61 protein-coding genes (1 of these 61 running past the window's edge) are annotated in these 56629 nt (G+C 40.3%); 30 read left to right on the forward strand and 31 right to left on the reverse strand.

Going from position 1 to position 56629, the window contains the following annotated elements:
* Window positions 1-221: 221 nt before the first annotated feature.
* Window positions 222-1697: a catalase gene (locus tag C6W21_RS00375; RefSeq protein WP_106048873.1), complete on the reverse strand. Its 1476-nt coding sequence runs from the start codon at window positions 1695-1697 to the stop codon at window positions 222-224.
* A gap of 159 nt (window positions 1698-1856) precedes the next feature.
* Entirely contained in the window at window positions 1857-2288 is a 432-nt protein-coding gene (locus tag C6W21_RS00380; protein WP_106048874.1) for an Rrf2 family transcriptional regulator, read from the reverse strand.
* A 183-nt stretch (window positions 2289-2471) separates the two neighbouring features.
* Here C6W21_RS00380 and C6W21_RS00385 point away from each other — a divergent pair, with 183 nt between their 5' ends.
* Entirely contained in the window at window positions 2472-3671 is a 1200-nt protein-coding gene (locus C6W21_RS00385) for a globin domain-containing protein (RefSeq protein WP_106055856.1), read from the forward strand.
* Window positions 3672-3738: 67 nt separating this feature from the next.
* A complete protein-coding gene (locus C6W21_RS00390; protein ID WP_411266009.1) occupies window positions 3739-5163 on the forward strand; it encodes a SpoVR family protein in 1425 nt (474 codons plus the stop codon).
* A 49-nt stretch (window positions 5164-5212) separates the two neighbouring features.
* Here C6W21_RS00390 and C6W21_RS00395 read toward each other — a convergent pair whose 3' ends face one another.
* Window positions 5213-6577 (reverse strand): alkaline phosphatase, encoded by a 1365-nt coding sequence (locus C6W21_RS00395; protein ID WP_106055858.1) that lies wholly within the window; start codon window positions 6575-6577, stop codon window positions 5213-5215.
* Window positions 6578-6929: 352 nt separating this feature from the next.
* On the opposite strand from C6W21_RS00395, the gene C6W21_RS00400 reads away from it, so the two are divergent.
* On the forward strand, window positions 6930-7763 hold the full coding sequence (locus C6W21_RS00400) for a C40 family peptidase (protein WP_106055859.1): 834 nt from the start codon (window positions 6930-6932) through the stop codon (window positions 7761-7763).
* Window positions 7764-7913: 150 nt separating this feature from the next.
* Here C6W21_RS00400 and C6W21_RS00405 read toward each other — a convergent pair whose 3' ends face one another.
* Genes C6W21_RS00405 through C6W21_RS00415 form a run of 3 tightly spaced genes read right to left on the reverse strand, consistent with a single transcriptional unit; the run spans window position 7914 to window position 9734 of the window.
* Window positions 7914-8204: a hypothetical protein gene (locus C6W21_RS00405; RefSeq protein WP_034663689.1), complete on the reverse strand. Its 291-nt coding sequence runs from the start codon at window positions 8202-8204 to the stop codon at window positions 7914-7916.
* Complete coding sequence (locus C6W21_RS00410) at window positions 8192-9250, reverse strand: anti-sigma factor (protein WP_106048879.1); 1059 nt, start codon at window positions 9248-9250, stop codon at window positions 8192-8194. Before C6W21_RS00410 ends, C6W21_RS00405 begins: the two co-directional genes overlap by 13 nt.
* Entirely contained in the window at window positions 9243-9734 is a 492-nt protein-coding gene (locus C6W21_RS00415; RefSeq protein ID WP_003211938.1) for a sigma-70 family RNA polymerase sigma factor, read from the reverse strand. The genes C6W21_RS00410 and C6W21_RS00415 overlap by 8 nt, the downstream gene beginning before the upstream one ends.
* Window positions 9735-10106: 372 nt before the next feature.
* Between C6W21_RS00415 and C6W21_RS00420 the strand changes: the two genes are divergently transcribed.
* Entirely contained in the window at window positions 10107-10709 is a 603-nt protein-coding gene (locus C6W21_RS00420; RefSeq protein ID WP_106048880.1) for a lysophospholipid acyltransferase family protein, read from the forward strand.
* Between the two features lie 39 nt (window positions 10710-10748).
* Here the strand turns inward: C6W21_RS00420 and C6W21_RS00425 are convergent, their stop codons facing one another.
* Together C6W21_RS00425 and C6W21_RS00430 are read right to left on the reverse strand one after the other, a co-directional pair.
* Window positions 10749-12080 carry a hemolysin family protein gene (locus tag C6W21_RS00425; RefSeq protein WP_012009419.1) on the reverse strand — a complete coding sequence of 444 codons (1332 nt, stop codon included), beginning with the start codon at window positions 12078-12080 and terminating at the stop codon, window positions 10749-10751.
* Between the two features lie 58 nt (window positions 12081-12138).
* Window positions 12139-12579 carry a MerR family transcriptional regulator gene (locus tag C6W21_RS00430; protein WP_106048882.1) on the reverse strand — a complete coding sequence of 147 codons (441 nt, stop codon included), beginning with the start codon at window positions 12577-12579 and terminating at the stop codon, window positions 12139-12141.
* A 334-nt stretch (window positions 12580-12913) separates the two neighbouring features.
* On the opposite strand from C6W21_RS00430, the gene C6W21_RS00435 reads away from it, so the two are divergent.
* The gene (locus C6W21_RS00435; RefSeq protein WP_106055860.1) at window positions 12914-14296 is read left to right on the forward strand and encodes a hemolysin family protein; all 1383 of its coding nucleotides are present in this window, start codon (window positions 12914-12916) and stop codon (window positions 14294-14296) included.
* 89 nt (window positions 14297-14385) lie between these two features.
* Complete coding sequence (locus C6W21_RS00440) at window positions 14386-14778, forward strand: hypothetical protein (RefSeq protein ID WP_024425732.1); 393 nt, start codon at window positions 14386-14388, stop codon at window positions 14776-14778.
* Here C6W21_RS00440 and crcB (C6W21_RS00445) read toward each other — a convergent pair.
* Genes crcB (C6W21_RS00445) through C6W21_RS00455 form a run of 3 tightly spaced genes read right to left on the reverse strand, consistent with a single transcriptional unit; the run spans window position 14775 to window position 16258 of the window.
* The gene (crcB, locus tag C6W21_RS00445; RefSeq protein WP_106048885.1) at window positions 14775-15140 is read right to left on the reverse strand and encodes a fluoride efflux transporter CrcB; all 366 of its coding nucleotides are present in this window, start codon (window positions 15138-15140) and stop codon (window positions 14775-14777) included. The two genes, C6W21_RS00440 and crcB (C6W21_RS00445), sit on opposite strands and share 4 nt — an antisense overlap.
* The gene (gene crcB / locus C6W21_RS00450; RefSeq protein WP_106048886.1) at window positions 15141-15536 is read right to left on the reverse strand and encodes a fluoride efflux transporter CrcB; all 396 of its coding nucleotides are present in this window, start codon (window positions 15534-15536) and stop codon (window positions 15141-15143) included.
* A gap of 5 nt (window positions 15537-15541) precedes the next feature.
* On the reverse strand, window positions 15542-16258 hold the full coding sequence (locus C6W21_RS00455) for a glycerophosphodiester phosphodiesterase (RefSeq protein ID WP_106048887.1): 717 nt from the start codon (window positions 16256-16258) through the stop codon (window positions 15542-15544).
* A 305-nt stretch (window positions 16259-16563) separates the two neighbouring features.
* Between C6W21_RS00455 and C6W21_RS00460 the strand changes: the two genes are divergently transcribed.
* The 3 genes from C6W21_RS00460 to C6W21_RS00470 all read left to right on the forward strand — a co-directional run bounded on the left by C6W21_RS00460 (window position 16564) and on the right by C6W21_RS00470 (window position 18679).
* Entirely contained in the window at window positions 16564-16665 is a 102-nt protein-coding gene (locus C6W21_RS00460; protein ID WP_008359843.1) for a YhdX family protein, read from the forward strand.
* A 164-nt stretch (window positions 16666-16829) separates the two neighbouring features.
* Window positions 16830-17918 carry a mechanosensitive ion channel family protein gene (locus C6W21_RS00465; protein WP_106048888.1) on the forward strand — a complete coding sequence of 363 codons (1089 nt, stop codon included), beginning with the start codon at window positions 16830-16832 and terminating at the stop codon, window positions 17916-17918.
* Between the two features lie 29 nt (window positions 17919-17947).
* The gene (locus C6W21_RS00470; RefSeq protein ID WP_411266019.1) at window positions 17948-18679 is read left to right on the forward strand and encodes an NAD-dependent protein deacylase; all 732 of its coding nucleotides are present in this window, start codon (window positions 17948-17950) and stop codon (window positions 18677-18679) included.
* Window positions 18680-18722: 43 nt separating this feature from the next.
* Here the strand turns inward: C6W21_RS00470 and C6W21_RS00475 are convergent, their stop codons facing one another.
* Entirely contained in the window at window positions 18723-19574 is an 852-nt protein-coding gene (locus tag C6W21_RS00475; RefSeq protein ID WP_106055861.1) for a polysaccharide deacetylase family protein, read from the reverse strand.
* Between the two features lie 296 nt (window positions 19575-19870).
* Between C6W21_RS00475 and dat the strand changes: the two genes are divergently transcribed.
* Window positions 19871-20728, forward strand: coding sequence for a D-amino-acid transaminase (gene dat / locus C6W21_RS00480; RefSeq protein ID WP_106055862.1), 858 nt, complete (start codon window positions 19871-19873; stop codon window positions 20726-20728).
* A gap of 50 nt (window positions 20729-20778) precedes the next feature.
* Here the strand turns inward: dat and C6W21_RS00485 are convergent, their stop codons facing one another.
* Window positions 20779-21285: a universal stress protein gene (locus C6W21_RS00485; RefSeq protein WP_106048892.1), complete on the reverse strand. Its 507-nt coding sequence runs from the start codon at window positions 21283-21285 to the stop codon at window positions 20779-20781.
* Between the two features lie 557 nt (window positions 21286-21842).
* On the opposite strand from C6W21_RS00485, the gene bmrC reads away from it, so the two are divergent.
* A complete protein-coding gene (gene bmrC, locus C6W21_RS00490; RefSeq protein ID WP_106048893.1) occupies window positions 21843-23600 on the forward strand; it encodes a multidrug ABC transporter ATP-binding protein BmrC in 1758 nt (585 codons plus the stop codon).
* Entirely contained in the window at window positions 23597-25612 is a 2016-nt protein-coding gene (locus C6W21_RS00495) for an ABC transporter ATP-binding protein (RefSeq protein ID WP_106048894.1), read from the forward strand. Before bmrC ends, C6W21_RS00495 begins: the two co-directional genes overlap by 4 nt.
* 120 nt (window positions 25613-25732) lie before the next feature.
* Here C6W21_RS00495 and C6W21_RS00500 read toward each other — a convergent pair whose 3' ends face one another.
* The 7 genes from C6W21_RS00500 to C6W21_RS00530 all read right to left on the reverse strand — a co-directional run bounded on the left by C6W21_RS00500 (window position 25733) and on the right by C6W21_RS00530 (window position 31999).
* Entirely contained in the window at window positions 25733-26350 is a 618-nt protein-coding gene (locus tag C6W21_RS00500; RefSeq protein WP_106055863.1) for an NAD(P)-dependent oxidoreductase, read from the reverse strand.
* Between the two features lie 285 nt (window positions 26351-26635).
* Window positions 26636-26839: an alpha/beta-type small acid-soluble spore protein gene (locus C6W21_RS00505; RefSeq protein ID WP_034663637.1), complete on the reverse strand. Its 204-nt coding sequence runs from the start codon at window positions 26837-26839 to the stop codon at window positions 26636-26638.
* A 234-nt stretch (window positions 26840-27073) separates the two neighbouring features.
* Window positions 27074-28180, reverse strand: a complete 1107-nt coding sequence (locus C6W21_RS00510; RefSeq protein WP_106048896.1) for an ABC transporter ATP-binding protein — start codon at window positions 28178-28180, stop codon at window positions 27074-27076.
* 139 nt (window positions 28181-28319) lie between these two features.
* Entirely contained in the window at window positions 28320-29195 is an 876-nt protein-coding gene (locus tag C6W21_RS00515) for a helix-turn-helix domain-containing protein (RefSeq protein ID WP_106055864.1), read from the reverse strand.
* A gap of 20 nt (window positions 29196-29215) precedes the next feature.
* On the reverse strand, window positions 29216-29425 hold the full coding sequence (locus tag C6W21_RS00520) for a YheE family protein (protein WP_003211787.1): 210 nt from the start codon (window positions 29423-29425) through the stop codon (window positions 29216-29218).
* A 155-nt stretch (window positions 29426-29580) separates the two neighbouring features.
* The gene (locus C6W21_RS00525) at window positions 29581-30939 is read right to left on the reverse strand and encodes a YheC/YheD family endospore coat-associated protein (protein ID WP_106055865.1); all 1359 of its coding nucleotides are present in this window, start codon (window positions 30937-30939) and stop codon (window positions 29581-29583) included.
* Entirely contained in the window at window positions 30896-31999 is a 1104-nt protein-coding gene (locus C6W21_RS00530; protein WP_106055866.1) for a YheC/YheD family protein, read from the reverse strand. Before C6W21_RS00530 ends, C6W21_RS00525 begins: the two co-directional genes overlap by 44 nt.
* Before the next feature lie 214 nt (window positions 32000-32213).
* Between C6W21_RS00530 and C6W21_RS00535 the strand changes: the two genes are divergently transcribed.
* The 5 genes from C6W21_RS00535 to C6W21_RS00555 all read left to right on the forward strand — a co-directional run bounded on the left by C6W21_RS00535 (window position 32214) and on the right by C6W21_RS00555 (window position 38101).
* Window positions 32214-33347: a DUF445 domain-containing protein gene (locus C6W21_RS00535; RefSeq protein WP_106056202.1), complete on the forward strand. Its 1134-nt coding sequence runs from the start codon at window positions 32214-32216 to the stop codon at window positions 33345-33347.
* Window positions 33348-33468: 121 nt separating this feature from the next.
* Window positions 33469-33828, forward strand: coding sequence for a YlbF/YmcA family competence regulator (locus tag C6W21_RS00540; RefSeq protein ID WP_034663625.1), 360 nt, complete (start codon window positions 33469-33471; stop codon window positions 33826-33828).
* A 442-nt stretch (window positions 33829-34270) separates the two neighbouring features.
* Window positions 34271-35137 carry a Cof-type HAD-IIB family hydrolase gene (locus C6W21_RS00545; RefSeq protein ID WP_106048900.1) on the forward strand — a complete coding sequence of 289 codons (867 nt, stop codon included), beginning with the start codon at window positions 34271-34273 and terminating at the stop codon, window positions 35135-35137.
* Window positions 35138-35251: 114 nt separating this feature from the next.
* Window positions 35252-36751 carry a coproporphyrinogen III oxidase gene (locus tag C6W21_RS00550; protein ID WP_106055867.1) on the forward strand — a complete coding sequence of 500 codons (1500 nt, stop codon included), beginning with the start codon at window positions 35252-35254 and terminating at the stop codon, window positions 36749-36751.
* 75 nt (window positions 36752-36826) lie between these two features.
* Window positions 36827-38101: a lysine N(6)-hydroxylase/L-ornithine N(5)-oxygenase family protein gene (locus tag C6W21_RS00555; protein WP_106048902.1), complete on the forward strand. Its 1275-nt coding sequence runs from the start codon at window positions 36827-36829 to the stop codon at window positions 38099-38101.
* A gap of 37 nt (window positions 38102-38138) precedes the next feature.
* On the opposite strand, the gene C6W21_RS00560 is transcribed toward C6W21_RS00555, so the two are convergent.
* Both C6W21_RS00560 and C6W21_RS00565 read right to left on the reverse strand, forming a co-directional pair.
* Window positions 38139-39362 (reverse strand): cation:proton antiporter, encoded by a 1224-nt coding sequence (locus C6W21_RS00560; RefSeq protein ID WP_106055868.1) that lies wholly within the window; start codon window positions 39360-39362, stop codon window positions 38139-38141.
* A 3-nt stretch (window positions 39363-39365) separates the two neighbouring features.
* Window positions 39366-39863 (reverse strand): cation:proton antiporter regulatory subunit, encoded by a 498-nt coding sequence (locus C6W21_RS00565; protein WP_034663613.1) that lies wholly within the window; start codon window positions 39861-39863, stop codon window positions 39366-39368.
* 88 nt (window positions 39864-39951) lie between these two features.
* Between C6W21_RS00565 and C6W21_RS18925 the strand changes: the two genes are divergently transcribed.
* Complete coding sequence (locus tag C6W21_RS18925) at window positions 39952-40392, forward strand: hypothetical protein (protein WP_189318127.1); 441 nt, start codon at window positions 39952-39954, stop codon at window positions 40390-40392.
* A gap of 40 nt (window positions 40393-40432) precedes the next feature.
* Window positions 40433-41206, forward strand: a complete 774-nt coding sequence (locus C6W21_RS00575) for an enoyl-CoA hydratase (RefSeq protein ID WP_106056204.1) — start codon at window positions 40433-40435, stop codon at window positions 41204-41206.
* Between the two features lie 33 nt (window positions 41207-41239).
* Here C6W21_RS00575 and C6W21_RS00580 read toward each other — a convergent pair whose 3' ends face one another.
* A complete protein-coding gene (locus tag C6W21_RS00580; RefSeq protein ID WP_034663606.1) occupies window positions 41240-41428 on the reverse strand; it encodes a YhzD family protein in 189 nt (62 codons plus the stop codon).
* Window positions 41429-41600: 172 nt separating this feature from the next.
* Here C6W21_RS00580 and C6W21_RS00585 point away from each other — a divergent pair, with 172 nt between their 5' ends.
* From C6W21_RS00585 to C6W21_RS00600, 4 genes are all read left to right on the forward strand, one after another.
* A complete protein-coding gene (locus C6W21_RS00585; protein ID WP_106055870.1) occupies window positions 41601-42815 on the forward strand; it encodes a metallophosphoesterase family protein in 1215 nt (404 codons plus the stop codon).
* A 16-nt stretch (window positions 42816-42831) separates the two neighbouring features.
* Window positions 42832-45621 (forward strand): ATP-binding protein, encoded by a 2790-nt coding sequence (locus C6W21_RS00590; protein ID WP_106055871.1) that lies wholly within the window; start codon window positions 42832-42834, stop codon window positions 45619-45621.
* Window positions 45622-45683: 62 nt separating this feature from the next.
* The gene (gene yhaM / locus C6W21_RS00595) at window positions 45684-46631 is read left to right on the forward strand and encodes a 3'-5' exoribonuclease YhaM (protein ID WP_106048906.1); all 948 of its coding nucleotides are present in this window, start codon (window positions 45684-45686) and stop codon (window positions 46629-46631) included.
* Between the two features lie 115 nt (window positions 46632-46746).
* Window positions 46747-46977, forward strand: a complete 231-nt coding sequence (locus C6W21_RS00600; RefSeq protein WP_041089925.1) for a sporulation YhaL family protein — start codon at window positions 46747-46749, stop codon at window positions 46975-46977.
* 51 nt (window positions 46978-47028) lie between these two features.
* Here the strand turns inward: C6W21_RS00600 and C6W21_RS00605 are convergent, their stop codons facing one another.
* Window positions 47029-47913 (reverse strand): peptidylprolyl isomerase, encoded by an 885-nt coding sequence (locus C6W21_RS00605; protein WP_099728544.1) that lies wholly within the window; start codon window positions 47911-47913, stop codon window positions 47029-47031.
* A gap of 161 nt (window positions 47914-48074) precedes the next feature.
* Here C6W21_RS00605 and C6W21_RS00610 point away from each other — a divergent pair, with 161 nt between their 5' ends.
* Both C6W21_RS00610 and C6W21_RS00615 read left to right on the forward strand, forming a co-directional pair.
* Window positions 48075-48161, forward strand: coding sequence for a YjcZ family sporulation protein (locus tag C6W21_RS00610; protein WP_008361129.1), 87 nt, complete (start codon window positions 48075-48077; stop codon window positions 48159-48161).
* Between the two features lie 145 nt (window positions 48162-48306).
* Complete coding sequence (locus tag C6W21_RS00615; RefSeq protein WP_017360317.1) at window positions 48307-48396, forward strand: YjcZ family sporulation protein; 90 nt, start codon at window positions 48307-48309, stop codon at window positions 48394-48396.
* A gap of 53 nt (window positions 48397-48449) precedes the next feature.
* Here the strand turns inward: C6W21_RS00615 and C6W21_RS19135 are convergent, their stop codons facing one another.
* Window positions 48450-48635, reverse strand: coding sequence for a hypothetical protein (locus C6W21_RS19135; protein ID WP_072368131.1), 186 nt, complete (start codon window positions 48633-48635; stop codon window positions 48450-48452).
* Between the two features lie 82 nt (window positions 48636-48717).
* Complete coding sequence (locus tag C6W21_RS00625; protein ID WP_106048907.1) at window positions 48718-49236, reverse strand: DUF3267 domain-containing protein; 519 nt, start codon at window positions 49234-49236, stop codon at window positions 48718-48720.
* Window positions 49237-49470: 234 nt separating this feature from the next.
* On the opposite strand from C6W21_RS00625, the gene C6W21_RS00630 reads away from it, so the two are divergent.
* Window positions 49471-49815 carry a YhaI family protein gene (locus C6W21_RS00630; RefSeq protein ID WP_106055872.1) on the forward strand — a complete coding sequence of 115 codons (345 nt, stop codon included), beginning with the start codon at window positions 49471-49473 and terminating at the stop codon, window positions 49813-49815.
* Here C6W21_RS00630 and C6W21_RS00635 read toward each other — a convergent pair.
* Both C6W21_RS00635 and C6W21_RS00640 read right to left on the reverse strand, forming a co-directional pair.
* The gene (locus C6W21_RS00635) at window positions 49793-50413 is read right to left on the reverse strand and encodes an HTH-type transcriptional regulator Hpr (protein WP_106048909.1); all 621 of its coding nucleotides are present in this window, start codon (window positions 50411-50413) and stop codon (window positions 49793-49795) included. The genes C6W21_RS00630 and C6W21_RS00635 overlap by 23 nt on opposite strands.
* Window positions 50414-50600: 187 nt before the next feature.
* A complete protein-coding gene (locus tag C6W21_RS00640) occupies window positions 50601-50957 on the reverse strand; it encodes a YtxH domain-containing protein (protein WP_034663584.1) in 357 nt (118 codons plus the stop codon).
* A 128-nt stretch (window positions 50958-51085) separates the two neighbouring features.
* Between C6W21_RS00640 and yhzF the strand changes: the two genes are divergently transcribed.
* Entirely contained in the window at window positions 51086-51277 is a 192-nt protein-coding gene (gene yhzF / locus C6W21_RS00645; RefSeq protein WP_106048910.1) for a membrane protein YhzF, read from the forward strand.
* A 49-nt stretch (window positions 51278-51326) separates the two neighbouring features.
* Here yhzF and C6W21_RS00650 read toward each other — a convergent pair whose 3' ends face one another.
* From C6W21_RS00650 to C6W21_RS00660, 3 genes are all read right to left on the reverse strand, one after another.
* Window positions 51327-51845: a tryptophan transporter gene (locus C6W21_RS00650; RefSeq protein WP_106055873.1), complete on the reverse strand. Its 519-nt coding sequence runs from the start codon at window positions 51843-51845 to the stop codon at window positions 51327-51329.
* Window positions 51846-51970: 125 nt separating this feature from the next.
* On the reverse strand, window positions 51971-53050 hold the full coding sequence (serC, locus tag C6W21_RS00655; protein WP_106048912.1) for a 3-phosphoserine/phosphohydroxythreonine transaminase: 1080 nt from the start codon (window positions 53048-53050) through the stop codon (window positions 51971-51973).
* A 159-nt stretch (window positions 53051-53209) separates the two neighbouring features.
* Window positions 53210-53638 carry an HIT family protein gene (locus C6W21_RS00660; protein WP_106048913.1) on the reverse strand — a complete coding sequence of 143 codons (429 nt, stop codon included), beginning with the start codon at window positions 53636-53638 and terminating at the stop codon, window positions 53210-53212.
* A 487-nt stretch (window positions 53639-54125) separates the two neighbouring features.
* Between C6W21_RS00660 and C6W21_RS00665 the strand changes: the two genes are divergently transcribed.
* The 3 genes in view from C6W21_RS00665 to C6W21_RS00675 are tightly spaced (at most 53 nt apart) and all read left to right on the forward strand, a layout consistent with a single transcriptional unit that may run on beyond the window.
* Window positions 54126-54866 (forward strand): ABC transporter ATP-binding protein, encoded by a 741-nt coding sequence (locus tag C6W21_RS00665; protein WP_034624026.1) that lies wholly within the window; start codon window positions 54126-54128, stop codon window positions 54864-54866.
* Window positions 54859-56079, forward strand: a complete 1221-nt coding sequence (locus tag C6W21_RS00670) for an ABC transporter permease (protein ID WP_106055874.1) — start codon at window positions 54859-54861, stop codon at window positions 56077-56079. Before C6W21_RS00665 ends, C6W21_RS00670 begins: the two co-directional genes overlap by 8 nt.
* A gap of 53 nt (window positions 56080-56132) precedes the next feature.
* Window positions 56133-56629, forward strand: partial view of an EcsC family protein gene (locus C6W21_RS00675; RefSeq protein WP_106048915.1) — the 5' portion only. Its footprint extends 211 nt past the window's final position; 497 of the gene's 708 nt are visible here — the first part of the coding sequence; it begins with the start codon at window positions 56133-56135; its stop codon lies beyond the right edge, outside the window.

Raw genomic sequence — 56629 nt, forward strand, 5'->3', positions numbered from 1 at the left:
TAAAGAGGTGCCAGCATGTAGACAAACCCTCGCATTCGGTGTCAGTCCTGCGCGCCGGTACTCACGAATGTCAAATTCGCTCCGTTCCGGTGCTCGTCCTTCCTAGACTGCAAAGGTTTTCTATCACGCTGAAAAAAAGACAAAGGGCTAAAATAAAGATCATTTTAGCCCTTTGTCAACAATCTGACACCTCTAATAAAGAGGTGCTCATTGTGGATCAATTATTTCATGCTTCCTTGAAGGTATGAGCGAATATCCACACCAAGTGAATCGGCTAATCGTTGTCCGTAGTCTTCATCTGCACGATAGAAGTTGCAGATCGCAAGTAATTTTGTTTTGTCATTTACATCTTTCAGGTCAGCTGTTAGGTTTTTAATCAATGCTTGCTTCTCTTCTTCAGAGTAGCTTCGATATCTTTCCCCAGCTTGTTTGAAATTATTTGGTTTTTCTATTTTTTGTCTCACCATACGGTCACCGTGAAGAACTTGCTCACTTTCTTTGTAATGAGGATTTTCTTTTGGCTGATCATCGTAACGGTTTGGTTCATAGTTAATATGACCGCTTGGACGAGTCGTTGTCATAAAGCCATCCTGCTGATTATTGTGTACAGGTGCATAAGGACAGTTTACCGGAATGCGCATGTAGTTTGCACCAAGACGATGACGTTGTGTATCAGGATATGAGAACAGACGGCCTTGAAGCAGTTTATCTTCAGATGCTTCGATTCCTGGAACAAGTGCACTTGGCGTGAAAGCAGCTTGCTCTGTTTCCGCAAAGAAGTTCTCAGGATTACGGTTCAGTGTCATGCGTCCGACTTTTTGAAGCGGGTAATCTTCCTCGCTCCATGTCTTTGTTGGATCACATGGATCATAGTCAAGGTCATCATAATCACTAAGCGGCATCAGCTGGACATATAAGTCCCATGCTGGGTAATTGCCATTTTCAATGCGGTCATATAAGTCTCTTGTCGCATGCTGGAAATCATTCGCTTGGATTTCTGTTGCTTCTTCCATAGATAAATTGCGAATACCTTCTGAAGGTCTCCAGTGATATTTCACATATTTCGTTTCTCCATATTTGTTGACCCATCTAAATGTATGCACACCAGAACCGCGCATTTCAGCGTAGTTCGCAGGGATTCCTTCATCAGAGAAGAGCCATGTGAGCATATGAGTGGATTCAGGTGTTAAGGTCATAAAATCCCAGTAACGGTCAGGATCTTGGATATTGGTTACAGGATCTGGTTTGAGAGAGTGAACCATATCAGGGAATTTCAATGCATCACGTATAAAGAAGATCGGCAAGTTGTTACCAACTAGATCATAGTTACCTTCTTCTGTGTAAAATTTGACAGCAAAGCCACGCGGGTCACGCAATGTTTCAGGTGATCCTTTAGGATGAATAACTGTTGAAAAGCGAACAAAAACGTCTGTCTGTTTGCCTTCTTCACTTAAGAAGGCAGCTTTTGTATGTTTCTCCATGCTATTTTCAACTTCAAACACACCATAAGCGCCGGCGCCTCTTGCATGAACGACACGCTCTGGAATACGTTCACGATCGAAGTGTGCAAGTTTTTCAATCAAATGGTAATCATCAAGAAATGTAGGTCCGCGGTGACCAGCTGTTCTTGAGTTTTGGTTATCGCCAACAGGCACGCCTTGATTCGTTGTCAAATTTTTATGATTTGAATTTGTCATTCTTTTCTCCTCCTGTAAACAAAAAAATAGTTTCTAGCAATCTATATACCCTAATTATATTGAATCAAACCTGATAGTCAATATTTATTTATAATAATTTTAAATTAATTATTATTACAATAAGGTAAAGAAAAAGACGAAAGAATAGAATTCTTTCGCCTAAAGGAGGAGTTCTCTAAGAGCATCTTTGTTTTGAGTTAAGTCTTTTAATGTGTATTGATCAAGAACGCGTAAGTAAGCAGTAAGTGCTTCATGAAGTACATGCTTTAATGAACAAATCGGGGAGATGATACAGCTGTTTTTCTTTGGATCAAAGCATTCAACCATGACTAAATCATCCTCAGTATAACGGACAACCTCTCCAATATTAATGCTTTCTGGGCTTTTCCCAAGCCTAATCCCGCCATTTCTTCCGCGGATCGTTTCCACATACCCGCGTTTTCCAAGATGATAAATCACCTTTGTCAGATGATTTTTAGAAATGCCATAAACATCGGCGATCTGCTGAATGTTTGACAGTTCATTGTTTTCTCTTGATGCTAAATAAATGAGTACTCTTAATGAGAAATCTGTATAATTCGTTAGTTTCATTTTGACGACCTCTAAACCTGATAGAGTTTTGTATCATCGTAACACATTTTAGACAAAAACTGTTCGAGAAAGTGTTAAATGTGACAACATTTAAAACATGTATTATAAATATTGCTTTTATAAGCTGTTATCTATTACGATAAAGATGCATTTTAAATACATCTTTTGAGAGAAGGAATGACGATGTTATCTAAAGATCAAATGAATGCCATTAAACAATCAGCCCCTCTATTAAAAGCCGAAGGAACCCAACTTGTGACTGTTTTTTATCAAAATATGATTCGTCAGCACCCAGAGCTACTCAATCAATTTAATCAAACAAACCTCATGAACGGAAGTCAGCCAGAGGCGCTTGCTGCGACACTATATCAAGCGGCACTGCACATCGATCGATTAGAAGAATTACTTCCTGCGGTCAAACAGATTGCCCATAAGCATGTCAGTGTGATGGTCAAAAAAGAGCAATATCCAATCGTCGGATATCACCTCATTGAAGCGATGAAAGAAGTGTTTGGTTTAACGGAAAAAGATGACACGCTTTTAGCTTGGAAGGCCGCATATGACATCATTGCAAATATTTTTATCACGATTGAAGCAGAAATGATGGAGGAAAATGTAAAGCAAACAGGTGGATGGGCAGATGTGAAGCCGTTTGTGATTAAGAAAAAGGTACAGGTATCTCCATCGCTGATCTCCTTTTACTTAGTACCAGAGGATGAATCGGAGCTGCCAATGTATGAAGCAGGCCAATACATTACGGTACAGGCAGATATGCCGGATGAAGCTTATATGTGCAGCAGACAATACAGCTTATCAGATCAGCATCATCCATCTTATTACCGCATCACAGTGAAGCGCGATGGTCATGTGTCTACATTTTTGCATGATGAAATGGAAGAAGGAGACGTTCTTCAAGTGAGTATGCCGCAGGGAATGTTCTGTTTGCAAGAAGACACTAATGAGCCTGTTTATTTTATTAGTGCTGGTTCTGGTGTCACACCAATGATCGGTTTAATGAAAACAGCAGCTCAAAACAGCCATCCATTTACAATGATTCATGCAGATCGATTAGAGGATGTAACCGCTTTTGAAAATGAATTTGAAAGCGTTCTAGCTTCAGCTTCTCATGGCCGCATCATCTTATGTAATGAACAATTTGCGCAGTCTGGTAAGGGGGAGCTTGTTGAAAAGGCAGCCTCCCGCATTGACCGTCGATTCCTTCAATCAGTGGTTGGAGAAGAGAAAGGCCAATTTTATCTATGCGGTTCCCCGTTGTTTACACAGGAGATGATTCATATACTAAAAGAGCTGGGAATTCCCGAACAGAATATTCATTTTGAAGCCTTCGGCGGGCAATCCACGAAAGAAATGGAAGTCGTCTAAACGAATGGCGGAACATCATGTTTTTTTAGATGCGCTCATATAGTAGGGATAAGTCCGATGAGGAGGGATGGTTTCCTTGAGCGTATCTGAAAAACGTCTTTTACAAAGAGCCATTGATGAAATTACAGAAATTGCAGAAGGATTTGGTCTAGATTTTTATCCGATGAGGTATGAAATCTGTCCCGCGGAAATTATTTATACGTTCGGTGCATACGGAATGCCAACGCGATTCAGCCACTGGAGCTTTGGGAAGCAATTTCATAAAATGAAGCTTCATTATGATTTAGGATTAAGCAAAATTTATGAGCTGGTCATCAATTCAAATCCTTGCTACGCCTTTCTACTTGATAACAACACGCTTGTTCAAAATAAATTAATTGTGGCTCATGTACTGGCACACTGTGATTTCTTCAAAAATAATTGTCGTTTCCAAAACACAAAACGAGACATGGTAGAAAGCATGTCAGCAGCGGCAGAGCGGATCAAAGAATATGAGCATCTTCATGGAACAAAAGAAGTCGAATCCTTTTTAGACGCCGTATTGGCTCTCCAGGAGCATATTGATCCGTCTCTTGTTCGTTCAAAACTAAGCTGGAATATGGACGATGAAGAAGAATATGAAGATGATAAACCAAAGCCTCAGACGCCGTATGATGATTTGTGGGGAATGGATGAGCCGAAGACGCGTGAGAAAAAGAAAATCGTCAAGCAATTTCCGCCAAAGCCGGAAAAGGATATTTTACTCTTTATTGAGGCGCATTCTCGGGAGCTAGAGCCGTGGCAGCGGGACGTTCTCACCATGCTGAGGGAGGAAATGCTCTATTTTTGGCCGCAGCTGGAAACAAAGATTATGAATGAAGGCTGGGCATCGTATTGGCATCAGCGGATTATGCGTGAGCTTGATTTAGATTCAAGTGAATCGATTGAGTTTGCCAAATTAAATGCAGGTGTGGTGCAGCCATCAAAAACAGGCATCAATCCTTACTATTTAGGTCTGAAGATTTTTGAAGATATCGAAGAGCGCTATGACAACCCATGTGAAGAATTAAAAAAAGCAGGGGTGACAGAAGGATCAGGCCGCAGCAAAATGTTTGAAGTCAGGGAAATTGAATCGGATATTTCCTTTATTCGAAATTACTTAACGAAAGACCTTGTGATGAGAGAAGATTTGTACTTATTTCAAAAACAAGGGAGAGACTATAAAGTCATCGATAAAGAATGGAAGGCTGTTCGTGATCAGCTAGTCAGCATGAGGGTCAATGGCGGCTTTCCTTATTTGACCGTGATGGATGGCGACTATTTAAAAAACAATGAACTCTATATTAAACATTGGTATGAAGGCATTGAACTAGATCTGAAATACTTAGAAAAAGTACTCCCGTATTTGCATCAGCTATGGGGAAGAAGTGTGCATATCGAATCAGTACTTGAAGGAAAAGAAGTCATGTTTTCGTATGATGGAAAAGGGGTTCATAGGAAATATCTCGCATAAAATAAGATCAAAAAAAGATGTCTCTTAGCAGACATCTTTTTTGTCGGTTTTATTGGTTTTTCAGCAGCTTGAAAATGTGCTTTGCTTGATCGGTGTTTTCCATCAGACCTTTTAGCTTTTGGCTTGTTGGGCCATATGCAAAGAATGGAACTTCATCACCCGTATGACCTGATGTTGTCCAGCCTGTATGTGATCTCATGTTGATCACTTCTTCAATCGCATCATCAATTTTAACAGCATCCTTTGTTTCAGCGGCCTTTTGAATGGAGGCCATTTCTTCTTTTGTGAATTCAAGATCAATGTATTGTTTTAGCGCTGATTCAACAGTCATGCCACTGACGATTTTGTTTGCGATAAAATCAGGGGTCTTTTTCGCTGCTTTTACCGGTTTGTAATCCCAGCTGCCCGAGCCGTCTGCCCCAAAGGAGAGTCCGCCAGTTGAATGATCGGCAGTCGTGATGATTAACGTATTTTTATCCTTTTTTGCAAAACGAATGGCTTCTTCAAATGCTTTTTCAAAATCCTTCATTTCGCTCATTGCACTGACAATATCATGATCATGTCCAGCCCAGTCAATTTGACTGCCTTCGACCATAAGGAAAAACCCTTTTTTGTTTTTAGATAGCTGTTTAATGGCTGAGGACGTCATGTCTTGCAGGGAAGGTGTCTTTTTATCACGATCAATCGCTTTATCAAGACCGCCATCGGCAAAAATGCCTAGCACCTTTTGATTTTTGTTTTTTTGTAAGGCATCTTTATTGGTGACATAATCATATCCGGCCTGCTTGAATTCCTTCGTCAAATCACGATCCTTCCGGACAAAATCGACAAGACCTCCGCCAAGCATGACATCGACTGTATGCTGTTTTTCGATTTTTTCATCAAAGAAATCATCAGCAATGGCGGCTGTATTTTTTCTCGATACATCGTGAGACGCATACGCAGCAGGGGTGGCATTTGTTAATTCAGATGTCACGACAAGACCCGTAGATTTCCCCTTCCGTTTTGCTTCTTCTAGAACTGTTTTTAATTTTTTGCCGTTTTTATTTACACCGATCGCATTGTTGTATGTCTTTTTACCAGTTGCCATAGCTGTACCAGCTGCTGCAGAATCGGTGATATTGCTTTTAGAGTCGTTAGGGTATGTTTTGTGCATGCCAGTGAGGTAAGGGTCAAACGCTGTTTGCTTTGAAAGGTCTCCGTTGTGTTTAAATGAACGGTAAGTTGAAAGATACGGTGTTCCCATGCCATCCCCGATCAGCACGATCACATTTTGCACGTCATTTTTTGACTTCTTTTTAGCCTCTGCTTTGTCAGCCTGTCCAAATTCTATCCCTGAAAAAATGCCAATCGATAGCACAGATGCTGCCGCCACTGCAGCTATTTTCATTTTCGAGCTTTTCAACACACTCATTCATTTTGCCTCCTCATTGTTTATGTATCGCTCTTACGTTTACAATGGTAGAGCAGAATTGTGGATTCCCATTTACAGGATCGTAAAGTTCACTTTAAAATTGTAAAGGTCCACTTTACATAGAATGGACCAAAAAGAGAAATGAATGTATCATTTATCCATGACAAGATACGTTTATTTGTCATGATTGTGTAATAAAAATGAAATATAAAGAACCCTAAAAAAAATAAATTTTGCCCGAATTAATAAGCATAATGTCGCAGGAAGTCAAGACTATTTCTTCTGGTATTTGATCCTTATAATAGTAAGTAGATAAAATTCGGATCACGATAGATACATACAGGAGGAACAAATGAAAAAACAATTGATCACAGTTGCAAGTGCAGTTTTACTTGGGACGACATTATTTGCCGGAGCTGCCTCAGCACAATCAGTAAAAGTTCAAAAAGGTGACTCTCTTTCTGTTCTAGCGAAAAAATACAAAACAAGCGTGAGCAAGATTAAATCAGACAATAAGCTGAAATCTAACACGATTTATGTTGGACAAACTTTAAAAGTAAATGGTACTTCCTCAAAAAAAACAACGAAAACATCAAAAACAACAACAAAAGTAAAAGCGGCTTCAGCGACAGCGACTCATAAAGTTGTTAAAGGTGATACATTATCTAAAATTGGCAAAAAGTACGGTATGACTGTAAAAGAGCTGAAATCGTTAAATAAACTCAAAACAAACCTTATCAAAATTGGACAAAAGCTAAAGGTCAAAAAGACGTCTAAAAAAGTGAAGACAACACCTGTTAAAGAAAAAACAGTTTCTGCTTCTTCTTTAAACACGTCTAAGCTTGTATCGGATGCTAAAGCGCACAATGGCACACCATATAGATGGGGTGGAACGACACCAAAGGGCTTTGATTGCAGCGGATTTATGTGGTATATCATTAACAAACAAAAAAAGATTTCAAGACAAACAACTGAAGGTTTCTGGGGATCAATGAAAAGCGTATCAACACCAAAGGTTGGCGATTTTGTGTTCTTTACAACATATAAATCGGGTCCATCTCACATGGGCGTCTACATTGGGAACAACAAGTTTATTCATGCTGCTTCTGATGGTGTGACGATCAGCAATATGAATTCAAGCTACTGGAAGCCGATTTACCTTGGAGCGAAAACATTTGTGAACTAATTTATTCAAAGAGACTGTTTATGAAGCAGTCTCTTTTTTTATTTTAGACTTACCATTGGGTATACATTTTAGAAAATAAATCGATATACAAAAAAGCCAGTGCTGCTTGGCGTTAGTCAAGTAACACTGGCTTTATATTTTGAGAACGGCTTAAAAACCTAATTGAAGATCGACATCGATCGATACGATGGTATAGACACAAACAATGACAAAGATATTCAGTACGACACCGAGGAACCCAGGGCCCGTACGGCCTTTTTTAATGAACAGTTCAATAATGCCAAATGGAACTGCGGCCATTGCAAAAGGAAGCATCTGAAAAGAATAAAATGTCACGTTGCTAATGATGGCGAGGTTTAGCATGAGCAGGGATAATATCGCTGTACCGACGGAAATCCAGCCAAATACATTATGCTCTTTAAAAATTCTTACCAATTCCATAATTCCACCTCGCTCACTTTTGCCGTTTTAATGCGTTTTGTCTTCGCAAATTTCTCGATTTCTTTCGAAGGACCTGTGATCACAGATCCATAAATCGTGACACCATTTTGGTTGATATAGCGTATTCGGTTCGACAGATCCAGTTCAGGTCTGCCAGAGATCGTTTTTGCCCAGGTTGGGTGCTGATTGACATAAGCAAGGGCATCTTTAAATTGATCTACCTCTGTTTTTGATGTGTGCTGAAGCTCTTTTAAGAATTCAGAGTCTTTCCCAGGGAAGCCGATTGGCCGCTGATTTCCGCTTAATGAATCCTCTGTTTTAATCGCATTCCAGAGCACTTTCATATCATATTTTTTAGCAAAGGAATAAACGTCCTTTGGTGTATAAGCTTTGTCATAGGATACATATACTTCACTGACTGTTCCTTCAGGGAGCTTGTCTAAAGTGGTGAGTGTTTGTTTTTTTGATGCATCTGCCTGCGTAGAAGGATGGGTAAAGAAATCCTCCGTATCGCGTGCGCTGTCACCATAATACGAGATGGTAGGCTGCTTTAGTTTATCGAAAAACATCTCGATTTGTTCACTGCCAATGGCTTCTGTTTTATTGCCAATTTGTTTTTGCAGCTTCAATTCGGTGTTCATCCCAAAAAGCTTGACCTGGCCTTTTAAATCCTTCATATCAATCGCCACGTTTGGTTTCGTCAAAGCGATTGTTACAGCGGCTGTTTCCATGAAGTGATTCCCTTTGCTCTCTGCCCCGCCAACACCGTAGTATAGATAACTTCCTAATGTACAAAGCGGTAAAATAATGAGTGTCGATATGACAGCAAGCACGGAAATACGTAAATAAGACTTTCTTTTTCCGTATTGTAAGATGGCTTTTTGCTTTTCAGGACTGATGGAAAAATCTGTCCAATCCGAGTCGTTCAGTTCCTGACTTAAGCGTTTTTCGTTTTCTTCAAGCTCTTCTTCAAACGCCATCATTTCTTCCTCGTTCATCTCACCATTATTATATTGTTCCCATCGCTTGTTAAACTCTTCATTCATCATTAACACCTCTGTTGTAAAGTGCTTTTAGGCGCTGCCTTGCACGAAATAAAACACTTTTAAAATTTGCTTCAGTAATATTCATGACCTTGGATGCTTCCTTGTAATTCAGTTCTTTTAAATAATACAATGTCAACGCTTCCTTGTAGTTATCTGGAAGCTGCTCCAAATACATGTTGAGGACTTCTTTTATTTCAACCTGTTCAGCAGGGCTTTGTACAGACGTTTGTAAAAGGCCGCCAATAAGGTCATCCGATATGGTCACTTCTTTTTTATGTTTCCTGACATAATCAATAAAAGCATTTCGTGCCACCTGAAATAACCAAGGTTTCACTTTGCTATGGTCGTAGGAATGAATATGTATATAAGCACGCATAAAGGTTTCCTGCAATAAGTCTTCTGCCAAATGTTTGTCTTTTGTCATGGAGAGCAGAAACCTGTAAACATCGTTCATATACATTTGATAAATTTCATCGATCGTCACTGATTTTTCTCCCCTCTATGTTATACACGCATAAGAAAGGCATAAAGTTGCACGAAACTTCTCAATACCGTACATTACTCATCTCTTTCGCCGAATCAAAATCATTTCTCCTTATCATAGCGAAATTTGCGCCATTTATAAAGCATTTTCAATAGAACAAATCAGGAAAAACCCTTAAAAAACGACAAAATTGGACACAATTCCTCTTCTATTCTCTCCTAAAACCATGGACCTGAATACAGAAAGAACAATGATTCTGATCGAAAAATGATGTGATGGTTTGGCTGATTCAAGAAATTTTTAGTACCAGGTAATAAAAAATTTGTTATAATAGAAACAAATCCTTCATTCTTCAAACAAAGGAAGTGCACTATGTATAAATTTTCAGGCTATACCATCAAAGTATTATTTTCTCTCCGAGGTGGAATCAAAGTATATCAAAAAGAGAATCTGCCAACGGATCGGGGGTTTGTCATTGCATGTACACATGAGGGTTTTGTGGATGTTCTTGCATTAGGCGCAGGGATTCTTCCGTTTGAGATCCACTACATGGCGAAAAAAGAATTGTTTGCAAATAAATGGATCGGTGGATTTTTAAAGAAGATTCATGCCTTTCCAGTTGATCGAGAGAATCCTGGGCCAAGCAGTATTAAAACGCCCATTAAATTATTAAAAGAGGGAAAGATCGTCGGGATTTTTCCAAGCGGAACACGTACAACAGAGGATGTCCCTTTAAAAAGAGGTGCGGTCACCATTGCGCAGCTCGGTAAAGCGCCAATCGTTCCAGCGGCGTACAAAGGGCCGTCCAATGCGAAAAGTCTTTTCAAAAAGGGGAAAATGCGCTTAATTATCGGTGAACCGATTGAGCAGTCAGAATTTGAGCATCTACCGCCAAAAGAACGATTAGGTGCCATGACGGAAGTATTAAACACGAGAATTAAAGAACTTGAAGCTCAATTAATGGAAAAGGCATAAGAAAAACGACCGCTTGCTTTGGCAAGGGTCGTTTTTTTCTTAAGAAGCGCCTTCTTCAGCGGCTTCTGCTAATTGTTCATTTAACTTTTTGACTTCGATATATACCACATGGTGCCCATCGACTTCATTAATGATAAATTCATAGCCTTGTTCACGAATGGTGTCATTTTTCTCAACTTCATATTTCTGAGTAAGGAACCAGCCGCCGATCGTATCGACCTCTTCGTTATCAAGCTGTGTACCTAAGAGCAGGTTGACTTGGTCAACTAGAACCTTTCCATCAAAGATGTAATGGTCTTCTCCAAGTTTACGCACTTCGTTGATTTCATCAATATCGAATTCATCACGAATTTCACCAACGATTTCTTCAAGGATGTCTTCTACAGTCACAAGACCTGCTGTACCGCCGTATTCATCTGATAAAATCGCCATGTGTACACGTTCGCGCTGCATTTTGAGCAATAAATCATGTACAGGAACTGTTTCAATCACATGAATAATCGGATTGACAAACTTTTCGATCGTATCACTTGTAGAACACTCACCGCTAATGCAGGCAGTGAGAACCTCTTTAATGTTCAGAACACCAATCATATTATCTTTATCGCCATCTTCAATTGGATAACGTGTATATTTCTCTACCTTGGTCACCTTCAGCATTTCCTCAATGGTAATATCATGAGGGAAGCTGACAACTTCGGTACGAGGAATCATAATTTCTTTCGCCAGACGGTCATCAAATTCAAAAATTTTATTTACATATTTGAATTCAGACTGGTTAATTTCGCCGCTTTTATAGCTCTCTGATAAAATAATCCGCAATTCTTCTTCAGAGTGCGCCATGTCATGCTCAGAAACTTGCTGAAGACCGAACGCTTTTGTTAACAAACGAGCAGATCCATTTAATACCCAGATAAACGGGAACATCACTTTGTAAAAAATCATGAGCGGTCTAGCAAAAAGAAGAGATACTTGCTCCGCCTTTTGAATGGCGAGTGTTTTTGGTGCAAGTTCTCCAACCACAACGTGTAAAAACGTCATAATACTAAACGCAATAATAAAAGTGACAATAGAACTAGCTGATTGAGGAATGGACAGCTCTACAAATAGTGGAGCAAGCATGTGCGCAATTGTTTCTTCCCCTAACCAACCAATACCAAGGGCGGTAATGGTAATACCGAGCTGACAGGCCGACAGATACTCATCAAGGTGAGTCGTGACATGCTTGACAGCAACTGCTGTTTTATTACCTTCTGCGATTAACTGATCAATTCTTGAGCTTCTTAAGCGAATGATCGCAAACTCTGATGCAACGAAAAATGCGGTTAAAGCTATAAGCAAAGCAACTATAAGTAAATTAACTATGTCCAATTAAGGCCTTCGTTCTGACTTTGAGAACGAAGGTAACACCTCCTGTTTAGTAAAAATTTTAACTTAACAGCAGTAAAAATGATTGGACAGCCGTCATCTTTTCAGGTGTAAGCTGCTTTTTTAATTTTTCACGTTGTTCTGGCTGAAGCTGCTTACAACGTACCAAAATGCGGTCCATATGCTCATTCATCCGATCGATATCAGAGGTTAAATGGACAAGTTCATCAGGATCTTCCTTTTGAGAAGGGAATTGTTCATCTAATCTGGATTTGATGTCAGAAAGAGCCAATCTCTGCTGTTTGCAAAGAACGATTAATTGTAATCGTTTTAAAGCATGTTCATCGTAATAACGATAATTTGAGCAAGATCTAACAGGCGCAAGCAACCCTAGATTTGTATAATAATCTACAGTTCGCTTCGTCACCTGTGCAATCTGTGCTAGTTCACCAATACGATACTTTTTCTCAGCCCCATCTGAACATCTCCTCCTAACCGTCACGTTATAGTTTATGAAAATAGTTTAATATAATTCTAGCCTGAAATACAAGTTAATTGTTCATATTTCCTGCCGGTATGAAGAGTAGAGAGGGATTTCTCAGTCTAGATTGTCCTGTCAAATTGAACAAAGTGATACAGGAATTTTCAGATTATTTATGGTAAGATAAAATGAATACCGTTTCATATATATGTAGAGAAGCGGATTTATACGTGAACCGGAGGTGGTTAAGTGGGGCCCTCAATGTAGTCTTATTTAATCAGTTAACCGTTTTGCAAAATATAACATCATCAATCAGGAGGTGACTCCTTGTTCTTCTAAGAAAGAGCAAGGTTAAATGGACGATATTGTTAATCTGAGTATAGTCGGTGTTTTGATTGCTTTAACAGCTTTCTTTGTTGCATCTGAATTTGCCATAGTAAAGGTGAGAAGTTCAAGAATTGATCAGCTTGTTGCCGAAGGGTCCAAAAAGGCTATTGTGGCGAAAAAGGTGACATCAAGGCTAGATGAATATTTGTCAGCCTGTCAGCTCGGTATTACAGTGACATCCCTTGGTTTAGGGTGGATTGGTAAGCCGGCTGTAAAAGAACTTTTGGTTCGAGGTTTTGGTTTGACAAACATTCCTGATTCAGCAATCAGCCTGATCTCAGCAACACTTGCGTTCTCTATTATTACCTTTTTGCATGTAGTCGTCGGTGAGCTTGCACCAAAAACACTCGCGATTCAAAAGGCGGAAAAAATGACGCTCTGGCTGTCAGGCCCGCTGCATGCATTTTATATCCTGATGTTCCCTTTCATTTATGTGTTAAACGGGTCAGCCCGTGTTCTAACCAAAATGATGGGCATCGATATGGGGTCTGAAAAAGAACATTCCCATTCTGAAGAGGAATTAAAGATTTTATTATCTGAGAGCTTAAAAAATGGGGAAATCAACCCATCAGAATATAATTATATGAACAAGATCTTCGACTTTGATAATCGAATTGCTAGAGAGATCATGGTACCGCGGAGAGAAATTTGTGCAATTCCAGAAGATATGCCGCTAGATGATATCCTCTCCATCATGACGCAGGAGAAGTATACACGCTTTCCCGTATTTTCAGGTGATAAAGACCATGTTATCGGCATGCTGAACAAAAAGCAGCTCTTTGCAGATCTTGTGTATCAAGGAGAAAAAGATCAACTGAAGATTCAAGATTATATATATCCAGTGATTGAGGTCATTGACACAATTCCTATTCAGGAGCTTCTCGTCAAGATGCAGCGCGATAGAATGCATATGGCGATTTTAACCGACGAATATGGCGGAACGTCTGGACTTGTCACAACAGAAGATATTTTAGAAGAGATTGTTGGAGATATTCGAGATGAATTCGATGAAGATGAGCAGCCGGTTATTCAAAAAAGAGCCGATCATCATTATGTTATAGATGGCAAAGTAAGATTAGATGAAGTTCAAGATTTGATCGAAATGTCATATCATGATGAAGAAATTGATACAATAGGCGGGTTAATCTTAAAAGAGAATATTGATATCCGAGAAGGGCAATCCATTTATCTTGATGATATTCGGATGAAGGTCTTGGAGATGGATGGACGCTATGTGAAAAAGATCGACCTGAAGAAAGGCGTCACAGCATCAGAAAAAGGAAATACACGCACTGGGCTTGATATAAAAGAGCCGCTGTTAGTAAATGAAATGACCTTGAGCGAAAAATAAGCTCAAGGTTTTTTTAGGTATTTAGTCTCTTTTTACGAATGTGTGTTCGGTTTATAATAAGAACAAACGTTCGATAAAGGGGGATGGACATGCTTTGGTATGAAACAGCAAGTATCACGGAGAAAAAAACCTCAATGAAACGAATTGAGTTCCATTTGAAGAATTTCAAAAATTACCAGGCAGCGATTTTAAATATCGAAAGACAGCTTGAAAAAAGAAGTCCGCATCATTTGGATCACATGACACGGAAGAAATTAGAAGAGCAAAAAAATCAGTATGAACTCATCGTTGCATGTATTGAAACAGCACTAAAAGAGTTGGATGAAATAGAGCAGCAGCTCATCGATTACAAATATTTTCGAGATTGGCGGATGGCCAAATGTGCGATGGAAATCGGCTACAGTGAAAAAACACTCTTTCTAATGAAGCGCCAGCTCATGGATCAACTGCTCATCAGCTTAGCCGCCATTACCAATATTTAAAAAAGGTGATGTCCTATTTGATAGAACGCAGCAAAGAGACAGAAAGACCCGATGATTGTCATCGATAAGTAGACAGCAAGTTTTCCGATTTGCCGCTGCTGCAGCATGGTTGCAGACTCTACACTAAACGTAGAGAATGTTGTAAAGCCACCGAAAAAACCCGTTCCAATGATCACAAGCAATGGATGATTGGCAGTCACGGCACCTGTCAGTATACCTAAACCGGCAGCACCTAATAAGTTGATGAGAATAATACTATACGGGAAACGAGCATCAGACTTAGTTTTCTGTATCGATTGGCTAATGAAAAAACGAAGGGCGCTGCCAATCCCGCCGGCAACAGCTGTATATAAAACGATCATTTATCTGCCTCCTCTCTGCTGCTTATTTTGATGAAAAAGCCTCTGAGCCATCATCAGTCCACATAAGGCAGCGGCTACTCCGGCAATGACTGATAGCAGGATGTAGATTACACTTGAGGTGAATTGCCCAGTCTGTAATAAAAGAATCGTTTCTTTAGAAAAAGTGGACATTGTCGTAAAACCTCCGCAAAATCCTGTTCCGATCAAAGCGGCAAGATATTTTTTTTCCTTCTGGAACATAAAATATCCTGTTGAAAAACCAAGAAGCAGACTGCCTGTCACGTTTTCAATTAGTGTTGCATATGGAAATGTTTGGCTGTAAGCGGATTGACTTAGTTCATATCTGCAAAGTGTTCCAATCAGTCCGCCAATAAATACGGCAAGATACGCTTTCATTTACATCATTTCTCCTTTAGAAAAAATGGCGGGTGATCCGTCACCACTCCATCAATGGGATATTTTTTGATCCGATCGGCTGTTTTTTGATCTTTCACAGTCCATATAAACACATCCATCCCAAATGCGTGGATGCGGTCTATCCACCATCTGTTGATCATCGTTTTCTTCATATTAAGACAATCGGCAAACGAGCTGTATGCTGTTAATTTTCTTTTCGCCAGTTTTAATGGAGTAGGCTTTATGATAAAAGCTGTTCGAAGAGAAGGGGCGTAAGCTTTGATCCTTTGAAGTGCATGATCATCAAAAGATTGAATCATAATATGACGAGAATAGGCAAACCGATTGATGATGTCGACAACTGCCTTTTCAATTCCTATCTGCCGTTTTGGGTGTTTGATCTCGATCAATATCCCGATCCGCTGGCTGTATCTCTCAAGAACTTCTTGTAATGTTGGAATTCGTTCATTCGTGTACTGATGGTCAAACCAGCTGCCTGCGTCCAGTTTTTTCAGCTGATCAAGTGTATAGCTTTTGACTAAGCCGTTTCCGTTCGTCGTTCGGTCAACTGTATCATCATGGATCACGACGACGTGCTGATCCAATGTGAGCTGTACATCTAATTCAATATAATCTGCACCCTGCCGAACAGCTAAATCAAACGCGGCAATTGTATTTTCTGGGGCAGCGCTTGATGACCCTCTATGCGCAATAATATACACATGCTCCAGCTCCCTGACATAAGTTCTGGTCTTATCATATCAAATGCTTTACCGTTTTTCCTTCTTTACTATATGGAGGGAAGAAGAGCTGTATGTAATGGTGAATCGCATTGCTAAGAAAGTATGATGATTCAAATGTGAAAAGTTGCAGGAATATCCCAAGCCTTGATTGAGTAAATCTGAAGTACATCAATTTTTCTTCGATCAATTTGTCCAAATCGTCAGCGTTCGCCAAAATATTAGTGCTTTCGTCATGTTGACTGAAAATTCTGATGTTTTATAATGATGAAAAGGAGGCGAGATGATTGGGTAAAGGGAGAATTAGAGTGGAAGAACGTATTAAGGTCGAAACGGATGCTGAAATGTTTAAAGCGACTCTCCTTGATCAGGCTCAGAAGAAAAAGTAGTTTGCTGCCCGTCGATATGTCTCTAGCCAAAATTTCATAATTGAACATCATGCCTCGGGACTGTTCCCGAGGCTTTTTATATAGAGGTCAGACATTTATGAGAGGACACAAACGAAGGTTATATTATAAACTAGAGAGGATTGTTTTAAAGGAGAGAGACAAACATGTTTACACAAAAATGGATGGATACATATTTTACAGTAGATGTTGCAATCCAAATCGGTATTAGCCTTTGTATTTTATTGCTTTTTTTATTGCTTCGGAAAGTATTTACGAAGTACTTATTTCATCTTCTCTTTAGACTGACCAATCGGTCTAAAACGGAGGTCATTAACCAAATTGTTGTGGCTTTCGAAAAACCAGCCAGACTGTTTTTTGTCGCACTTGGGTTATATTTTGCGTTAAGACAGGCACCATACTTTGAGCATCATATGGATGTCATCATCAAATTGTATAGATCCTCCATTATATTGATGCTGACGTGGGGGCTTTGTAATTTAACCGCAGCTTCTTCTTTCTTATTTCAAAAAGTAAATTCGAAATTTGAATTAGAAATGGATGATATTTTAGCACCGTTTTTATCAAAGGTGCTTCGTTTCATTATCATTGCTCTGAGTATTAGTGTCATTGCACAAGAATTTAATTATGATGTAAATGGACTGGTGGCAGGTCTTGGTCTAGGTGGTCTAGCCTTTGCGCTTGCTGCACAGGATACTGTGGCGAACTTTTTTGGAGGGGTCGTCATCATTACAGAGAAGCCTTTTACAATGGGCGACTTTGTGGAGACGCCAAGTGTTCTTGGGACTGTGGAGGACATTACATTTCGAAGTACAAAGTTTAGAACACCTGCTGAAGCCGTCGTAACAGTTCCGAATTCTACGCTTTCAAAGGAACCTATCACGAACTGGACGAGAATGAATAAACGCCAAATTACGTTTTCCGTACGTGTGTCCTACAATACACCAAAGGAAAATCTTGACCATTGTATCAAACGTCTCAAACAAATGCTTTATGAGCATGATGGGGTGCACAAGGAGACGATTATGGTGAATCTCGATGTACTGGGGGACAGTTATTTGAATTTATTTTTCAACTTTTACACAAACACGACGGCTTGGGCTGAAAACCTTGATATTAAACAGGACATTAACTACCGTATCATGGATATCTTCCATCAAGAAGGTGTAGAATTTGCCTTCCCTGGACAGACCATTTATATGAAACAAAAAGGTGAAAAACAGCTGGGTGAATAAAGGAGGAATGATGAGTGGATCAAACAAAGGTGGTAGCGCTAAGAGAGAAATTAACGCATGCTTCACATATTATGGTGCTTTCAGGTGCGGGTATGAGCACAGAATCAGGTATCCCCGATTTTAGATCAACGGGCGGCTTATGGACTGAAGACACCGCTCGCATGGAAGCGATGAGCCGGTCCTATTTTTTATCAAACCCTCATCAATTCTGGCCGAAATTCAAGGAATTGTTTCAGATGAAAATGAGCGGGGAGTACGAGCCGAATAGCGGGCATACCTTTTTAGTCAGCCTTGAGAAACAAGGAAAACATGTGGATATTTTCACCCAAAATATTGATGGCCTGCATAAAAAAGCAGGAAGCCAGCACGTATATGAACTCCACGGCTCGATTCAAACAGCTACTTGCCCATCGTGCCATGCGACATATGAACTGCCTTATTTATTAAAAGAAGAAGTGCCTGTATGTCTAAAGGTTTCCTCAGACGGACGCACATGTGGACGTGTGCTGAAAACAGATGTTGTCCTTTTTGGAGACATGGTCAAACATTTTGATCAAGTAGAGAAATCACTCAAGCGAGCGGACCTTCTGCTCGTCATGGGGACTTCCCTAGAAGTAGCGCCAGCAAGATATATTCCAGAAGATGCCGCTCAAAATCCTTCCATCTTCAAGGTGATGATGAATTTGAGTGAAACAGAATACGATCCACTGTTTGATCTTGTCTTCCATGAGCGAATTGGCGATCTCGTGAAAGCTTTATAAATCATCAAAGACCCCGCATCCAAAAAAGGAGCGGGGTCTTTCTTTATTGTTGGAGCGGCTCCATCGTTTCATCAAGGACTTCAAATGTATAGCCCTTCGCTTTTAGCTGTGTGAGCAAACTGTTTAAGTATTTTGCTGTCGCTGGCTGATCGTGCATTAAAATGATTTTTGGTTCTTTTGGATGTTTTGTCTCTAGCACTTGCAGCTGATTTAATACCTCTGGTACATATTTTGAGCTTTTATATTTCCAGTCAAGACTGTCAATTGTCCAATCCCAGTAGATAAAGCCTTTTTGTTTTAAACGTGCTTTTTGCTGATCCGTTAAATTTGGGGCGCTGCCATAAGGTGTTCTCACAAGATGTGTATACTCACCTGTGACAGAAGCCAAAATGCGCTGATCTTCCTTCATCTCATTGACGGGAGAATCACTTTTTTGATAAAAGCGTTTCACATCATGTGTGATACCATGAAGCCCTAACTGATGACCTTCTTGATGAAGTCTTTTCACAGCTGCCGGGTGTTCCTGAATCTGCGGCCCAAGCATGAAGAATGTGGCCTTTACTTGATGCGACTTGAGCACATCTAAAAGCTGGTTTGTTGTCGCTGACGGACCATCATCAAAGGTTAAAAAGATCGTTTGATCCGTTACATGTTTGTTTGGGTTGATCTTAAAATGTGCATCTAATGTTTTCGTAGAATCATCTTTTGCTTTCAAACTTGTGCTTGTGTCTCGGAATTGACTGCTCGCAGACATTTTAGCCGGCTGATCTGCTGCCTGCATATTGGTTTTAGATATATCCCAAATAAAAAAGAGGATCAGTGACAGAATCACTAAACCAATCGCCTTTGAGAGCAGCATCATGTTTGAAGGTGTCTGTTTTTTAACCCGTTGCATTACAATCGCTCCAATAAATCAAAAATTTGTGTCGAATCATGTAGTAGATTCTGTCTTTTTTCGCTGTTTTTTGTCGTGTTTATATGAAGTAAGTATACAGGAAAAAAGAGCCTATGAATATAGAAGATGCTGAAAAATTGGAATCTTTTTGGTTATGAGTCTATGTTTGTTACAATAGAAAGTTGACCATTTATCATGATGTGAAATAATTCTGAATAATCATTGAAACGTACCCATTTATCCGCTAAGATAGCATCAGATTCAACCATTAATGCGAAGCGAAGGGGAGATTCCGTATGAAAGTATTGTATAATGACGATTTCATTGAAAAAAAGGATGCACATGTAGATATTGAAGACAGAGGCTATCAATTTGGTGACGGCGTTTATGAGGTCATCCGTGTATACAATGGGAATTTGTTTACATTAAAAGAGCATACAGAGCGTCTGTTCAAGAGTGCAAAAGAAATCGGCATTCATCTTCAAGGTGCAGTATCAGATATGGAAGAAAAGTTAAAACAGCTCGTCGCCCACAACCAATTAACAGATGGCGGTGTGTATATTCAAATCACGCGGGGCGTCGCACCTCGTAAACATCAATATGGCGATTCTCTCACTCCTCAAATCACAGCATATACGTTCCAGGTGAAAAAGCCTATTCATGAGCAGACAGCTGGTGCAAAAGTCATATTATCTGAGGACCTTCGCTGGTTAAGATGTGATATTAAAAGCTTAAATCTCTTATATAACGTCATGGAAAAGCAGAAGGCATCTGAAGCTGGTGCATTTGAAGCCATTCTCATTAGAGACGGTTTTGTGACCGAGGGAACCTCCTCGAATGTATATGCCGTCATTGATGGCGTGATTCGCACACATCCAGCAAACAATCTTATTCTAAACGGTATTACCCGTAGAAAGCTTCTTGAGGTATGTGAAGAAGAGGGATGCAGTGTTGAAGAAACTCGTATAAGTAAAGAAGAGCTGCTGCGCGCGCAGGAAATCTTCATCAGCTCGACGACGGCTGAAGTCATTCCGGTTGTTGAAATTGATGGCCAGCCAGTAGGTGAAGGCGTTCCAGGAGAATTGACAAAGCGTGTACAGGAAGGCTTCCAGCAAAAAATTAAACAGGAAAGTGAAGCATCTATTTCTTCATAAATAAAAAGAGGCAGGCTGTAAACCAATGTTTACAGCCTTTTGTGATTCTTTTATTTTACAATAAGCACAGGTATATCTGATTTTGATGATAACTTTTCACTTACACTGCCAAAGAGCATTTTTTTCAATCTACTTTGGTCACGTGCTCCCATGACGATGAGGTCTGCTGATATGTCTTCAGCATATTCGATAATCGCTTCCGCTGGTTCCCCCTCAACAATTTCAATGGCAGCTTCAAACTGCTCCTCATTTAAAAGCATTCTTGCTTCCGCAACGACCTCTTCTGTATGATCTTCAAAAATCAAGGGACTTTGCTGTTCATCATGAGGTACATACACAGGGGGTGTTTGAAGATCTGCCATGCCGCCGCCGATATAAGCTCCGCCAGTCATTGGGCGTGGTGCATCAAACACCTGTCTGCTTGATTTGCCATCATGTGCATAGACAACGGTTAGCTTGGCATGCAAGGTTTTAGCTAAAGCGATTGCCTTTTTTAATGCTTTCTTACTGTCTTCATGTCCATCAAATGCAACGACCATCCGATCAGCTTGAAACATTGTCCTCATTCCTTTCAAAAGGAGTCTTTACACTCATGGTATACCCGTTATCTGAAAAAGATACACATGAAGGTGGTGAACTTTTTGTTAGAAAATTTCATTTATTGAAAAATATTTATTGACAAAATGGTGACAGCCACTATAAGATAAAAAAAGATTCAAGAGCCAAAAGGAGGAAATGTCATGTGCAACGTTGGAAGAATGAAATCAAACTGCATGAACGGGTTGATTCACGTGACAATTACACCTTCATTGGTCATTGAAAAGGGACTCGTATGTTCCAATTGATCGGATGAATCAAGGCGTATGTTGCGTATTTGTCAACATGCGCCTTTTTACATGACTAAAAGAGGCGTACCAGACAGCTGGTTGCCTCTTTTTTTGTTGTATTCATTTCGCATTTCGAAATAAAGGAATGGAGATCAACAAGTAAATGAAGAGGAGTGAAAGCATGTGAACATGCCAAAAACAAGACAAATGACAAAAACCAAAAAAAGGAAACAAGGTGACAGCCAGGAAAATCTAGAAAGCGGCTAGCTTTAAAAGGAGAGACAAACATGTTTTCAGTATTTGCGAAATTAGGCTGGTTCTTCAAACAAGAGTGGAGGCGTTATACGATCGCCATTACGCTCCTGCTCATTGTGAATGTGCTTGAAATGCTGCCGCCAAGATATCTTGGGCAGGCAGTTGATGACATTCGTTCTGGTCAATTTACAACATCCAGTATGATGTTTTATGTAACCATTTTTTGCTTGCTAGGTGTCGTCGTCTATACGCTGACATATTTTTGGATGTATCAGTTATTTGGCGGCGCAAATGTCATGGAGCGTGTGATGCGCGGGAAGCTCATGCGTCACTTACTTAAGATGACACCGACCTTTTATGAAAAGAAAAAAACCGGTAATTTAATGGCATTAGGTACAAACGATTTAAATGCTGTGGCTTTAACGACAGGTTTTGGCGTTCTGACATTGGTTGATTCCACTGCTTATATGCTGATGATTTTCTTTACGATGGGGCTGACGATTAGCTGGAAATTAACCTTAATGGCGATCATCCCTATGCCGCTAATGGCGCTCTTGATTGCGTATTATGGCAGCAAGATTCATGATCGCTTTACAGTTGCTCAAGATGCATTTGGTGATATGAACGATCGCGTCCTTGAATCAGTCGCAGGCGTCCGGGTTATCCGTTCTTTTGTACAGGAGAAACAAGATGTCGAACGCTTTCGCCAAATGACAGATGATGTATTTCAAAAAAATATGAGAGTGGCGGTCATTGATTCATTGTTTGAGCCGACAGTGAAATTACTTGTCGGTGTCAGTTACTTAATAGGAATTGGCTACGGAGCCTATCTTGTATTCCAAAGCGATTTAACCATTGGTGAGCTTGTCGCATTTAACGTCTATCTTGGAATGATGATTTGGCCAATGTTTGCGATCGGCGAATTGATTAATATTATGCAAAGGGGAAATGCGTCGTTAGACCGGTTGAATCATACACTCAGCTACAAGCCGGATGTCACAGACGCTTCTCAGCCAAAAACGTTACAAGAGCCTGGCGATATTCAGTTTGACCGCGTGACATTCAGATATCCAACTTCCCCTAAGGATAATTTAATTGATGTGTCCTTTACGGTTCGAAAAGGGCAGACAATCGGAATTACAGGCAAAACAGGAAGCGGTAAAACGACCATCGTAAAACAGCTTCTGCGCCAATATCCAACAGGTGATGGCCAAATACTGCTATCCGGTGTCCCAATCCAAGAGGTCGAATTGGATCAACTATTTCAATGGATTGGATACGTACCGCAGGATCATATCCTTTTTTCAAAAAGTGTAGAAGAGAATATGCGCTTTGGTCATCGGGACGCAAAACAAAATGAATTAGCACAAGCGATCAAAGATGCTTATTTTGAAAAGGATTTACGTCTTTTGCCAGAGGGTCTCGAAACCATGGTCGGGGAAAAAGGTGTGGCGCTGTCAGGTGGACAAAAGCAGCGAATTTCCATTGCACGCGCTTTATTAATAGACCCCGACATTTTGATACTGGATGACTCGCTTTCTGCGGTAGATGCAAAAACAGAAACCGCTATTTTAGAAAATTTAAGGCAAAATCGTCATGGGAAAACGACATTTATTACGACTCATCGTCTATCAGCTGTTGAGCATGCGGATCTCATACTTGTCATGGAAGAGGGACGCATAGTCCAAAAGGGCACTCATGAAGAGCTCATTCAGCAAGATGGGTGGTACAAAGAACAATTTCTGCGTCAGCAGCTGACAAACCAGCTGGAAGGAGGGGATGAGGCATGACAACAGGAAGAAGACTCCTTGCCTACGCACTCCTTTATAAGAAAGTACTGTCTGTTGCCTTAATCTTTCTCATCATCGCAGTAGGTGCTGAGCTGACAGGACCATTTATTGGGAAGAAAATGATTGATGATCATATTTTAGGTGTAGAAAAACCATATGTCGAGGTCAATGAAAAAACAGACAAAACCGTTTATTACCAGGGAAATAACTATATACGAAGCGATCGATTAGACAGTGGTATGGAATCTGGAAAACAAATTAATGTGGTGCAAGTTGGATTCGGTTACTATTTTGTGAATGAGCCGATTCGCTTTGATGGAAACCGAAAAATTTCTGGAGATCAGCTTACTATTGAAAATGGGAACGAGCGTGAGATCTATCAAGTACAGCGTTTATCAAAAGAGGAAATTTTCTCTTTTTATGAGCCGGAAATCAGTGGTTTGGTGCAGCTTGTTCTATTTTATCTAGGGCTTCTCATCATTGCGATTTTCTTTCAGTATGCGCAGCATTATCTTCTTCAGCGGATAGCCAATCGAATTATTCAAAAAATGAGGGTAGATGTATTTGAGCATATTCAAACGCTGCCTATCCGGTATTTTGATAATTTACCGGCTGGAAAGGTTGTAGCGAGGATTACCAATGACACAGAAACCATTCGTGATTTATATGTGACAGTCCTCGCTAATTTCGTGACGAGTGCTATTTACATGATTGGAATTTATATTGCCATGTTTTTATTAAATGTGAAGCTGGCACTCATTTGTTTGGTGGCGGTACCGATTATTTTCCTATGGTCGATGACCTACAGAAAGTTTGCATCCGTGTACAACCACCGCATTCGTTCGATCATTAGTGACATCAATGCCAAGTTAAATGAAGCCATTCAAGGGATGACCATTATTCAAGCGTTTCGTCATGAAAAAGTGACGAAAGAGGAATTTGATGAGCTGAACAACAATCACTTTCGATATCAGCGAAAGATGCTGCATTTAAATTCACTTCTGTCGCATAACTTGGTTAACCTGCTTCGGAATTTAGCATATGTGGCACTCATTTGGTATTTTGGTGGTGCGTCCTTAAGTGCGACGGGCATTGTGTCAATTGGTGTGCTCTATGCGTTTGTCGATTATTTAAATCGATTATTTCAGCCGATTACAGGCATTGTGAACCAATTCTCGAGATTGGAATTAGCAAGAGTTTCATCGAAAAGGGTTTTCCGATTATTGGATGAGCCAGGAACAACAGTGGAAGAACCTGTTCAAAAGAAAATGGAGGGACACGTTCAGTTCCAAGATGTCACCTTTGCTTATAATGAAGGGAATAATGTATTAAAGAACATTACGTTCGAGGCCAAAAAAGGCCAAACAGTTGCACTTGTGGGACATACCGGTTCTGGGAAAAGCTCGATTATGAACTTGCTGCTGCGTTTTTATGACATTCAGCAAGGAGACATTCTCATAGATGGGGAAAGCATTTATCACCAGTCACGCCAAACGTTGCGTAAACAGATGGGCATTGTGCTTCAAGACCCGTATTTATTTTCCGGAACGATTGCATCCAATGTCAGCTTAGGAAATGAAGACATTAAAAGAGAAACGATTGAATCATCATTAAAGCAAGTAGGCGCAGCAGAGTTATTGAAACACCTGCCAGAAGGATTTGATGAACCAGTCGTTGAAAAGGGAAGTACTCTTTCCTCAGGAGAACGTCAGTTAATCTCATTTGCCCGTGCATTAGCGTACGATCCAGCGATCTTAATTTTAGATGAAGCCACCGCAAACATTGATACAGAAACAGAAGCGATCATTCAGCGGGCGCTTGATGTCGTCAAAGAAGGTCGAACGACTTTTGTCATTGCTCACCGATTATCCACCATTAAGAAAGCCGATATGATTCTGGTATTAGAAAAAGGTGAAATTGTCGAGCGAGGCAGTCATGATCAACTCATGCAGCAAGAAGGGCTGTATGCGCAAATGTACGAACTGCAAAAGGGTGCTGTTGCAAACAGCTGATGAATAACAAAAAAGAGCCTATTCACATTGAATGAGGCTCTTTTCATTTGCATAAAAAAGTCGAGGATTCGTTTTTGACCTCGACCTTTACTCGTTAAATCGTTTACACGAGCTGCATCATCAATAGGCAATACCCACGCGTTGATGTACAAATTCCTTTGAATTTAACTGCTGATATAAAAAGTGTGCGGTATCTTCAACTGAAATTTTCTTTCCATTTATAGGGAGAAAATCTTTCTCATAGCGATATGACCGTGTCACTTCTCCATCTGGTAAATAGGTTGGACAAATAATGGTCCAATCTAGATCAGTCGATTGAAGGATTTCAAACGCTTTGGCATGCTCTTTAGCTGCTCGGGAAGTGGTCCGTCTTGATTCATTTGTTTCAAAACGGTAAAGCTCCGGCTGCTGCCTTGCTTTTAAAATACCTGCCGTACCGATTGTGATAATTCTTGATGTATTTGTTTGCTTCATGGCTTGTACGATATGCTCCATTGAAACAGATAATGTATCATCACCATCTGTTGATAGACAGCTCACAACAATATCTGCTCCTTTGATCGCCTCAAGCACATCTTCTCGATTTCTTGAATTGCCGGTGACTTGAAACATACCCTCAAGCATTTCTTCTCGGTTTGTCCGAATCAATGAACGAACTATGTAACGATCATCTACTTGAACAAAACGAAGAAATGCTTGTCCTACACGTCCATGAGCACCGAAAAGAGCTATTTTCATCTGTTCGATCCCTCCACTACATACTATAAGTGAAAAGAACCCAAAATGGTACAATTTTTATGTGATGCTTTTTTTATAAAGGTGAAAGGACCGAATACTATGAGCATATTCACATAATAGAGAGATACCTACGAATTGTAGAAGTTCAAAGTTCATACCTGAAATAATGTCCATGAAGATCCGCTCCTTTCTACTACATGATATGAGCTGGAAAGGGGATTGGTGAGGGATAAAAATAAAAAAGAAGACACCTTAAGAGGTGCCTTCTATGATCCAAATATGAAATTAAGCTTGTGTTCCACCCATGTGTTGTTGAGCGTAAGATACAAGACGCTTAGTGATTTCTCCACCAACTGATCCGTTAGCGCGAGATGTTGTTTCTGCACCAAGGTTTACACCGAATTCAGAAGCGATTTCGTACTTCATTTGGTCGATTGCTTGCTCTGCTCCAGGAACTAGTAATTGATTTGAACTATTAGAATTTGCCATGATGTGAATCTCCTTTTTGTATATGATTTGTTTTTTTGGTTGGGTTTGCTGGAATCGCACCAGCGAAATGAGCAAGTCATTTGCCACTTGACGAAACCCAGTGCAGTAACTGCTTTGTACTAAGTATTATGGTGATTTCTGAAAAAAACATACGAGAAAAGAACATGGTAAATGTTGTTCAATATGCAAAAAAACCATCACTCAATCAGGAGTGATGGTGCTGCATGTATCTCTTTATTCAGCGGAGCGAATGCGGAGCTCCGTATCCGAGTCAAAGAAGAGGGCTTTGTTCATATCGATGGCAAGAGGTATAGATTGTCCAGCCTGAACATCGGTACGAGAATCAACACGTGCAATAAAAGACTGACCATCGAGAGATGAGTAAAGCATCGTTTCTGCTCCCATTAATTCAGCAACTTCTACGTTGGCATCGATCTTTGTCCCCTCAGACGCCTCTATAAACACGGGTTCATCATGAAAATCTTCTGGCCTGATACCAAGGATGATATCTTTTCCGATATAACCTTGGCTGCGTAATACCTTCATCTTTCCTTCTGGTACACGAATATGCGTTTTTCCAACTGCAATGGCACCGTCAGAGAGCTTTCCTGTGAAAAAATTCATCGCAGGAGAGCCAATGAATCCACCTACAAATACATTCTCTGGATTTTCATATACATCCTTCGGCGCTCCAACCTGCTGAATAAAGCCATCTTTCATCACAACAAGGCGAGTAGCCATTGTCATAGCTTCAGTCTGATCATGTGTGACATAGATAAATGTCGTTTGCAGACGCTGATGAAGCTTAGATATTTCAGCACGCATCTGAACGCGAAGTTTTGCATCTAAATTAGAAAGCGGCTCATCCAAAAGAAAGACCTTTGCATCACGCACAATTGCTCTCCCAAGTGCAACACGTTGTCTTTGACCGCCAGACAGAGCTTTTGGTTTTCTGTCTAAATATTGCTCAAGCCCCAATATTTTCGCAGCATTTCGAACCCGCTCATCAATTTCTGCTTTCGGGAACTTCCGCAGCTTTAATCCAAAAGCCATATTATCGTACACATTCATATGAGGGTATAATGCATAGTTTTGGAAAACCATTGCAATATCCCGGTCTTTTGGTGCTACATCATTCATCCGTTTTCCGTCTAACAGAAAATCCCCTTGTGAAATCTCTTCAAGTCCTGCAATCATGCGAAGGGTTGTTGATTTTCCGCACCCAGACGGTCCAACAAACACAATAAATTCTTTATCTTCTATATGTAGATTAAAGTTGTCTACTGCTGTTACCTTGTTATCATACACTTTATAAATTTGATTGAGCATCATTTCAGCCATAGATGATAACCTCCCCATCCTCTTATTGAAAGCGCTTTACCTGTAAATAAAGTGTATAAAATGGGGAAGCGTCTGTAAATGGACAACGTGCACAACATCTCATTTTCATTTTTGGGCAGGATGCTCATGTCATTGATGGTTATGAAAGGTCCAGAAGATTCATCATAAAATAAACAGCAGATGCTTCTGGAAAATGCCGTATATCAATCCCTGTGCGCTCAATAAATTTATCAATTCGATATTGAAGGCTATTTCTGTGTACATATAAAGCTTTTGCTGCCTTGGATGCATTTAAGTTACATTGCATATAGGTCATGAGGGTGCGGTAAACGTCCCGATCAAAGACCGCCTCTTTAAAAGCATCTGAAATAGCATGAGAGAGGGCGGATTCATCATAACGTATGAGTGATGGCAGACATTGATAAAATGTGGAAATCCCTGACCTAAGCTTTCCTCGCTGCACATGGTCCAAAAAAAGCTGCTGTTCATTTAACAATTTCTTCTGTAAATGTTCATTTGGCAAATGGAGCTGTCCTTGTAAAAAGACTGAGTCTGTTAAAAAGTCACTTGTAATGGCTAGAGACAAATCGTTTAGCAGATCTAATTGACCTTTGTCGGATGTAGCGTTTGTTTGAATCAGCATCGCTGTATCAGCGCCTGTCCAAATAAAATGAGTATGTTCGAGGCTGTGAACCACAGCCTCTTTTATTTGCTGTCTTTGTTCTGCTTGATGTGACATTTTAAAATAATATACACGGACGGGGTGCTGAACGGTTAGTGGTTTGTTATCAAAAAGATAGCTGTACCATTTTTGTTCATCCTCAGTCTGTTTGGTATGAGATAGATCAATTGGTGTAAGGAAAGTATTGAGAAGAAGTGTTTCTCTTGCTGTAAGCTCTGATTTGTCTACTCCAAATAATTCGCCTTCGTCTGTTTGATACCAAAGAATTTGATGATCATTTGTAGGTGAGCTCATCATATGCTCTCCGTAAACAAGCTTTAATCTTTCTAACATGGCGAAGCTCCTTAAACAGTTTAATCATAGACATGGAATAGCATTAATTCGTGGATTTCTTCTTTTAAAGTTGGTTCGACTTCATGGGGCGGAAGCTGAGAGCCCCATTCAATATCACCTGTTTTGTGGTAGATGCCTTCGTAGTGCGCACCATTGTGAAAAAAGGATATTTTCCAGCCTGGCAACTGTGCTTTTTTAAAGAGAGGTTTCCATTGAAAATGAGAAATCATATCATCATTGCCTCCTTGCTTTTATTGATGAAACAATAAATAAACACGACAATACGGAAACAACCTTGAACTTGATTTTATTGTATCTCATCTGATGAAAAGAGCATAGGAAAAGCATAGATTTCATAAAGTCATCACTTTAAAATGAAAAACAGTCAGTAGACGTTTGTGTGGTCTGTAGTTGTTGAGGTCGTTTGTGAAAGATAAGATGCGTAATCCATGATTCTTTTCCCAATCAGCCTTTCTGAGTTTCTCAATGAGACATGCTGGAAAATCTCGCGGCCAGGGCGAGAATTGGCTTCAAACATCCAGATAGCTCCTGTCTGATCAATGCCTAAATCAAAACCGATTTCACCAATATGACCGGACATTTTTTCATCAATCACCTGACTAAGCGTGATGGCAGTATGAGAAAGCTGCTCTAAAGTCTTCAAACGCTTCTTCTTTCCTGGAAAAACATCATAAAGTGTTTTCACCGAGCCACCATGTGAATGGTGAGTCGTGACTGTGTGATTGCCAGAGACTTTTGCTGCTGCTGCCGTGACTGTCCAATGACCATACTTATTTTTATTGGTATGAACTCTGAAATCCATTGGTTGATTGTCTATTTGAAGAAGTTCAATGCCTTGTTGAGCCATAAAGTCTTGAATTGCGTGATCTTTCCGGAGCTTGTTAATGAAATGCTCTATTGAGTCATATGGAACAACCCTTCCTTGATTTGAGCATACAGTAATTTCATGAGCCTTCTTCTTTAATTGATAAATACCGTCGCCGTGACTTCCGTTCGACGGTTTTAAGTATATGACCTGATGTAGAAGGAGGAGCGTTTCTATTTTATTTAGAGCGTCCACCGGGTCCAATTGTATGGAATGTGGAAGAAAAGGACATGTTTTTTCATCTGTTAACAGTTGTTCATGAATATCCCATTTATTAAAAAAATAAGGGTTGAACCAAGGAATATCATAGTCTTGAGTGAGTTTACGTTTTGTTTCTTGAATGAATGCCGACTGAGCAGCCTTTCTATTTGGAAGACGGTCGTAAATGACTGACGGCAGAGGCATCTGTTTTTTAACCCATGTTTGCTGTTGGTACAACAGTCCTTCTACTATTCCTTTATCCCAATCAATAGAATGTGTACCAAAAAGATAGGCAAAACCAGCATGCTGCCTGAAAGAGTGCAGCAGTTTGATAAAAAAGTCTGATCTCGTTCCTAGTGGCTGCGTGCTTTGCTCAAAACCTGCGGTGAAAATGCCAAGCAGTGGCCCTATAAACAGTGTATGATCAATGGCAATCACATCAGCTTTTGATTGGTAAGGAATTAGTAAATCCCTGTATAGATCTTCTGATAATAAAATTTTATTTGGATGTTGATGATAGGAAACGGTGAAGTCATCTACTAAACGGGAACCTAAAGCAAGAGAATAGATCGCCTCCTGCTGTTTAAAATGGACGGGAAGATGAACTGTTTTTTCACTTGTGAGATGAGGGGCGATGATGCAGCGATTTTTGTTCATAAGATACCTCCTTCGGTTGAGACTTCATCGATTGGGCATGTGCAAGAATGGTACGAATCAACTGATTTTCCTTGTCAGGATAAGCTTTTAAAAAAGCGGATCGCCCTGGCTTTGATCTTATATTTGATATGAATAGCCTGCCTTCACTTGTATGGAGTAAGTCTACAGCGAATTCAAAGCAAGGGGAGAAGGTTTTATCTATATATGCTGGGAGAGATGCTTGAATAGATGCAATATCATCTAAAAGAAGCTCTTTGATGTGCGGCTGCAAAGTGTTTAGATAGTGATCAAAGCCTATCATAGTGGCTGATTTTTGTGTAATGCGTAAATGACTATTTTCTGTAGGTGATTTTGTATGAATCCCTATGCGATTCCATTGATTTTGTGAATCTTTCATAAGGAATATCCTTATTTCGTTGAATAAAAAGTCTTTTTGATCACTCGTCTGAAAAAATTGAAGGAAATATCGTCCTACGTACTTTTTGCACCAGCGCTCTATATCTGATGGATGCGAAAATGTGATGATTTGCTCAGAACTTAGCTGAACAGTGAAAGTGTTGTCTTTTAAGAAAATGAAGTAAATAGATGCTGCATGCTGTTGAGAGAGCGGCTGCATTTTACAATAACCGTCTTTCCTTACCATGTTGAGAAGGTCCGATGGCTCTTTTAATAATGAGCAGACAGGTAAATATGGCTGTAAAGAAGGGAGGAGGCGGAGCTGCTCGAATAGCAACATTTTATTTGAAATACTTGTATTCAAAAAATCTGTTTTCGGATACTTTTTCAGCCATTCCATGATTGGTTTTGCTTTTTTAGATTGTGCGTCATGCTTGTAAAGACATCGATCGTAAATCAAGTCAGGAATCTCAAATTCTGATGCAGCAAATCCTTGACCATTCGTATAAATTTGACCTTGTATCAAATTTGAAGCCGGCTTTAAATCAAGTGGTGTAAAACGAACAACCTTTAAACCATAAGCAGGGGCAGCTTTGGCTAGCCCACGTGTGAATTTCTCTTCATACTTCGGAGAAAGGGTCACAATACCTAATGTTGATGTCATTAAAAAACACCTTCTTTTCAACTTCTTTTTTTACCAGCAGAAAAACACTTTTTCATGATTTTACATAAAGATTGCGCTCCTTTATCATTACGACAGATCGATTGATCATATGTCTAGCAGCATGCTTCATTTGCTTGGGAACTTGACAACAACTATAATACGTATAGGTTAAAACAATAAACATCAGGTGTTATTTGAAAGGTTGATGACGACTTTGAATATATTCACAACGTTTATCTTTATGATTGTGATAGGCGCAGTCATTGGAGCAGCGACAAACCATCTTGCAATTAAAATGCTTTTCCGCCCTTATAAGCCGTATTACTTATTCGGGAAACAGCTTCCTTTTACACCAGGGCTCATTCCTAAAAGAAGAGACGAAGTAGCCAAGCAGGTTGGTGTCATGGTTATGGAGCATTTGCTCACGCCAGAAGGTATTCAAAAGCGATTTGAATCATCAGAGGCAAAGCAAGAGATATTGCATACAGTCCATCGATATATTGACAAAGGCACTGAAATGGAGATAACAGTGCTATCTTTGCTTGAAAGATTCGGCGTATCACAGGCTGACGTCAAAGCAGATGAATGGATTCATGAGTGGTCTGATCAGAAACTCAATTCACTGCTTGAAAAATATAATGAGCAAACTTTATCTGAATTGCTTCCGCTAGATGTGGAAAACAAAATATCTTCAAAAATTCCAGATGCAGCAGATTATATTTTAAAGAGAGGGATTCATTATTTTGAAAGCGAGGAAGGAAAATCAAGACTCGGTAATATGATTGATGACTTCTTAAAAGAAAGAGGAATGCTCGGCAGTATGGTCCAAATGTTTCTAGGGAATTCAAGCTTAATTGACCGGATACATCCTGAAATCATCAAATTTTTAAGAAACGCAGAAACAAAAAGGTTTTTATCAGATTTGCTTGTTCAAGAATGGGACAAGGTGAAGCAGTTCTCCCTACATGAACTTGATGAAAGATGGAATGTGAAGGAACTTATATTTAGTGTGAAAAGCCAATTGCTTTCCCATTTCTCTACAAAGCTGATATTAGACAGACCAGTTGGAGCATATGTCAGTGCTGTAGCGGATGATCTTAAAACACACGTTGCCCCAGTACTGATTCATAAGGGGATGAGTGCGGCATCAAATGCTTTAGAGGGTTTGCTTGCAAAGCTGCAATTTGAAGACATCATTCGTGAACAAATTGAACTTTTTCCGCTAGAAAAAATGGAAGAGCTTGTCGTCAGTATTTCCAATAAGGAGCTCAAGATGATTACAATCTTAGGCGGTCTTTTAGGCGGATTAATCGGCGCAATCCAAGCAATCTTTGTCACGCTTTTTTAAGACAAGCTAGAGAAATTTTGATGAATTCATTGTATATATGTGAAACGAAAGCCATAGTTTGTTATAGTGGAGTGGTGTCCGCCGATCATATCGGTGATAACGGATAGAAAGGAGACATAACATGTCTGTAAATGTTTATGATGTTGCATATGACCTTGAAAAAGCACTGCGTCATAGCGAAGAATATTCAACTTTAAAAAATCTTTATGATGAGGTAAACGCGGATGAGTCCTCTAAAAGAATGTTCGAGAACTTCCGGGACATTCAAGTAAACCTTCAACAAAAACAGATGACTGGTCAAGAGATCACACAAGAAGAAGTGGAGCAAGCTCAAAAAACAGTGGCACTTGTTCAACAGCACGATAAAATCTCTCAGTTGATGGAAGCAGAACAACGTGTGAGTGTTCTCATCGGAGAATTAAATAAAGTGATCATGAAGCCTCTTGAAGAGCTTTATGGGAATCCAGAAGAAAATGAATGAAAAGGGCGATGATATTCGCCCTTTTTTTTAACATGTTCCCTGTCCAACTTTTCAAAAAAAGGTTGTCGAAGCTCATAAATTCTGCGATAATACTTATATTGAAAGTGCTTTCAAATGAGCGCTCTCATGGGACAATTGGGTGCGTTTCACTTGGGATTTACGGCGATTAGCCAAACGAGAGAGAAGCGCTTCTGGGAGAAACGCAAAGCATAAGGGGATCTGATATAAGCAATGCTTTGGTGTGTGAAAGATAAGGGGATCATGGGGAGCTTCATCACCTCATTGTGACGCATCCAAATTATACATAAAAAAAAGCCTAGGGGTAGGCTTTTTTTATTTACAAAAGATTCATAAATTGGGCTCTTTCAACTGCATGTTCTAAAGCACCAAGCTAGGGCATATCCTCATCGTAAGTACAGTCATCAAGAAGGGGGATGCCTCAGTGTCAAAAAAACTACTTGTACTCAATATAGATGGAACGTTACTTCGTTCCAATGGAAAAATCCATTCCGCTACAAAAGAAGCTGTGGAATACGTGAAGAAAAAAGGGGTTTACGTGACGATTGTCACCAACCGGCATTTTCGTTCCGCACAAAAAATTGCCAAGGCGTTGAAGATTCCAACGTCAACCCTTGTGACGCATAGTGGTGCATTTATCGCGAATAAACTCGATGAGCCGCTTCATGTGAAGAAACTAACGGAAGAAAAAACATTTAACCTTGTGCAAATCCTTGAAAGCTTTGATTGTAATGTTCGCTTGCTGCATGAAAAATTCTCGATTGGCAACCGGAAAAAAACTCAGTCACAGCTGATGGGAAAGACGTTGATTCATCCGTCTGATCCGATTTTTTATCCCGTGCAATTTGTTGAATCGTTAAGTGATATGCTGATGGATGAACCGGTCAGTACACCAGTCATTGAAGTATATTCGACCGCAGAGCTTCAGCCTGAAATTCACAGGACCATTCAACAAGCGTTTCCATCTGTCGATCTCATTCGGATCAGTGATGAGAAAATGAATATTGTATGCAAAGGAGTATCGAAAGAAGCGGGACTTTCTCTTTTGACCTCAGCATTAGGTTTGACTTTAGAAGATACGGTGGTCATTGGACAGGGGATAGATGACATCCCAATGCTTGAATTGGCTGGCTTAGGCGTTGCGATGGGAAATGCACCTCATTCTGTCAAGCGTAAAGCCGATTGGGTGACACGTTCGCATGATGAACAGGGAGTCGCTTATATGATCAAGGAATACTTCAGAATGCAGCAAAGAGAAGGATTTTTACATCAATTCGATATTAAACGATAATATAGACGAAGGCCCTGTCAATTAAGAAATGGCAGGGTCTTCAACTGTTCCAGTCATTGCTTTTCCTACATGAATTTTGTAAAATGAAACAAGTTTGAAGATAAAGGTGATACGATGCGAATTTTAATTAAAGGGCTGTCAGATGAACGATTTCATCGCCCGCTTGTCAATATAGCCAATTTATTTGAAGAAGATAGTGAAGTGCTGTTTGATCCAGATGAACTGGATGACAGCCTAGCCATGGTGTTTAACTGGAAAGAAGAAAATGGAATAGTAGAAGCATCTGGTCACATCGCTGGATCAGATATCACTAGTCGTTTTTCGCGAGACGTCCCAGAGGGTTTGAACGACAAGGAGCGCTGGAAGCAAATCAAAAACACAGTGCTGTCTGTTTATTTACATCTGCTTCAGGAGCACACAGGGATGACGCAAAAGTGGGGTATTCTCACAGGGATACGTCCTACAAAATTACTTCATAAGATGCTGAGAGAAGGCATGACAAAGGAAGATGCCCATGCCGCATTAAAGCGTGATTATTTGATTCATGATGAAAAAATCGATTTGATGCAGGAGATTGTCGACCGTCAGCTTCAAGCGATTCCTGACCTGTATGACCTTCAGCAGGAAGTAAGTATTTATATTGGTATTCCTTTCTGCCCAACAAAATGCGCCTATTGCACGTTCCCTGCTTATGCCATTAAAGGACAAGCTGGAAGAGTGGGAACGTTTTTGTTTGGTCTGCATTATGAGATGCAGAAAATCGGCACTTGGCTAAAAAAACATGGGATCAAAGTGACGACCGTTTATTTTGGAGGAGGCACGCCGACGAGTATCACTGCGGAAGAAATGGATTTGCTGTATGAAGAAATGTATCGCTCATTCCCTGATGTGAAACATATACGGGAAGTGACTGTCGAAGCAGGGCGTCCTGATACGATTTCGCCTGATAAGCTAGAGGTGCTAAACCGCTATCATATTGACCGGATTAGCATTAATCCACAATCGTATGAGAATGAAACACTGAAAGCCATTGGCCGGCATCATAGTGTAGAAGAAACGATTGAAAAGTATCACTTATCAAGACAGTATGGCATGAATAATATTAATATGGACTTAATTATTGGTTTGCCGGGAGAAGGGCTACAGGAATTCCAGCATTCCTTGCAGCAGACTGAAGAACTTAAGCCTGAATCTTTAACCGTGCATACGCTCTCCTTTAAAAGAGCGTCTGAGATGACGCGCAATAAGGACAAATATCAAGTAGCAGACCGAGAAGAAATCACACGTATGATGGATGAAGCGGTCGCTTGGACGAAAGCACATGACTATCACCCCTATTATTTATATAGACAAAAAAACATCTTAGGAAACCTTGAAAATGTCGGGTATTCATTAGATGGCCAGGAAAGTTTGTATAATATCATTATTATGGAAGAAGTGCAGACAATCATTGGGATTGGATGCGGTGCTGCTAGTAAATTCATTGATCCGCGTTCAGGGAAAATTACGCAGTATGCCAATCCAAAAGATCCAAAATCGTATAATGACCGCTATGAACACTATACCGAAGAGAAAATTGAATTTCTTGAGTCATTATTTGTTCCTCACGTTTAAACACTGCGGTGACGCAGTGTTTTTTTCATTTGTAAAAGGGTATATAAGTGATAAAAAGTTAAAGCAGGTGTACATATGATTGATGTGATCGGAATTGGAATTGGGCCTGCCAATTTAGGTTTGGCGGCTTTATTAGAGGAGTATGAAGAGGTTTCATGCTGTTTTTTTGAACAGGAGACCGAGTTTGCCTGGCATCCTGGTATGCTGATCAAAGGAACGGATTTACAAGTCTCCTTTTTAGCTGATCTTGTGACGATGGCGGATCCAAGGAGCAGATATACATTTTTAAATTATTTACATGAATCAAATAGACTTCACCGGTTCTATACATTTGAACAGTTTGACATTCCGCGAAGAGAATTCAATGAGTATTTATCATGGGTCGCAGGTGAATTAGATAGCTGTCAATTTGGTATGAAGGTAGAGGAAGTGACGGACTGCCAAGGTGGTTATCTTGTGAAAGTCCGGCGATTGAAGGATGGATCGCTTTCTGAGTATCGGGCAAAGCATGTCGTGCTTGGAACAGGGAGCAAACCGATGATTCCTGTCGATGTGCCTGATGCTGCACTGCCATATGTGACCCATAGCAGCCGTTATTTAGACCAGCAGAAAGAACTTCATGAAGCTGAGTCGGTGACGGTGATTGGCTCTGGGCAGAGTGCAGCCGAAATCTTCTTAGACCTGCTTCAGCATCAAAAGAAAGGACAGCGGCTTTCGTGGATTACCCGGTCTAGTGAATTTAGAGAGCTGGAGACGGCAGAGCTTGGACAGGAGCTATTTACACCAAAGTACGTCGAATATTTCCATTCGCTTCCTTATGAAGAACGAATGAACACATTGCCTAGGCTGACTGGATTAAGAAATGGTATAGATGCATCAACGCTTTCACGTATTTATCAGGAATTGTATCATCGGTCTGTTTCAGGTGAAGAGCCATCTGTGATCATTCAGCCAATGACCGAGCTTGAAGCGATTCAGGTGGAGGAGAATCAGTCCTTGAAGCTGCACCTAAAGCAGTGGCAGCTAAAGAAAGAAAAGAGCATAACAGCAGATCGTGCCGTATTGGCTACAGGGTACACACCGAATATCCCAGCTTGGTTTAGTGCGTATGAACCTTTGATCGAATGGGAAAGTGAAGAGCATTTTAAAGTGACAGAAGACTTCAGGCTTGTGTTCAAAGACAAGCGCCCTCATCATTTCTTTACATTCACACATCTTGATCACTCTCATGGAACAGCGGCGACCAATTTAAAACTATCCATCTACCGCAACCAGAAAGTGATTCAAACCATTCGTGGGGTCAAGGAAGCGCCAGTCAAGCAAGAAACAGCCTTTCAGCAATTTGAATAAGATATGAAAAAGGGCCCAAGCATAGGGCCCTTTTTCATTAGATCGTTGTTTCCTTTTTCACTTTTGGTTTTTCTGTTTTCCATTTGAAGATTTTGTTTAGAATTTGATAAATTCGCTTAGATTCCTTCGTCACAAGCGGTCCTAAAATCGCAAGGATTAAGACGTACAATGCAGCAAATGGCTTCAAGGTAGCGGCAAGTCCGCCCGCAATACCGAGCTCGGCTACAATGATTGAAAACTCTCCTCGTGATACGATGGTTAATCCAATATTAGAAGAGGCTTTATGAGAAAATCCAGCTCTTCTTCCAGCGAACATTCCAGCAGTGAAGTTCCCAATGAAGGTGAGAAGCACAGCGCCGATCGTAAGCCAGAAGGCATCACCTAATGTAAATGGATCAATGCTGAGACCGAAGCTGAAGAAGAACATGGCCCCGAAGAAATCTCTAAATGGAACCACAAGATGTTCGATGCGGTCAGAGTGCTCTGTTTCTGAGAAAACAAGACCAAGTAAGAGAGCCCCAATGGCCTCTGCGACATGGATCGTCTCTGAGAAACCAGCGACAAAAAATAAAGCCGCAAAAATCACAATGATGAACACTTCGTTCGAACGGATATCGAACAACTTGTTTAATAGTTTTGGCAGCTTACGTGCGATGATAAAGAAAAGCATCATATAACCAAAAGCAATGAAGATAGATAATAAGGCACCGCTAACAGTTGTGGCATCTCCAAGGACAAGACCAGATACGACGGATAAATAAACAGCGAGGAAAATATCCTCAAACATAATGATCCCAAGAATTAACTCAGTTTCAGGGTTCGCAGTCCGTTTCAAATCAACAAGGACTTTGGCCACAATGGCACTGGATGAAATCGTGATAACCCCTGCCATAATGAGAACCTCAAGGAACCCAAACCCTGTGATCAAACCGTAAAGCAGCCCTAAGCTGAAGTTAATCAAAATATAAATAGATCCGCCGATAGCAATGGATTTGCCCGATTTAATGAGCTTTCCGACAGAGAACTCAAGTCCAAGATAGAAAAGAAGGAACAAGACGCCCATTCTGCCAAAAAACGAAATAATTTCGGTGCTTTCGATAAATTTTAGATCAATGATCCCGATGGTTGGAGCATGCGGCCCAACGATCATACCGAGGACAATGAGAAAAGGAATGATAGAGAATTTCATTTTATTGGCGATTAAGCTGGCGATGGCGATGAGAATCAGCGCCGTCCCAACTTCAAAGACTAAGTGATCCATTCATCACTCTCCCCCTCTAGAAAGAAAATCACGTATCAATCGCTTTAAGTGTTTTCTTTCGCCTGAAATGACCATCGTATCATTTGCTTCAATAATCGAATCGGCACCAGGATTGAGTAATTTTTCATTTGTATGTTTTATGATCGCAATGACGGTGACTTCATAGTTTTGCCGCACATCTAAATCACCGAGTGTATGTCCAACCGCTTTTGCGCCTTTTTCCACCTTAAACCATTCAATCATCAAGTCATTGAAGGCCATTTCAATGGTTTCAAGTGCCTGCGGTTTATACACCATGCCGCCAATTATTGCAGCGATTTGCCGTGATTCAGCATCATCGAGAGAAATGGTGGACAGCACTTCATCTGGATCATCATCGTCAAAACGATAAATCTCCCGTCTGCCATCATCATGAATCACTATCGTCATCTTTTCTCTATTTCTCGTTTCAATTTCAAATTTCTTTCCGATCCCAGGAAGATCATTTTCTTTAATATTCATTTTATCCCTCCGAATATGATAGGTTGTGTTTTTCATATAGTAATACGGATGAAATAAAATGAATCAGTAGAGGTAATTTGATTGACACATGATGGGGATCGCACACTTCATTTCCAAAAAACATAGATCAATCGATAACACAGCTGATGGAGCAGGTTTTAGAAGAAAAACCTTTGAATCAGCCAGTGATAATCTGTCCTTTAACAGAATAGAGGAGGCATGTTTTTTTGAAAATGGAGGTGTCTTCACAGCGTGTATTTCTTCATCGTATATGGATGGAGAAATAAGAGTAGGTGTGCTCGCTTCTGCCTGTGTAGCTAAAACGACATTTGAAAAAGGAGAAAACATGACGATGAAACTAACCAATATCAATATGGAACACCTTATCAACCATCCTCCCCCTTTCAAAATCATTTTCTTTCTTAATTTACTATATAAAAATATATTTTTTGTTTCAATAATTATGCTTATTTTGGTATCAATTGATCTTGAAATTTTCATGCAGAGGAAAAGGGATTATTCGGGTTGAAATGGAAGTAAGTCATGAGTTGAAAAGAAAAGGGGGATGGATGATGACATATATCAATTGTCAGCTAGACAGTGATATTTTTGAAATCGTTTTCAATAGGCCTGAGGCTTATAATTCATTTCATATGGACATGTTTGCTGAATTCAAAGAGGCATGTGATGCGGCGGAGGAAAGCAGTGCAAAAGTTGTTGTGATTAAGGGAGCGGGGAAAGGATTTTCCGCAGGTGGAGATATTGGCATGATGCTTAAGCAGGAAAATGAAGAAGATTTTCATCGTGTGATGGATTTGATCGAGGGAATTACACTTTCTCTAGCCGGTATGAAAAAGGTGACGATTGCCCTTGTCCACGGGTCAGCAGCAGGCCTTGCTTTTAGCTTTGCTTTAAGCTGTGACTATTTGTTTATGCATCACGATGCACAGCTCGCCATGAATTTTAATGGAGTAGGCTTAATTCCAGATGGAGGAGGGCACTTTTTCCTCACAAAAAGAGTCAGTGAACAAGCCGCGAAACAATTGATTTGGAGTGGACAGAAGCTTCCGGCTGAAGAAGCGCTAAAGCTGCGCCTTGCAGACGGGGTGTTTCAGGATGAAGTCGATGCGTATCAAAAGGTATGTGTGAAGCCGTTTATGAATATGCCGCTTCAAGCATTTATCGAAACAAAGCTAATCTATTTTCAGCAGTCAGAACCTGAGCTGCTAGCCGTTCTTCAAAAGGAGAGGGCAGCACAGGCAAGACTCAGGCAAAGCCATGATCATAAGGAAGGCATTCAGGCATTTTTAGAAAAAAGACGACCTGTGTTTCAGGATGTATAAACGAATGTGTGAGGCCGGCGAATGCCGGCTTTTTTAACGTTCAAATAAAAGCAGCTTGCCTGCATCATCAACGAGCCGATGAGAATGCTTCGTGTATTGCTGTTCGATTAAGCGATGGCGACCTAATTCCTTTGCCTTTTCATCACTATCCGTTGTGATTTTTTCATTTAATAAAGTCTCACCCGACCGGTCAAATACAGTTAAAAAGTATGTCTTCTCCATTCCTCATCTTCCTTTCCTCTGCTTTTCTATGTAATTAAACAAGGAATAAGACAAAACCTCTTTTTTAGCCCTTAAAAATGTGTTTTTTAGAATGAGAGCGATAGAACGTGCATTCGCAAAAATGGCATGATAAAATATGGACAATGACAGTATCGGACAAGGAGATAGACGTTTGACTAAGCTCACCTTTATTCATGCCGCAGATTTACATTTAGACAGTCCATTTGCAGGAATGTCGAATATCCCTAGCTTACCATTTAAGCGGCTCAAAGAAAGCACATTTCAAAGTGCGAAGAATATGTTTGATCTCGCCATTGCTCGAGCAGTAGACTTTGTGCTGCTTAGCGGAGATTTATTTGACGAATCCAATCGCAGCCTGAAAGCACAGCTGTTTTTAAGAAATCAGTTTCTAAGACTGCAAGCTCAAGGGATTGAAGTCTTTATTATTTACGGTAATCATGATCATTTAGGCGGTGAATGGACACCGATTGAGTGGCCTGAGAATGTGCGCGTTTTTTCAACCAGTACACCAAGTGAGCATTCCTACTATAGAGGAGATCAGCTTGTCGCAAGTATTTACGGGTTTAGCTACAAAGAGCGGGCTGTCTATGAAAATATGACATCTCATTATGTCAAAACGACAGATGCTGCCTATCACATTGCGATGCTTCACGGTACATTAGCCGGACAAGAAGGGCATGATGCGTATGCACCATTTCAGCTTCAGCAGCTCATTTCACAGGATTTCGATTATTGGGCGCTTGGACATATACATAAGAGAGCCCTTCTGCATGAAGATCCGTTGATTATTTACCCTGGTAACATGCAGGGCAGACATATAAAGGAAACAGGAGAAAAAGGCTGTTACGTTGTTCAACTCTCCGAGGATTCTGAGACAGCGGAATTTATTAGCTGTGCGGATGTGATGTTTGAGACATTTGCAATAGACATCACGGAAACGATTCATATGACGGATCTTGTGACACTAGTGGAAAGCAAAATCAGTGAACTGAAAGAGGAGGGCGTTCCTCATTTTGTGAAAATTGAATTGACAGGTGATGCTCCTTCTTACTTTGAGCGTACACAGCTTGAGGTGCTTGAAGAGCTGATGACCGTTCTTCATGAACAGGAAGAAGACGAAGAGGTGTTCGTTTGGGTGATATCGATTGACTGCCGAACAAACGAGGATGTCGTCTATCCAGAAGATTCTTTTTTGAAGGAACTCACTGCTGAAATTTCGCAATTTGAGGCGTATGAAGAGCTTCTATCACCGATCACGCGTCACCCAACCTATAGAAAGTCAGGAAAAGCTCTCGCAAAAGAGGATGAAGTGGATATAAAAGAAGAAGCACAAAGGCTGCTGACAGAACAGCTAAAGCAATTATGAGAGAAGGAGAGGCACAATGAAAATACGTTCACTCCATATCGCCCATTTTGGGAAATTTTCAAATCGGACCTTTCACTTTTCTGATGACGGTTTTCAGCTAGTTTACGGCCTGAATGAATCGGGGAAAACGACATTGAAAACGTTTATTGAATCGATGTTATTTGGTTTTCCGAAAAACAAGATGTACAAGACGAAACAGGGCTCTTATTATGGCGGTTCTCTTACTTGCCAAGATGACGAGTTAGGCGTTATTCATATTGAGAGAACGTCCGATCGAGGCGGTCAAGCACAGGTGTTTTTACCGAATGGTGAAGTGAAAGACGAAGCTTTTCTACGGACACTTTTAAAGGGAACAGATCGCAGATTATACCAATCAATCTATTCATTTGATGTGTTTGGACTGCAAAATGTCCAAGCCTTAAACCAGGATCAAATAGGCGAATTTCTACTTTTCTCAAGTTTATTTGGCTCAGATGCAGCCACCAAGATGGATAGCAGGCTGCTAAAGCAGCAGGAGCAGCTGTTTAAACCAAATGGACGCAAGCCGGAATTAAATCAGCAGCTTGATCGTTTAAAAGAGCTGACAGGTCAGCTGAAACAAGCCAAATTGGTAGAAGGTCGTTATACTGAAAAGAAACGGGAGCAATCTGAATTAACGGAGACGATCGAAAAGCTTCAAAATGAAATGAAGCAGGCGGAAGAACACATACAGAAACTGACTGAATCCATTCAAGTTTATCCCATGATCGAGAAAAAAGTGGAGTTGAAAAAGGAATTAGCCCGTTATCCAGACCGAGTCAAACGTTTTAGAGCAGAAACAGAGCATGAGCTGGATAAACTAGAATCACACCTTCACCCGAAAAAAGCTCAATTGACTGCACTGAAGCATAAGTTAGATCATTTGCAAACCTCACTCGAACAAGTTCAACCGCTCTATGACAAGGATACCTTAATGGAGATAAAACGAGTCGTAGATGAAGCACCTGATGCTGAGCTTGTGAAAAAGCGCATAGCAGAGTGTCGAGCAAACCGTGATTCATTGAAACAAAAAATAGACGAAGCGGTAGCAAAGCTAAAATGGGAGCGCTCGATAAAGCTCGAACAAATCGACGATTCGCTTGAATTTGAGTGGGAATTAAAGGAGACTGTCACTCAATACGTCCGTCTCATGGACAGAAAGGCGCAGTTAGATGAACGATTTGATCATGCAAGACATGAGCTTGACGAAGCAGAAGCCGCTTTAAAAGGATTAAAGGAACAGCAAGTCAGACAGCATGGAGCAGAAGATGATGCGAAGGGGACAAGAACGAAAAAGAAACCGATTCATTCCCGGTCGTGGTTATTCCGAGGCTTGATCGCATTTGATGCTGTGCTTCTGTTTGTTCTATTCTTTTTAACAGAGTGGTGGATCACGTTTTTGTTTGCGGGATTTTCTGTTTTTCTCTTCTTTGTCATTTACCCATTAAGTCAAACGAGCCCTATGAAACAAAGAAACGGCGAAGGGGATTTTGATTCCTTTCAAGTGCAGGCTGCTTCAGCTGAAACACTTATGAGGCAGAAGGAGCTTCTGTATGAAAGAATCATCCGGCAATATGAAGACTGGGAGCGAGAGCTGGAACCTGTCCAGCAGCAAGTAGAGGAAAAGAAGAGGCAGCTTGGCTTGTCGTCTGAGCTTTCTTTCCTAGTAGAGGCATTCGATATCCTAAAACAATTAAAAATGAATACAGCGGCATATGAGGAGCTTCATCGAGAAATAAACGTGCTTTCCGATCAGCAATCGATTTATGAGCGCAGGGTTTCAGCGTTAAGCAGTATCCTTCAAAAAAAGGAAGGAACCATGCAGGAGAATATTTCAGCCTTACAAGAGATATTGAAAGATGAGGCGAAAAGAGAAAAAGAACGCCAGACATTGCACGTATCCATTCAACATGCGATGCAGCAGCTCACGACACTAGAAGGGGAAATTCAATACTACGAAAAACAAACTGACGAGCTTTTTCGTCAAGTAGAAGCAAAGTCCAAAGAAGATTACCAAGTGCTTTCTCATCTATCGAAAGAATACCGGGCACGGCTTTCTGAGTTGCAGCAGCTGAATCAAGAGCTTCATAGAAGCGGTTGTTTTGATGAGGAGGAATGGATTGTTCGCAAAGGATTACCTCTCCTTGAGGAGGAGTGTGCAGAAGCAAAGCATCACCTGAATGGCGTTCAATTGAATGCGGAGAATAAGGAAAAGCGTTTAGCAGAACTAGCAGTGGAAATCCGGCACATAGAAGCTTCTGGAACGGTATCTGATTTGACTCATCAGCTTGCAGCAGAGCAGGAGCATGCGAAGTACCTTGCGAAAAAATGGGCGGCAATTCAGCTTGTTCGTTCCGTCATACGAGAAAAATTGAATGAGCATAAAGAAACAAGGCTGCCTGCATTGCTTCAAACAGCCTCTAGTTTTGTTCAACCGTTAACAAATGATCGTTATGAAGCGATTTTATTTTCACCTGAAGATGACTTGCTGATGGTGAAAAGAATGGATGGACGAATATTCCGACCAGAGGAGCTTTCACAGGCAACGTGTGAACAGATCTATCTGGCGATTCGTTTTGCGCTCGCTTTGTCTCATCAGCAAAATTATCAGCTTCCGTTTATGATGGATGACAGCTTCGTTCATTTCGATCATGTTCGTCTAGGCAGAGTGCTGGAGATGATGAATGAGCTCACACGTTTTGAAACACAGCTGTTTTATTTCACTTGTCATGAGCATATGAAGCAAGCAGCAGAAGATGAACAGATTACGAGTTTAGCAGTTGAATGATTGACAAATAATGACTTATGTTATACTTATATGAGCAGAAACATGGAAGGAGCTTTTATTGAATGGCTAAAGGGATCATGACCTATGATGTCGGCGAACAAGTTGACCTGCATTTATTAATTAAATCATCTACTAAAGGGATTGCAAGTAATGGCAAACCATTTTTAACGTTAATTCTTCAAGATCAAAGTGGAGATATTGAGGCGAAATTATGGGATGCAAAGCAGAATGATGAACAAACCTATGCCGCGCAAACTATTGTGAAGGTAGTAGGCGATATTCATCATTATCGCGGGAGGAATCAGCTGAAGCTTAGGAATATACGCCCTGTTGCTGAAAATGAGCAAATTCGAATTGATGATTTTCTCGAAACAGCTCCTATTCCAAAACATGATATGATGGATACGATTATGCAATATATCTTTGATATGAAAAACCCTAATTTACAGCGTGTTACAAGACATTTGCTGAAAAAATATGGACAGGAATTCGCTGACTATCCAGCAGCGACAAAAAACCATCATGAATTTGTCTCTGGTCTTGCTTATCACGTGGTGTCCATGCTGCATTTGGCTAAATCAATTGTTGACCTATATCCATCATTAGATCGAGATCTTTTATATTCAGGCATCATTCTTCATGATTTAGGAAAAGTCAAAGAGCTTTCGGGCCCAGTCTCAACCACCTATACGGTGGAAGGGAATTTAATTGGCCATATTTCGATTATGGTGACAGAAATTGCGAAAGCTGCAGAAGAGCTTGGTATTGATTCAGAAGAAATTCTGATTTTACAGCACTTAGTACTGAGTCATCACGGAAAAGGAGAGTGGGGCAGCCCGAAACCACCAATGGTGAAGGAAGCCGAAATTCTCCACTATATTGATAATTTAGATGCGAAGATGAATATGATGGATCGTGCGCTTGAGCATGTGAAGCCAGGAGAATATACAGAACGTATTTTTGCTCTAGAGAATCGTTCATTTTATAAACCAACCTTTCATCACGAATAACCATGTCAAAACGTCCGTTTATGCGGGCGTTTTTTTCATAACTTGTCTTCTTCTCGCATAAGCATGTAACACAAAGGAAGAGAGAGCTGTTCTGAAAAAAGGAGGCGATGAAAAAATGTTGTTTTTTCCATGGTGGGTGTATGCATGTATCATTGGCATTATTTTCTGTGCGTATAAATTAATGACAACGGCCAAAGAGGAGCAAGAAATTGATCAATCCTTTATTGAAAAAGAAGGAGAAATTTTTATCGAGCGAATGGAACAAGAAAGAGAGCGCAGACGTCAGGATCAGCAAGTGAAAAGATCACAGGATACGGCGGCACATGAAGATCACTCGATTGCTTAATCAGGTCATATAAAAACCCTCTGCACGATCACGGCAGAGGGGTTTTTGTGATTACTGGTTTTGTTGAGGTTGTTGATTTTGTGCGGGTTGTTGAGACTTTTCTTTGAATGTGTTTTCAAGTTCTTTATCTTTTACTTTCACATCGGCATCTTTCACCAATTTGTTTAAGATCGTTTGGATTTCATTTGTGTCTGCTTGTTTTTGATTAAGCAGTTCTTTTTTCAGGTCTGCTTTCATGTCATCGTATTTACCGCGTTCTTCGGTCTTTTTAATGATATGGTAGCCGAATTGTGATTTCACTGGTTTGCTGATTTCATTTACCTTTAGTTTGAAAGCAGCTTTACTGAAGTTTTCGTCCATTTGTCCTTCTTTTGCAAACCAGCCTACATCGCCGCCTTGTGCTGCTGAAGCGGTATCAGTTGAATATTCAGACACAAGGGCATCCCATTTTTCACCTTTATCTAATTTCTTTTCCACTTCGTCAGCTGTTTTCTTATCAGCTACTAAAATGTGGCTTGCGCGGATTTTCCCTTTTAGGTCATCGTAATACGCTTTTACTTCTTTATCAGTGATTTTGATGTTAGCTTTGGCAGCCTTTTGAGTCAGCAGCTCATATTTCACTTGATCTTTGATGTAATCTTTTCCGAATTCATCTTGAAGTTGTTTTAAACGATCTTCACCAAGTGTCTTTTTATATTCTTCCATTTTCTTATCAATTTCTTTATCTGATACTTTGTATTTGTCAGCAAGAACCTTTTGTTGAACAAGTAGATTTAAAGCATCTCCACCTGCTTGTTTCTTAAGAGTTGTATAAAGCTCTTCTTTTGTGACATCTCCTGATTTTGTTGTTGCGATGACATCTTTATCACCGCTACTGCATGCGCCAAGAGTTAAAACACTAACTGCTGTTACAGCTGCTAAAGCCATTTTTTTCATTCAAAAAACACTCCTAATCTTTCCAATTTATTTATCATTGCTTGTATCATAACATATTGTGACACGCTGTAAAAAGAAATGCAAATGGGAGGGCATTCGTCTAGTCAAAAATTTGCGCGCGACATACACATATAGTGATCACAAAAAGGAGGCTGAATTATATGGGAGCAGGATATTCTAATGGGTTTGCTTTATTGGTCGTGCTATTCATTTTGCTGATCATCGTTGGTGCAGCATATCTTTACTAATTAAATCGCTGTGACAGAAAGGAGCCGTCCTGCCATGCGTGCGGGCGGTTCTTTTTTCAAACGATGACAGGTGCCTAAACGTTTTCAATTTTTTTGCATACACTGAGCTTAGAACAGAGCAAGAACTGGCAGGAGGTGTTTTTACATGGGAGGAGAAGTCTTTGCTGGCGGTTTTGCACTAGTCGTCGTGTTATTCATCTTATTGATCATTATCGGTGCATCTTGGATTTGCTAATCAATCAATATACACAAAAAGCTGCCCTCAAACTGGCAGCTTTTGCTTTGATCTTAAATAGAAATGGTAATTTCAACAAATGATGAGATCAGTAAGATCAGTATCGATACATTGATAAAGCGAAACACCTTATCTTGCCGTTCTTCAGGAATCTCTCTGACAAGGCATAATGTATTAGTAAGCCTGTTTATTGAATACACAATAAACGCGGCAAAGACGATGAAGTAAAATAAAACTATCGGAGATCCCCCCTCTCTATGCTATTCCCATACTACATTACCAAATTTTTTATGAAAAAGATAGAAGTTGGCTTTAAAAACCTCATGATGAGGAAGTTTGGTCAACTAAAATATCAAACTCGTCTTGGGCTTGATCGATGATGCAGGATTTAGGTGCTTTGAGCAGTTTCCGTGCAAATAAAAAGTCAGGCAAACAATAGCCTGCATGAATACTTGCGATGATGATAAAATAGTGTGCATACATTGGAAACGCCACGCCTAACACAAAGTAAACTAGCGAAATCACACAAAATGGACTGAGAAGTGAATAAATCATCACTTTCTTTGGCACACGCTTCCAGCAATTTCGTTTAAATAGCGTCATTTTTTTCTTGTTTTTCATCACTGGGATCAAGTGAACCACACGGTGGACAAGCAATGTCACAAGTAAAAGCATAGCAAAAAGCGGTGCGTTGTGGCTGCTTAGTCTCGTTTCAGGATGAGTCAGTTGAAAACATAAAAAAGCCATAATGAAAAAAAGTATAGCAAGGCTGATGGCTGAAATCAGCAGTCTCGTATAACCATAATCCTTTTCAAGATTAATGGTTTTCCAACAATTCATTTTTCATCCTTCCAATCTCAAAAGACTAATTGAATATCTCAAGATAATTTACTCTTCCTGAGGATAAAAATCAATGGTTTTGTTGAAAAAAAATAAAATGTTGCCTTCATATGGAATAAAGAGAGGAAACTTTGGGGTTTTTCAAGAAAAAAAGACAGAAGAGGGAGGTTCGTCTCTTTCGTCAATGAGTAATTTCGGCTAAAATAGAAAGACTAAGAGAAAGAGGGAACGTACATGAGTATTGAGGAACGAATGAGCCAGCTCGAATATTATATGGAACTTTTGCTGACGGCGACCGATATGAGCCGTTTTCCATATTATGCATTATTGATCAGGCAGCGGGTATCGAAAGAAGAGGCGCAGGAAATTGAGCGTATTTGTGCTGAGCTTTCAGAGGAAATGGACAAGCAAAAAGCACAAGGCTACGTCATGTTTGACGATATGCTTGCGCTTTTTGCGGGACAGTTAATTGAAAAGCTGGATGTACATGAGACGATATTTGCTTTGCATGATCAAGGGCTGTTTCAGCCGTTAATGAATGAATTTATAAAGATCATTAAACAATTTGATTTGCTTTAGCCGATTTTTCTGCTGCATCAGCTGAGTCTTCAAGTTCCTCAGGCTTTTTCGTGACTTTTCCTCGCTCATTCAAAAAGCCCTTCTCAATGTTTGAAAACGATTTCTCAAAAATCTCCATGAAATCCTCACCATAAACGTTTCGGATAATACACATCATTTCTAAAATCTCAGGGAACTTTCCGTAAATGTCATGGAGCGGCTGAGCGCCTTTGACAATACCAGTTCGTGCCGGGTCGAAATCTTCGAGTAGTTTATGGAATGTCTCTTCGCCTTTTGGCGTTAGCTCAATATACGTATTGCGTTTATCGTTTAACTTTTTAGAAAATTTTAAAAATCCTCGTTCCTCCAGTTTTTTGGAGAAGTTAAACGCCGTTGATACATGCATGACGCCAAACTTTGCAATTTCTGATATTGAAGCTCCTTTTAATTGATACGCAATCCACAAAATATGATGTTCATTGATATTTAGGTTATACGGTTTGATCCACTGCTGCCAGTCCTTTTCAATGGATTTCCAAAGAGCTTTGCTCAATTGGGCCATTCTTTGACTGAATAAAAGTGCTTCTTTTACATCGAAAGGCTGTTCCGAATGATTCATCCATTTCACCTACTTCTCTTTTTCTTGTAATTCTATTATGCCAATAAAATAAAGATTAATAAAGCTGAAAATTCAAGAATTTTTAAAACTCATGAAAAACATTGACAAAACAACCTTTTTTCAACAAAAAAAGTGCGGGATACGCACCCCGCACACTTTTGTAAACGAATATTTTTTTGGAAGTATATTAGTTTTGTAAGGTTTTCTCCAGTTGTTTGAGCTTTTCTTCAATTTCCTGAATTTCCTTTTGCAAGTCCTGCTGATGAGGTTTGATTTCTTCGCGCCATTGCTGAATCGATGCTTGCAATTCAGTTCCGACTTCTTTAATGACCTCTGCGCTTTCTTTTGCTGTTTCAACAATTTGCTCTTTTAAAGCTTGTCCATCTCTTTTTAATCTTGTCAGCGTATCTTCGAATTTGTCATAGCCGTCTTTCATCTTTCCGCGCACATCTCTGCCAGAAGAGGGAGTCGTCAGGAGCACTGCCGCACCTCCGAGGAGACCGCCTACAAATAATCCTGTTAATAAAGAACGTCCACTAGCCATTCAAATCACCTCTAGTCAAATTTTACACATTCGCATGTTCTCTCTGAGCTGACGATCAGCTTCATTGAACTTCCATACATAGCTTGCTTTATTTTAGCATACTTTTGAAGAAAAGGGAGGGGAGAAGGTTGTCTGTCTTTCTGTTCGTTTTTACGTGTATCGGTGTCGTTTTTACAGTTGGTTCTATTCATTATGCAAGACAGCTGGGGTATGCAGGGTCTTATCCACCAAAACATGTATTAAAGCAAAAAGCACTTGTGTGTGCGGCAGGTGCAGGGATTTCGCTCCTCATTTTGCTGCTGACCCTTTTTCTTTTATAAAAGCATGAAAAAAACCTCTTCATCTATTATGAAGAGGTTCGATTATTCGTTATGCAACTTCTATCATTCTTGCACGCCTTAGAATGGACTGAGCAATTGGGAAGACAAATACCATGGCAATGGTATTAATCACGACTGCTGGCAGGACGACGCCCATAAGAAGTGCCGGTAATGCAGCTGGCAGTCCAGTGATCAGTAATGCGGCAGATAGGAAAATCACGCCGGATACGATGGTTCCAATCGCAGTTAACACAGCGGTCAGCACCACTTTGTTCTTTATCTTCAAGCAAGATAAGAAAAGGGCTAGGAAGATAAAGGCAGTCACTGGTTTATCAATCATATTTGGAATTTGTCCGCCTGGGAAACCCGTTGTTAATGCAGAAATGACGCCAGTCACTAGGGCAATAACCACTACATGCTGTACCTTTGGGAAAAGGATGATGCTTAAAAACATCATGACCAGCAACATATCAGGTTTCATTCCGAAAAAGATGGGCGGGAAAATCGTATGCAAAACAGCTCCCATTGCTGCAAGCAATGACATAATCACTAATTCTTTTGTTTTCATTTCTATGCTCTCCTCTGCTAAGCTCTTAGGACTCTTCAATAATATGGCTCATCATTTATTGCAAGAGTCATCACTTTATATTTCTCGTTATTATAACAAATTTATTTCTCTATAGAAAAGCTTTTTTACTCATTTTCTTGCTGGAACTTTTTCATAAAGTCCGCAAGCTTTTGGCAGTCTTCAATCGATACCGCATTGTAAATAGATGCTCTACATCCACCAACAGAACGGTGGCCGGCAAGTCCAACCATTTGTTCCTGCTTTGCTTTCTCTACAAAGGAAGCAGTGAGCGCATCATCACGAAGGGTAAATGTGACATTCATATGCGAACGGCTGTCAGTGCGTGCGTGTCCTTTGTAAAAACCGCCGCTTTGATCAATTGTGTCATAGAGAATGCCTGCTTTTTGTTCATTGCGTTTTTCCGCTGCTTCTACGCCGCCAGCATGTTTCACATGCTCAAGGACAAGAGACAGCATATAAATCGCAAAAGTCGGTGGTGTGTGATAGAGAGAGTTGGCTTTTGCGTGTGTTGAATATTTTAATATTTTCGGTGTGCTGTTTTTCTCTTTCTCTAATAAGCGTTTGCGCGCGATCACAATCGTGATACCAGAAGGCCCTAGATTTTTTTGTGCTCCAGCATAAATGAAATCAAATTGAGAAACATCGATTTTTTTGCTGAGAATATCACTGGACATATCCGCAATGAGCGGTAATGACGTGCCAGGAAACGTTTTCCACTGAGTGCCGAAGATCGTATTGTTTGATGTGATGTGTAAGTAAGCGCCATCTGTTAAACCGGAGGCATCTACTTCTGGAATATACGAGTAGTTGTCGTCTTCACTTGAAGCAAACACAGATGTTTCACCAAACCCTTTTGCTTCTGATAATGCTTTTTCTGACCAAGCGCCCGTTTGAATGAAATGAGCCGTTTCGCCTTCATGTAAGAAGTTCATAGGAATCATCGCAAATTGAAGACTAGCTCCGCCCTGTAAAAAGAGAACTTCGTAATCTTCAGGGATGTCCATCAGTTCCACCAACAGTGCTTTTGCCTTATTGTGGACTTCTTCATATTCACCGCTGCGATGAGACAGCTCCATCACAGACATCCCAGTTTGTTTAAAATCAACAAGTTCTTCCTGTGCTTTTTGAAGCACTTCTAGCGGCAGTGCCGCCGGACCAGCATTAAAATTCGTCGTTCGCTTCATCACAATCTCTCCCTATTTCTCGCGTTAATGGATCAAAAGATAAAACCATCCTATCACAAATTTGAAGCAATTGGACAAAAAATTTGAATCGTTTTAAATATCTTACTATTAAGAGATGGAGGGGATAAAAGGGGGCAGAAATAAGAAAAACCTCATCTATTAAGATGAGGTAAGCCGCGTGTGGATGGCAGAAGAAATCTCTTTTAAATCTTCTGACGTGTATTGCTCTTGATGTGATTTCCATACAGCACCAAAGCCATCGCCTTTTCCGTAGCGCGGAATGATATGCATATGGTAATGGAACACAGATTGTCCGGCTTTTTCGCCGTTGTTGTTCAGAAGGTTTAACCCAATTGGTTCAAATTCCTGTTTGATTGCTCTTGCAATTTTCGGCATCGCTTGGAAGTAGTGATTAGACACTTCTGGTGTCATCTCGTAGATATTTTCTTTATGTATTTTCGGGATTACAAGGGTATGTCCCTTTGTTACTTGGCTAATATCTAGAAAAGCCAATACATGCTCGTCTTCATATACTTTTGCACATGGAATGTCTCCATCAATGATCTTGCAAAAAATACAGTCGCTCACGCCATGTCACTCCTCATTCATTTTCCTTTATCGTATCACAAAAAGAAACAAAAAAGAAAACAGGACAAGCGAACTCCTTTGGTCGCTCATCCTGCTCCTGCAGAAGAAATGCTGATGCTTTCATTCGATATGCCTTTTGAATTCTCTATTTACTGAAATAAAGAATTCATATGCCTGCTATTTCTGCCGTAAACACCTCATTTGACGTTTTGGTTTGTCGTATACATATTGTATAGGACACAAAAATCAAGAATCAGTGAAGCAAAACAGAAGCTAAGGTTTTTAGATGAAAAACCAACTTGTCATGCGGTTCTTTGCCTTTAACAAACACCTCATTTACTTATTGGTCATCAAGTTCATTTCTTCTACATACATTATGATGACCAAAGCGCCTATTTTTTATTCAGGACGCGACTATAGGTAAACATTTCAAATTACCTTTCGTTTTTGTTACTATAAAGGAAAAACGAAAGAAAGGAACGAATTCATGTCCCTTCTCACTGTAAAAGATGTAACGGGTGGATATACGAAGAATCCCGTTCTAAAAAATATCTCATTTGAATTAGAAAGAAATCAAATCGTCGGTCTCATAGGCTTAAACGGGGCGGGGAAAAGCACAACCATTCGCCATATCATCGGTCTCATGAAACCGCATAAAGGTGTCATTGAATTGAATGGACGAACTCTTCAAGACGATCAAGAGGCGTATCGTTCGCAATTTACGTTTATTCCAGAAACACCTGTTTTATATGAAGAATTAACTTTAAAAGAGCATTTAGAGCTGACAGCGATGGCTTATGGCCTGTCAAAGGAACAATTAGATGAGCGTCTGCCATCATTGCTGAAAGAATTTCGAATGGAGAAACGGCTGAAATGGTTCCCTGCTCATTTTTCGAAAGGAATGAAGCAGAAGGTCATGATTATGTGTGCATTCCTTGTTGAACCAGAACTGTATATCATTGATGAACCGTTTTTAGGGCTTGACCCTCTTGCGATTAATGCACTGCTTGAACGGATGAATGCTGCGAAAAAAAGCGGTGCTAGTGTCCTGATGTCGACGCATATTTTGGCGACAGCTGAACGCTATTGTGATTCCTTTATTATTTTGCACGAAGGGGAAATCAGAGCGAAAGGAACACTGACAGAGCTGAGAGAACAGTTCAATATGAGAGATGCGACACTAGATGATCTTTATTTGGAATTAACAAAGGAAGAAAGCTATGAGTAAAACGACGCAAACCATTTGGAAATCCCGATTAGAGGAACACATGCAAGATACAAGAAAATATTTAAAATACATGTTCAATGATCATCTTGTCATTGTGCTCATTTTTTTCCTTGCAGGCGGAGCGAGCTGGTATAGTAACTGGCTCAAACAGATTCCGGCTCACTTCCCATCCTACTGGATCATGGCAATTGTCTTCTCATTGGTGCTGACAAGCTCTTACGTGCGTACGCTGATCAAAGAAGCAGATCTCGTGTTTTTGCTTCCTTTGGAAGGGAAGATGGAGCCTTATTTAAAACAAGCTTTTAACTTTAGCTTCATTTCTCAGCTGTTTCCTCTGATTGCCGTATCCATTGTCGCACTTCCGCTTTATTCTGCGGTGTCTTCAGGCGGCCTCAAGATGTATGTGCTGATATTGGCGCAAATGATTTTGATCAAGGGTCTGAATACAGCGATTCAATGGAGAATCACTTATTTTCAAGGAAAACAGATCAGATGGCTTGATGCAGTCCTTCGTTTTCTATTGAATATGATTTTGATCTATACCGTTTTACAGGCATCCTATGCAATCGCAATCGTTTTTTATCTGATCTATGGTGTCTATCTCGTCTACTTAACCAATGCAGTGAAAAAACAGCCTTTTCAATGGGAATTGCATATTTCTGACGAATTAAAACGAAAACAGCGCTTTTATCGTTTGGCAAACTTATTTACAGATGTGCCTCATTTAAAGAAACAGGTGAAAAGAAGAGCATACATGGACTGGCTCTTGCAGTTTATTCCGTATGACCAGCGTAAAACTTTTTCTTACATGTATGTGAGGGCGTTTTTACGTTCGAATGACTATTTTGGTCTCGTGTTTAGGCTAACGGCCGTGTTTGTGCTGATTATTTTGTATACAGGTGTAGCAGGCTGGGTGGGCGCGCTGCTTGTCTTGTTCACCGTGTTTATCACAGGTGTACAGCTTGTACCGTTAACAAAGCACTTTGCCCATCTTTCATTACAGGCACTTTATCCAGTTGCTCAGCAAGAAAAGGATCGGAGTTTTTTTGTTCTCGTTCGTAATGTGCTCATTATTCAATCGATATTGCTGAGCTGTGCAGTACTCCCGGCAGGAGGATGGCAAGGAAGTGGACTTGCCCTTCTGATTTCGCTGGCATTTGTGCTTGTCCTCTTCAAGCCTTACGTAATCAGTCGATTAAAAAAGATGAGATAAGCGGAAATATGTTTATGACAGCGAGCGTATGATGACATCAAGGAGGGGACCGGATGAATGCAGCTGAACGAGAGTTGTATGAAGAAGCCATTCTTTTTCAAACGCGATTTTTAAGAAAATCTTCAAAGATCGAACGGTTTTCAAAAGGAGTTCAGCAGCAGGTGAACCGCCGAATTCCTGCGCGATTTCATCAAGTCATCACAAGTGCGGTCAAAACAATGGTTGAATCCACCGTATCAGGATCGCACTTCACTTCATTTTCGGTGATTGATGAGCAATTATCTATCATCGAGCGAAATGAACTGGCAAAGGAGAAAGTAAAGTACTATCAAAAGGCAGCTGCGATCGAAGGAATTGGAACAGGTGCAGGTGGTATATTGCTCGGTATGGCAGACTTTCCGCTGCTGCTTAGCATTAAGATGAAATGTCTTTATGAGCTGGCATGTATTTATGGCTTTGATTTGTCTCAAAAAGAGGAAAGACTCTTTTTGCTCTGTATATTTCAACTCGCCTTTTCCGGAAGTGCACATCGTCAAAAAATGATGAACAT

The organism is Bacillus sp. NMCN1, assembly GCF_002998085.1.
Lineage (GTDB): Bacteria > Bacillota > Bacilli > Bacillales > Bacillaceae > Bacillus.

Bases quoted from the DNA above. Each gene is read 5' to 3' on its own strand.
- C6W21_RS00380 (WP_106048874.1), bottom strand. From the start codon at position 2,288: ATGAAACTAACGAATTATACAGATTTCTCATTAAGAGTACTCATTTAT.
- yhaM (WP_106048906.1), top strand. From the start codon at position 45,684: ATGGCTAAAGGGATCATGACCTATGATGTCGGCGAACAAGTTGACCTG.
- C6W21_RS00540 (WP_034663625.1), top strand. From the start codon at position 33,469: ATGTCTGTAAATGTTTATGATGTTGCATATGACCTTGAAAAAGCACTG.
- C6W21_RS00510 (WP_106048896.1), bottom strand. From the start codon at position 28,180: ATGGCTGAAATGATGCTCAATCAAATTTATAAAGTGTATGATAACAAG.
- C6W21_RS00485 (WP_106048892.1), bottom strand. From the start codon at position 21,285: ATGTTTCAAGCTGATCGGATGGTCGTTGCATTTGATGGACATGAAGAC.
- C6W21_RS00615 (WP_017360317.1), top strand. From the start codon at position 48,307: ATGGGAGGAGAAGTCTTTGCTGGCGGTTTTGCACTAGTCGTCGTGTTA.
- C6W21_RS00385 (WP_106055856.1), top strand. From the start codon at position 2,472: ATGTTATCTAAAGATCAAATGAATGCCATTAAACAATCAGCCCCTCTA.
- C6W21_RS00500 (WP_106055863.1), bottom strand. From the start codon at position 26,350: ATGAAAATAGCTCTTTTCGGTGCTCATGGACGTGTAGGACAAGCATTT.
- C6W21_RS00550 (WP_106055867.1), top strand. From the start codon at position 35,252: ATGCGAATTTTAATTAAAGGGCTGTCAGATGAACGATTTCATCGCCCG.
- C6W21_RS00555 (WP_106048902.1), top strand. From the start codon at position 36,827: ATGATTGATGTGATCGGAATTGGAATTGGGCCTGCCAATTTAGGTTTG.
- C6W21_RS00580 (WP_034663606.1), bottom strand. From the start codon at position 41,428: ATGGAGAAGACATACTTTTTAACTGTATTTGACCGGTCGGGTGAGACT.
- C6W21_RS00575 (WP_106056204.1), top strand. From the start codon at position 40,433: ATGATGACATATATCAATTGTCAGCTAGACAGTGATATTTTTGAAATC.
- C6W21_RS00565 (WP_034663613.1), bottom strand. From the start codon at position 39,863: ATGAATATTAAAGAAAATGATCTTCCTGGGATCGGAAAGAAATTTGAA.
- C6W21_RS00605 (WP_099728544.1), bottom strand. From the start codon at position 47,913: ATGAAAAAAATGGCTTTAGCAGCTGTAACAGCAGTTAGTGTTTTAACT.
- C6W21_RS00670 (WP_106055874.1), top strand. From the start codon at position 54,859: ATGAGTAAAACGACGCAAACCATTTGGAAATCCCGATTAGAGGAACAC.
- C6W21_RS00475 (WP_106055861.1), bottom strand. From the start codon at position 19,574: ATGCAACGGGTTAAAAAACAGACACCTTCAAACATGATGCTGCTCTCA.
- C6W21_RS00435 (WP_106055860.1), top strand. From the start codon at position 12,914: ATGGACGATATTGTTAATCTGAGTATAGTCGGTGTTTTGATTGCTTTA.
- C6W21_RS00420 (WP_106048880.1), top strand. From the start codon at position 10,107: ATGTATAAATTTTCAGGCTATACCATCAAAGTATTATTTTCTCTCCGA.
- C6W21_RS00635 (WP_106048909.1), bottom strand. From the start codon at position 50,413: ATGAATCATTCGGAACAGCCTTTCGATGTAAAAGAAGCACTTTTATTC.
- C6W21_RS00610 (WP_008361129.1), top strand. From the start codon at position 48,075: ATGGGAGCAGGATATTCTAATGGGTTTGCTTTATTGGTCGTGCTATTC.
- bmrC (WP_106048893.1), top strand. From the start codon at position 21,843: ATGTTTTCAGTATTTGCGAAATTAGGCTGGTTCTTCAAACAAGAGTGG.
- C6W21_RS00640 (WP_034663584.1), bottom strand. From the start codon at position 50,957: ATGGCTAGTGGACGTTCTTTATTAACAGGATTATTTGTAGGCGGTCTC.
- C6W21_RS00560 (WP_106055868.1), bottom strand. From the start codon at position 39,362: ATGGATCACTTAGTCTTTGAAGTTGGGACGGCGCTGATTCTCATCGCC.
- C6W21_RS00505 (WP_034663637.1), bottom strand. From the start codon at position 26,839: ATGGCAAATTCTAATAGTTCAAATCAATTACTAGTTCCTGGAGCAGAG.
- C6W21_RS00495 (WP_106048894.1), top strand. From the start codon at position 23,597: ATGACAACAGGAAGAAGACTCCTTGCCTACGCACTCCTTTATAAGAAA.
- C6W21_RS00665 (WP_034624026.1), top strand. From the start codon at position 54,126: ATGTCCCTTCTCACTGTAAAAGATGTAACGGGTGGATATACGAAGAAT.
- C6W21_RS00515 (WP_106055864.1), bottom strand. From the start codon at position 29,195: ATGTTAGAAAGATTAAAGCTTGTTTACGGAGAGCATATGATGAGCTCA.
- C6W21_RS00405 (WP_034663689.1), bottom strand. From the start codon at position 8,204: ATGGAATTGGTAAGAATTTTTAAAGAGCATAATGTATTTGGCTGGATT.
- C6W21_RS00400 (WP_106055859.1), top strand. From the start codon at position 6,930: ATGAAAAAACAATTGATCACAGTTGCAAGTGCAGTTTTACTTGGGACG.
- C6W21_RS00410 (WP_106048879.1), bottom strand. From the start codon at position 9,250: ATGAATGAAGAGTTTAACAAGCGATGGGAACAATATAATAATGGTGAG.
- C6W21_RS00630 (WP_106055872.1), top strand. From the start codon at position 49,471: ATGAGTATTGAGGAACGAATGAGCCAGCTCGAATATTATATGGAACTT.
- C6W21_RS00395 (WP_106055858.1), bottom strand. From the start codon at position 6,577: ATGAGTGTGTTGAAAAGCTCGAAAATGAAAATAGCTGCAGTGGCGGCA.
- C6W21_RS00465 (WP_106048888.1), top strand. From the start codon at position 16,830: ATGTTTACACAAAAATGGATGGATACATATTTTACAGTAGATGTTGCA.
- C6W21_RS00590 (WP_106055871.1), top strand. From the start codon at position 42,832: ATGAAAATACGTTCACTCCATATCGCCCATTTTGGGAAATTTTCAAAT.
- serC (WP_106048912.1), bottom strand. From the start codon at position 53,050: ATGAAGCGAACGACGAATTTTAATGCTGGTCCGGCGGCACTGCCGCTA.
- C6W21_RS00520 (WP_003211787.1), bottom strand. From the start codon at position 29,425: ATGATTTCTCATTTTCAATGGAAACCTCTCTTTAAAAAAGCACAGTTG.
- C6W21_RS00530 (WP_106055866.1), bottom strand. From the start codon at position 31,999: ATGACATCAACATTAGGTATTGTGACCCTTTCTCCGAAGTATGAAGAG.
- crcB (WP_106048886.1), bottom strand. From the start codon at position 15,536: ATGAAAGCGTATCTTGCCGTATTTATTGGCGGACTGATTGGAACACTT.
- C6W21_RS00525 (WP_106055865.1), bottom strand. From the start codon at position 30,939: ATGAACAAAAATCGCTGCATCATCGCCCCTCATCTCACAAGTGAAAAA.
- C6W21_RS00625 (WP_106048907.1), bottom strand. From the start codon at position 49,236: ATGAATTGTTGGAAAACCATTAATCTTGAAAAGGATTATGGTTATACG.
- C6W21_RS00375 (WP_106048873.1), bottom strand. From the start codon at position 1,697: ATGACAAATTCAAATCATAAAAATTTGACAACGAATCAAGGCGTGCCT.
- dat (WP_106055862.1), top strand. From the start codon at position 19,871: ATGAAAGTATTGTATAATGACGATTTCATTGAAAAAAAGGATGCACAT.
- C6W21_RS00390 (WP_411266009.1), top strand. From the start codon at position 3,739: ATGGTTTCCTTGAGCGTATCTGAAAAACGTCTTTTACAAAGAGCCATT.
- C6W21_RS00650 (WP_106055873.1), bottom strand. From the start codon at position 51,845: ATGAAAACAAAAGAATTAGTGATTATGTCATTGCTTGCAGCAATGGGA.
- C6W21_RS00600 (WP_041089925.1), top strand. From the start codon at position 46,747: ATGTTGTTTTTTCCATGGTGGGTGTATGCATGTATCATTGGCATTATT.
- C6W21_RS18925 (WP_189318127.1), top strand. From the start codon at position 39,952: ATGATGGGGATCGCACACTTCATTTCCAAAAAACATAGATCAATCGAT.
- crcB (WP_106048885.1), bottom strand. From the start codon at position 15,140: ATGATCGTTTTATATACAGCTGTTGCCGGCGGGATTGGCAGCGCCCTT.
- C6W21_RS00440 (WP_024425732.1), top strand. From the start codon at position 14,386: ATGCTTTGGTATGAAACAGCAAGTATCACGGAGAAAAAAACCTCAATG.